The following is a 53,993-nucleotide window of genomic DNA, read 5'->3' as shown; positions in this document are numbered from 1 at the left end:
GGCCCGCAGGGCGCCGGCCACGCAGGCAAGCACACCATCGATACCGTGCGCGCGCTGATGCAGCATCCGGCCTTCAACCTGCGCAACCCCAATCGGGCTCGCTCGCTGATCTTCAGCTTCTGCGCGGCCAACCCGGCGCAGTTCCATGCCGAGGATGGCTCCGGCTACGCCTTCTGGGCCGAGCAGGTGCTGGCGCTTGACGCCATCAATCCGCAGGTGGCCTCGCGCCTGGCGCGGGTCATGGACCGCTGGCAGAAATACGCCCTGCCGCTGCGCGACCGCATGCGCGCGGCGCTGGAGCAGGTGGCCTCGGCCACCGGTCTGTCCCGCGATGTCCGAGAAATCGTCAGCAAGGCGCTGGCAGGCTAGGACGATGCCGCCGGGCCACCCCCGTGGTCCGGCGGGCTGGCGCCCATGTAGAATTGCGGCCAATCAAGGAGAAACCCCATGAGTCGCATCAGCCTCACCCGCTATCTGGTCGAGGAGCAGCGCAAGCACAACACGATCGAGCCCGAACTGCGGCTGCTGATCGAAGTGGTGGCGCGCGCCTGCAAGGCCATTTCGAATTCCGTTAGCAAGGGCGCGCTTGCCGGCATCCTCGGCTCGGCCGGCACCGGCAACGTGCAAGGCGAGACCCAGCAAAAGCTGGACGTGATCGCCAACGAAGTCCTGCTCGACGCCAATGAATGGGGCGGCCACCTCGCCGCCATGGCCTCGGAGGAAATGGACAGCATCTACGAGATCCCGAACCGCTATCCCAAGGGCGAATACCTGCTGCTGTTCGATCCGCTCGACGGCTCGTCCAATATCGACGTGAACGTGTCGATCGGCACCATCTTCTCGGTGCTGCACATGCCCAAGCCGGGACAGACCGTGACCGAAGCCGATTTCATGCAGGCCGGCAGCCGCCAGGTCGCCGCCGGCTATGCCGTGTACGGCCCGCAGACCATGCTGGTGCTCACGGTCGGCAACGGCGTGCACATGTTCACGCTGGACCGCGAAGCCGGCAGCTTCGTGCTGACGCAATCCGACGTGATGATCCCGGAAGACACCAAGGAATTCGCGATCAACATGTCCAATATGCGCCACTGGGCCCCGCCCGTGCGCCGCTATATCGACGAATGCCTGGCCGGCGACGAAGGCACGCGCGGCAAGAACTTCAATATGCGCTGGGTCGCCTCCATGGTGGCCGACGTGCACCGCATCCTCACGCGCGGCGGCATCTTCATGTACCCGTGGGACAAGCGCGAGCCGGAGAAGCCCGGCAAGCTGCGCCTGATGTACGAAGCCAACCCGATGGCGATGCTGGTCGAGCAAGCCGGCGGCGCCGCCACCAACGGCCATGAGCGCATCCTCGACATCCAGCCGGACAAGCTGCACCAGCGCGTGTCGGTGATCCTGGGATCGAAGAATGAGGTGGAGCTGGTTACGCGTTACCACCAGGAAGAGAAAGCGGCGGGCTGATAGCTGGCGGCTGCATTGATGGGTGGCGGTGATCGTCTCGTTGTTCAGCTACCCCACCACCATCGAAATAATCGCGGTCGCCCTGGTTCCGCCAGCGCGCCGAACCGGAGCCGCTGGGCGCCAGGGACGCCGCCCGAATGGCTGCGGAGCCACCTCAGGGCTGGCTGCGGCCGGCCCAACGGAGATTTTTGGCGCAGGGGTTCACAGGGAAAATAAACGCTGCTATTATTGCGGGCTCGATCCAGTTGCACCAGGGTCGGTGGGCCGAAGTAGCTCAGTCGGTAGAGCAGCTCATTCGTAATGAGAAGGTCGGGGGTTCGATTCCTCTCTTCGGCACCAAGAATATCAAGGGGTTACAGCGCATCAGCCTGTAACCTCTTTTTCTTTTCCGGAGCCATGTAGGCACCATGTAGTTTTTTCGGGAATGCCGGTCAACGCCGGTGAAGGTTCCCGGTGCCGGGGAAGATGGGCCGACCAAACTGCGATGAATCGATAAAATCTGGCGCGCCGGTGACTGGACACTGACGGGACACCAGCACCAAATAAGGGGACTTATCTGCAGGGATACGGATCCTTGCTGTTGGGCTTCGTAATCACGTACTTCGATTTTCCGAAGCTGACCTTCTTCAGCGCCAGGATCGCTTCCCGCCCCGGGGTGATCAGCTCGATCACACGTAACGCAGCCGCCGTCTTGCCGCCATCCTTCGCGACACCTTCCGCCACAGCCCGGTCGACCTTGATCGTCCATAGCCCACGATTGTCGAGTCCCGGGTCCCCATGAACTCGTCAAGGTAGTCGCCCAAGAGCTTGTTGCCGGCAGCCACGCCACCGAACATCTTCGCTTTCGGGGAGTCGGGGAAATGAACACCATAGTTGAACGTGCCCTTCCTTCTCAATCTCGAGCAGGATCTGAGAGCTTAGGCGCTCGACGTACTTGATGTTTTTGGGAGTGGGTTCGATGCGGAGCGCCTCGTGGCACTCCACACCGTGGTAGGAAAAGCAATCTGGACGCTTTGAGAGTTGGTGTCGGGCGCGAGCCAATCGTGCGGTACAGGTTCAACTAACCGCCAATGACGGAGAGCCGTATAGCCCATATCACCATGCAACGGGTTGACAAACAACCGCCAATAAGTTGACAATAAACGAAGCAAAGGTTGTCAATCAGGGGCAAAATATGGTCAGCAATGTACGAGCAGGTGGCGAACCCATTCGTCGATTCATTCTGGAAAACATCGAGTCGCACGACGGCGATATTGCCAATTTCGCTGCTGCAAAGTTCGGAATAACGCGGCAAGCAGTCAACAAACACCTGCTGCGCTTAAGGGAGCAAGGTGCTGTCGTCAAGGACGGGAGTGCTCGCGCACCGAAATACAAGCTCGCACCACTGAACCGGGTTGACTTCATCTACGAAATCTCGACGGGCCTAGAGGAGGACGTAGTTTGGAGAAACGACGTTCGCCCAGTCATTGAGCCGCTCCCAGCAAACGTGCTGAACATTTGGCATCACGGATTCACAGAGATGTTCAACAATGCTATCGAGCATTCAGCCGGAAAGCAGATCTATCTCCGCATAACTAAGACTGCCGTCACAACGGAAGTCCTTGTATCAGACGATGGGGTTGGGATCTTTAAGAAGATCCAGATGTCTTGTGGCCTGCTAGACGAGCGCCATGCGCTCTTCGAGTTGGCCAAGGGAAAGTTGACGACCGATCCCAAGAATCATTCGGGTGAAGGCATCTTCTTTACATCCAGAATGTTTGACAAGTTCGCCATCCTTTCGGGTGGGCTTCTATTCGATCACCAGAAGGCAGCTCAGTATGATTGGCTCGTCGAGCGAAAGGAGTCTGAGGAAGGTACGACGGTGTTTATGGAATTGAACAACCACACAGCGCTGACCACGAGAAAGGTGTTTGATGAGTACACCACCGGTGATGACGATCACACGTTCAGCAAGACTGTAGTGCCAGTCAATTTGGCGAAATACGGACAGGACGAGCTAGTTTCTCGATCTCAGGCGAAACGTTTGTTGGCTCGGGTAGATCTTTTCCGCGCGGTGATCCTGGACTTCAACGAGGTGGAAGAAATCGGCCAGGCTTTTGCGGATCAGATCTTCCGCGTATTCGCAAACGAACATCCGGAAATTAATTTGACACCGATTAACATGAGCGAAGGCGTTCGTGCCATGGTGGAACGTGCAAGAGCTAACAAGGACGCCGGCTAATGCTGCGTGGCTCGGAGCCGACAAGCGCCGGTAGGCACGCTTGAGCCCCAGCGGAGGCGCGCTTCCGACGCCCTTCCCGCGCGCCGCTTTTGCAAAACGACTGAGCGACTAAAGCGGAAACACCGAAACAGCGTAACCGCCGAATTCTCCTCACATAGCGAATGTACACATCAGGAACGCAGCCATGCCCCGAGCCTTCGCCTACGCCCGGGTTTCCACCGCGGACCAGACGACCGACAATCAGATACCCGAGATCCAGACGGCCGGATTCGCTGTCGGTCACGATCGCCGGAAATGCTGGTCACGATGCCGGAATCACCGGCCGCGATAATCCGGAATCACTGGTCACGCTAAGCCGAAATACGCGCCACCGCCCTGAAACAGTAGCGCGCGGCGATGAGCATGCGGCCTTGTTCCCCGATTTCGTCTTCATTGCGCCCATTCAGTCCGAGTACGTAGACGGTCGTTTTCGGACATCGCCCACCGCGGCCCCCTCCGTGTGGCCTTCAGATGTGATCGGCACTCGGAATTGCGTCACGACCGAGGCCGAGGACGGCGCAGCAAAGAGCCGCCCGTAGGCGGCTAGCCAGCAAAGAACCGCGGAGGGGTGGAGCGGGGCGCTACGCGCGGCAGGCCCGTCACAGCCCAAGTTCACTATGCGACCCGAGGCGGACGAGCTGCAGCGTGGTGTCGTCCGGCTTCCGATAGATCAGCACCAGGTCGGGCTTCACATGGCAATCCCGGTGGTCCTTCCACTGGCCGCCCAGCACATGATCTCGCAAGCTCCCCGGCAGCGGCTCATCGTTGGCCAAGGCCCAGACGATGGCCGTGAAGCCCGCTGACAGTGCGGCGCGGTGCTGCCCTTTCGATTCGCGCTTCAGGTCGCGCTTGAATTGGCCGGTTTGCTCAATCCTCCGCATCGATCTCCGCCTGCAGCTGATCGAGCGTCACGGGCTCAAGCTTGCCGGCGCGCGCCTCCCGCATCGCGGCGATGGTCTTGGGGTTGGGGGTGAGCAGCTCCACGGGCAGCGCCTTCTCGTGTGCGACGCGGGTCAGCAGCATACGCAGCGCATCGGACACGGACAGGCCCAAGGAGGCCAGAACAACAGTGGCTTCGATCTTGATATCGTGGTCGATCCGAGCGCGGACAACGTCAGAATGGGACATGGCATGGCTCCTACATTTGTAGCTACAGTGTAGCTCATATGGGAGAAAAACGTGTAGGTTCCCGCCGGGCCGGCGGCGATAGATCCGGCGGCAGTGCGCCTGCTACCAGAGAGAGGTCGATGGGGTGCATCTGCAAAGCCTTCGCCGCGTCCCGGACGCACAGCGACCTGCAAAGCCTTCGCCGCGTCCCGGACGCACAGCGACCTGCAAAGGGATGACCTCGCACCGGGCAAGCCGCCAACAGGACCCGCTCGAATTCAGGCGTAGGTGCAAGCCGACCGAGGGTTCTAATCCCGCCCTCTGGCGGAATGCCGCCTCGCCCCAGTCGCTCAAGACACGGACCTCGCACTCAAGGAAAATCTGGCAGCGTCCGCCCAGAATTAAAGGGCAAGCCGGGCTGCCCGTTGTCTTTCTGGGGGAAGCGGCCCAAGACGGCGGGCTTCGAGGTCCACGATCGCGACGATGCCGACCACGCGGCGCATCTGGTCAAGCGCACGGCGCTGGCCGAGGGCATCCACGCCATGGCAGCCAAGCCGGTGCTGCATGGGGACAACGGCGCCACGCTCAAGGCCACTACGGTGCTGGCGATGTTGCACTGGCTGGGCGTCAAGCCTTCGTATTCGCGTCCACGCGTGCGCGACGATCACGCTTTCGTGGAAAGCCTGTTCCGCACGGCCAAGTACCGGCCGGAGTTCCCGTCCCGGGGCTTTGCCGATCTGGCGGCGGCGCGCACCTGGGCAGCGCACTTCGTGCATTGGTACAACCACGAGCATCGGCATAGCGGCATCCGCTACGTGACCCCAGCACAGCGTCACGCCGGGGAAGACGACAGGATTCTCGCCGCTCGTCATGCGCTCTATGCCCAGGCCCGTGAGCGCAACCCACGTCGTTGGTCACGCCACACACGAGATTGGTCGCCAATCGAGACGGTCACGCTCAACCCCGAGCGCGATGTTGTGGTGCCCAGCGGCGTCAACCCAGGCACTGAAAATCAGCGTTTGGCCGCATGAATGAGGTGACAACTAGCTTGACGCGCGCCGAACGGCCTGGACCTTGTCGGCAGCGGCAGCAAGGCCTGTTGCTCGGCGGCCAGACGTACCGCGGGACGCTCGGCGGTGGTGGTATGTACCCGGGCTTCTCAAAAGCAGTCAACTACACGTGATCTGACCGGTGGGATGCAATCCTTCCGGGTTACCCATCCCTTCCATCCGCTTTACGGGCGAGAATTCGCGCTGCTGGAATGGCGCAATGCGTGGGGTGAGGACCGCGTCTATTTCTACGACGAAATGGGCAACCTGAGACGCATGCCGGCGACCTGGACGAGCGCAGCAGCGCCAAGCGCATTCGAGGTAACGTCGGCCGGACGATCGCATTTCCGGGCTGAGGACCTGTTGCAACTTGTTTCGCTGATTGCCCGACAGCGAGAGGCTAAGGGATCTGGAGGGCCGCGAGCGCGCAAGCTCAAGGTGTCAAGGGAATAATGCCGTCTATGTAAAGATATTTATGCCTTCCTAATATCCGTGTCGCTACCTATACATTGGCACYACGCTTGAAATGCGGGGACTTACGACCTTAGATTTACGGTCCCCCCTAATCTTCGTCGCTATAAAATCCTTGACATCTGCAATACGTGGGCATAATTTATATTACATGACCCGCATCCGAAAACGCGACCCCAAGCTTGAAGCGCTCGAAGAGAGCGGCACGGTGAATCCTCACTCGCAGGGCATCGATGATTCCGCTTTTATTGCCAGCGACTTCTTCGACCCCCGTGATCTGGTACAGGCACGCTACGAAATGCTGCGTCGCGTACGTGTCGATGGTCAGGCCATCGCCGATGCCGCCGCGCACTTTGGGGTCAGCCGACCGACGTTCTACAAGGCGCAGGCCGACTTCGATCGAGAGGGCTTGGTCGGGCTGCTGCCAGACAAGCGTGGCCCTCACGGACCACACAAGATCACCGACGACGTGATGCGCTTCATCGAAGAAGCACTTGCCACTGAGGACGGTCTCGATGTTCAAGTTGTTGTCGAGCGGATTGCGGAACGCTTCGGTTTGACAGTGCATCGACGCACCGTGGAACGCGCCCTGGCGCGATCGAAAAAAAAACGGCCATAAAAGTCCCCGCTGCAGCGCTCGATGTTCATGCGCTGACCGGATACTACGAGGCGTTGCGCAAAGACGTAGTCGAGTTGGGCGGACGCGGGCACACGATGATGCGCGGTCGCGCACTCGTCATGTTCAAGGGGATGGCCGCCTGGATGAAGTCTGCGGCCGAAGACTGCTCGCCTCGCCCGGAGCCCGTAGCCCCGAGAAGCGGGTTGAGTCTGCCTGTAGGTATCGAACAGAATCTGGTTGACATTGTGGCAACCATGGCGATCGCGACAGCGCTAGAGGGGATGACATGACTGCAGAGACCCACTCGAAAGTACAGGCGAGACACCTCAAGAGGAACGCCTACCTGTACGTGAGGCAGTCCTCGTTGCGGCAGATGTTCGAGAATACCGAGAGCACCAAGCGCCAGTATGCTCTGCGACAGCGCGCCATCGCGCTCGGATGGCGCAACGATCAAGTCGTGGTCATCGACTCGGACCTCGGCTTATCCGGTGCATCTGCGGTCGAGCGGGAGGGCTTCCAGCGCCTCGTCACCGAGGTGAGCCTGGGACGGGCCGGGATCGTAATGGGTCTGGMGGTGTCTCGGCTGGCGCGCAACTCAACCGACTGGCATCGGCTATTGGAGATTTGCGCACTCGCCGACTCCCTAATTCTCGACGAAGATGGAATTTACGACCCCGCGCATTTCAATGATCGGTTGCTGCTCGGCCTGAAGGGTACGATGAGCGAGGCAGAGTTGCACGTCATGCGGGCACGGCTACGCGGTGGCATCCTCAACAAGGCGCGCCGCGGAGAACTCGAGATGCGGCTACCGATCGGCTTTGTCTACGACACCGAGGGGCGCGTGCGCCTGGACCCGGATGCACGTATCCAGGAGAGTGTTCGTCAGCTCTTCCGCACGTTTCGTCGCACGGGCTCAGCCACCGCGACCGTCAAGGCCTTTCGTGACCAGGGTCTTCAGTTCCCGCGCCGGATTCACCGCGGAGAGCGCAAAGGCGATGTGCTGTGGACCGAGCTCGAACACGCACGCGTGCTGTGGGCTCTCCATCATCCGCGCTATGCCGGTGCATTCTGCTTTGGGCGCACGCGGCAACGCAAGCATCCCAATGGTCAGAACGTCTGCTTGCGACTGCCGCCCGAGGAGTGGACCGCGCTGATTCGCGATGCGCACGAGGCTTACGTGAGCTGGGAGGAGTTCGAACAGAACGTTCAAATCCTGCGCGACAATGCCCACGCACTTGGCCTCGACCGTGAGAGAGGGGCGCCTCGCGAGGGGCCGGCGCTGCTGCAMGGCTTGGCGATCTGCGCCAAATGCGGCGAGCGAATGACCGTTCGCTATCACATCCAAGGCACGCGTAGGGTGCCGGATTACATGTGCCAGCGCCGGGGCATTCAGCACGCGCACCCTGTGTGCCAGAGTCTCCATGGTGGTGAGCTTGACGATGCAATTGGCAGGTTGCTCGTGGAATTGGTCACGCCGGTAACGCTTGAGGTCGCTCTGGCCGTGCAGAACGAGCTTGAGAGCCGTACCGAGGAGAGCGACCGACTACGCCGTCGAGAGGTCGAGCGAGCGCGCTACGAGACCGATCTGGCGCGCCGTCGTTATATGCAAGTCGATCCGGAGCATAGATTGGTTGCGGACTCGCTGGAAGCGGAATGGAACCATGCGCTGCGCGCTCTCACTGAGGCACAGGAACGCTACGAGAAGCAGCGCAAAGCCGATCGCGCCGGAGTTGACGACACACAGCGCAAAAGCATCATGGCACTTGCGAAGGACTTTCCTCGCCTGTGGAACGATCCGCACACGCCAGATCGTGAGCGCAAACGCATGGCACGCCTACTCATCACCGACGTGACCCTGCTAAAAGGCACGGACGTCAGCGCTCAGATACGCTTCAATGGCGGTGCAACGCACACGTTGCACGTGCCACTATCCAAGCCCGCGTGGATGTTACGGCAGACCCCGCCAGCCGTCGTCGCTGAGATCGACCGGCTCCTGGAAAACCACACTGACGGTGAAACGGCAGAGCTACTCAATCGCCAGGGACTCACGTCAGGTCAGGGCAAACCGTTTCACCACGTAATGGTCACGACAAGGGGCAGTGCCTCTTCGAACAACCTGGCGCGGATGCGCCAGTGAAGTATCGCCATCAATGCAAATCCCGCGGTAAACATGCAGTCACCGCGTAAGTATCATCCCACCCGACCCATGAGGTGCATTGTGAAGCATAGTCCTTGGTCTTGGCCCGATAGGGGCGGTATACCTTGGGCGTGAAGCCGTAGCGCTCGGCCAGCGTCAGCAGTTCCGGGTTCCAGCGATGCCGGCCTTCACCGTGCGCATCGCGCGACTACAAAACGCTAGCTTATGGCTTCTTGCCATCTCGCCTCAAGAGATATTTTTCGATTCGCGAATCGGGAAAAAACCAAAATATGGCCATCGCAACTAAAATAAATGTGGCTGCAATACTGCTGTAAAAACTTACCACGATCGCCAGTGCGTACACAACAAGAGATAACCTCCCCTTCAGATCTTTGCCAATCGCACCCGCGAGCGAGGATCCCTTTCCCTCCAATACCATGATGACACGCTGCAATACCCAATAGGATATGGCACACATGAACAGCACAAAGGCATACAAAGCAGTTGGAACTTCCGAGAATTCGGATTTTCCAGTCCAAGTGGTGGTTATGGGAATCATCGTCAACCAAAACAATAGATTGAGATTGGCCCACATAACCCTCCCATTAATGCCACTCACCATTTGGAACAAGTGATGGTGATTATTCCAGTAAATACCGACATAAATAAAGCTGAGCACATATCCGAAGAAATGATGGGCCTCCGCTCGCACTCCGCTCCAGTTAAATTCGGCAGGAAGCTGAATCTGATAGAGCATCAGCGTCAGGCTCACGGAAATGACACCATCACTGAAAGATTCCAGCCGRCTTTTGTTTATGGTCATGGCCTCCCTCAGATGAATTGTTTACGAAAGGAAAGACTGGCCAGATATAAAATTACCAGCGTGAAGGGCAGCACACTCCAGAATCCAACACGCATGTAAAGCACTGCCCCAAGAAACGCGCCCAGGACGAAACCAGCTACGATGCTCCCGCTTTTCAGCAAGGCCACCCCATGCTCGCGGCTGAGCGTGCATATGAAATTGTACAAATCGATGCCGAACTGAGTGGTATTGCCAGTCATCATGGTGCTGGGGCTGATGTGCTTGATCAACGTCTTGCTCGACGTATTGCGGATTGCCAAGGCCATTAGGCCCAGGCCGCCGGTCAGCGCTAGTGCGCCTGCATCGGGGTCGCGGAACGAATCGAAGTACAGGCCCACCAGCATGAAGCCCGACAGGAACACGGCCTCCGCCACGAACAGCCAGCCCAGGGTCTTGTGGGACTGGCTGCAGCGGTCTATCCACATCTTGGCAAACATGACCGTGGCGATGAATAGCGGAATGGCCCCAAGTCTGATCCACAGGCCCGCCCCTCCCTTCACGAAGGCCGCGCCGGCCAGCACCAGGTTACCGGTCACATGGGCGGTGAAAAAGCCGAGCAAAGCAATGAAGCCTATGGTGTCGATGGCCCCCGCAACGATGGTGAGCAGCACTGCCGTGCTGCATTGCGCCCACAAGCTGATGGCTGAGTTGTCCTGGGGCTGCGAATCGAAGATGGCTGTCATGTCGTATACATCCTCCAAATGCCAGCGGCTGGCTACTTGGCTGCGCCAACTATAGTGCGCCCGCCGGCGAGCAGCCAATATCGATCGTCGACTGCCAGGTGGCTGGGTAGGTCACCTCAAGGGCCTGGTGCAACGACCGCTAGGGTCGGTCGGAGACGGTCGCCGTTTCGCGAAAAACCGATCAATAACCTGGCTGCTCACAGAGCGTCAAGCGCCTGCATTGAGGACGTTCATGTCGGTTTAATCATGTCACGCGCATATGCGAGGCCCGTGCCATACCCGCCACCATGCTCGACCACGATCGAGCGAGCCTGCTCATAGGTGTCATGACGGGTCCAATCTCTTTGGAATTCGAGAAGGAGTTGGAGCCAGGAAGTCATGACTGCGCCAGCGGAAGCCATCCGTCGCAACGCAAGATCATGGCTTGTTGGTGTCAGCCCACCGCAAGCATCGGCCACGACGTATACTTGATATCCTTCGGCCAGCGCTGAAAGAACCGGGAAGCTCACGCAGGCTTCTGTCAGCATGCCCGCAATGACCAGCGTACGCTTTCCGGTAGCCGTAATCGCGCCGCGCACTGCATCGTCTTCCCAAAGGTTCATGTTGCGGCGTTCAATCGGCGTGACGTTTTGCAGCACGTCTCTAAAAGCCGGCATCAATGGGCCGCTGTACACCTTCGAGGCTGAAGTGGAGACCACAACCGGCAAGTCAAAGGCGACCGCCGTCTTCGCGACCGCAAGGCCATTACTGCGCAGAATCTGGGGGTCTTGAGAACCCGCAGCGAACGCAAGGCCTGCCTGTTCATCAACGAGGATCAAGGCACAATCGGCGGGGTCGAGCAACGGTAGTTTGGACATGGGAGTTCTCTTGTTCATTTGAGACCGCGATCATGTTTCATGCCGCGGTCTGCGATCAATCCGCCCACCGCTAGCGTGCCAGCGAGGATGCCGAGAGAAGATGACGTATGGGCATGCTTCAAGAATCCGCTCGCAAACGCGAATGCGGCGAACTCCCACTTGCTGGCAATCTTCCTTACGCTCTTCATCGTCAGTCGGGATTGAAGTGGGCAGTTGGCCCGGTCTCTGAAATGACTGGACGTCCCTTGGAACGTCCAGCCCGCGAATGCAGTATTAGCGCTCGATCACCTGTGCATGGACCGGCGCCAGCGACTCGTGCTTCGTGGCGGTGCGCTGCTCGGTCTTGTGGACCATCGTGTAGGCGTAGTCCACGCCCATGCCGTAAGCACCCGAGTGTTCCTTGGCCACCTTCATTACCGCGTCGTACGTGTCGCGGTTCTTCCAGTCGCGCTGCCATTCAAGCAGCACCTGCTGCCAGGTCACCGGCACCACGCCGGCCTGCACCATGCGCTGCATCGCGTAGTCGTGTGCTTCCTTGGTGGTGCCGCCCGAGGCGTCGGCCACCATGTAGATCTCGTAGTTGCCTTCGAGCATCGCGCACAGCGCGAACGTGGTGTTGCAGACCTCGGTCCACAGGCCGGCGACGATTACCTTCTTGCGGCCATTGGCGGCCAGCGCGTCGCGCACCTTCTGGTCGTCCCAAGAGTTCATCGACGTGCGCTCGAGCGTCTGCTTGCCCGGGAACACGTCGAGCAGTTCGGGGTAGGTATAGCCCGAGAACGAGTCAGATTCGACCGTGGTGATGGTGGTCGGGATGTCGAAGATCTTGGCCGCCTTGGCCAGGCCGACCACGTTGTTCTTCATGGTCTGGCGGTCCATCGACTGCACGCCGAAGGCCATCTGGGGCTGATGGTCGATGAAGATAATCTGGCTGTTGTGCGGGGTCAGGACTTCGAGCTTGGCGTTGGACATGGGGTTCTCTCTATTCGAAGTGATTCAATTGGGTTGATGATGTTTGGCGGCGTCAATTTGTCATTACGATGCCATGGACGTAACTATAGCGGCGATAGTTTTGCTCAAAGTGATCGATTCGCGGACATATTATTCAAATATTTTGAATATATAAATTCGCCAAACGGACACTCCGGAGTACGGTGCGGGATACGACTGCGCCTGCTAGACCCTACGGTTCATACAAGCCCGATTAGCGCTCCGTCAAACGAACCGTGGGATGGGTCCGCGCTGCGGCGTCGGGTCCGGGAGCACGATCACTTGCCGATCGATGTAGCACCACCCCCATCCCTCGGGGGGGTCATATCCCTCAATGATTGGATGCCCGGTCTTCTCGAAATGCGCGCGGGCATGCTTGAGGGGAGAGTTATCACAGCAGCCAACGTGACCGCAGCTTCGGCACAGCCGAAGATGCACCCACGGGCTGCCCACCTTGAGGCACTCTTCGCAACCCAGAGCGCTTGGCACGACATCACGGATCGTATCCGTATGGTCACAGGTCTTCATACCTCCTCCTTTGCCAGTCTGCTGAGGTAACTGTGGATTTGGGAGATGGCAGCGGCGCCATCGCCGACTGCAGCGGCAACGCGCTTGGTCGAGCCAGCGCGGACGTCGCCGATTGCATAGACGCCAGGCATGCTGGTCTCGAGCGATGAGTCCGATGCGCCAGTGAGAATGAAGCCCTTGTCATCCGTCGCAATCGAGTCGTTGAGCCAGCGGGTATTTGGCGTCGCGCCGATGAACAGGAACAGGTGGCAGATCTCATAGTGTGTCGAGGTGCCGCTGGCGCGATCACGAACAGTGGCGCTGGCAAGCCTGTCGCCACTGGGGGCGAGTCCGGTCAGATCCGTACCGACATGAATCTCCACGTTGGACAGTGCCGAGATGCGGTCGATGAGGTAGCGGGACATCGTCGCCGACAGGTCTCGCCTGACGAACACGTGAAGTCGCTTCACGTGTGGCGCGAGAAACACGATCGCTTGGCCCGCCGAGTTACCGCCGCCGACAAGAGCGATTTCCTTGCCAGCACACAAGCGGGCTTCGATTGGGGACGCCCAATAGGAAACTCCGGAGCCCTCGAAATGCGCGAGGCCGGCAATGTCGGGTTGTCGGTAGGCGGCGCCTGAGGCAATCACGACAGTACGCGCTGCCACTGTCGAGTCGTCGGAAAGCTTGAGTGTCAGCCGATCCTCGTTGCGATCGAGCCGCCCCACGCTCACAGGGATGGCCACCTCAGCACCGAATTTGAGGGCTTGGTTGAATGCGCGGCCAGCGAGCGCCTGTCCTGAGATGCCGGTAGGAAAGCCAAGATAATTTTCGATTCGCGCCGACGCGCCGGCCTGGCCGCCCATGGCACGCTCGTCCAGAACGACCACCGAGAGGCCTTCCGAAGCGCCATAGACCGCTGCGGCCAACCCGGCCGGTCCCGCGCCGACGATGGCGACGTCGTAGGTCTTCTGCTGCTCGATCTTGGGGATGATGCCGAGACAGGCCGCCAGCTCCCGCTCATCGGGCCGCTTCAGCACGCTGCCGCTAGGGCAGACCACCAGCGGCAGGTCGCTGGGGAGAAGCGCCATCCGCTCAATAAAGCTGCGGCCCCCATCATCGACTTTGGGATCCGTGACGTGGTTGGGATAGCCGCTGCGGGTCAGGAAGCCTTGGAGGCGCAGAAGATGCGCATCGTCTGGCGCACCAATGAGGATCGTGCCCGAGCCGCCGTGTTCGATCAGTCTGACACGGCGCAAGATCAGCGCGCGCATGACGATCTCACCGACCTCCGCCGATCCGATCATCAGAGCTCGCAAATACGGCGGATCGAACGGAAGCAGGGTAGCGCCGTCTCGACCGGCTCGCGCCGAGGCGAGCGACGCACGGCCGTCAATCTGGCTGACTTCTCCCGTGAACTGCCCTGCGCGATGGGTGGTGATTGGCGTTTTCTCGTCAAGGCCATCCCGGCGCAGAACGTCGATCGAGCCATCCAGCACGAGCCAGACGGGCACATTCCTTTCCCCCGTGGCGAAGACAATCTCACCCGCCGCAAAATACCGCGGCGGACCGCTTGCGAACCGGCGCGCCGCGTCAACCTGGATCGGTGTCAGGACGGGGAATATCTGGTGCCTGCGCTCTCCGACACCGTCTGCGTGCTGCTGGATCATATGAGCGCTCTCCTCTCGAGAACGGCGTCCGGTGATTCATTGCCAAGAGGCGTCAGCTTCGTGTGAACCAGATCAGCCTCACGCGAGGCGAGTTTCGATCGGCAACCCGGATCTCAACGTTTTCGTTACGGGCGTGCGCTCGGCAATTTCCGCCAGACGTGCTTTCTGGCTGTCCTCCAGGCCCTTGATCACAAGCGTCCGCTCAATGCGCCGCTCGTCCGTCCCGACTAGCCGAAGGGAGACATCGAGCGACTCAAGGGCCCAACCTTTGCGTTCGGCATACATTTTGAGCGTGATGGCGGTGCACGCTCCCAGGCTTGCAAGCAATAAATCGTAAGGGGCCGGTCCAGCTCCTTTCCCGCCGAGAGCGTGGGGTTCATCGGCCGTGATTGCGTGGCCGGATACGACGATGTTCGTGCGATAGGGCGTCGATCCAATCTGTGCGGTGCCGTGTGTCATGGTTCCTGTCTCCACTGCACGATGTGGGATGTTGGATGAACTGGTTTTGCTGGAGTATCTTCGCAAAGCGTCTGATATACCAATCATCCTTTGGTATGGTCGATCGGCTCGGCGGCATCTCGGGATACTCAAAGTCATTAGGTACACAGAGACGGCGCAGCACAAGCGGCAAGTCAATCCATGCGCGCGGGCAAGGCTTCGGCCAGCGCATCCACCGCCAGCCGCACCTTGCGTGACAGGTGTGGTGTCCAGCGGCGTCAACCCAGGCACTGAAAATCAGCGTTTGGCCGCATGAATGAGGTGACAACTAGCTTGACGCGCGCCGGGCGGGCACCGTCCCCCATACCTGCCTCACTTGGCTCGTGAAATTGCGTAGGGCGTAACCAGCTCAAAGCAATCAAAAAGCGCTGCAGACTTTTTCGTCTTGGGATCATAGGTATGAACCTCGATGCATTTGTACGCGCTTTCGCCCCTTTGAAGGAAGAACGTTTCGGTGGATATCCCATTTGGAGACGAGTCGTTCGTAACCGCGGCAATACCGAAACCGCGTCCGACAAGTTCAAATAGCGACAGCTGAACGCGCTGCCATTGGCTTTCGGGCGCTGCTTCAACTGCCTGAGCGGACAGCGCGGCTGTAGCGAGGAAAAGGGAAGCGATACCGAGGGCTTTCATTGTGGTCGCGGTTGATTCCATCGGGGATACGGTCATGGCGCCTTCCGTCGTGACGAGAGCGGCGCCGCCTCAGTCGCCATCATATCCACGGGGAACGGCAACCTCAACACTGGGGGCACTCCGCTATTGTCCTGCCTCAAACCCGACTCAAAAATACGGAAGCGTGCAGTATGCCTGCTCGCGGAAGCTGGCGGGAGCCACCATGGACCCAGATAAGCAAGAGAAAGCTCGCTGGGTAGCGCGCTTCCTGCCTACTTCTTGTGGTGGACCACCCGGTCCCACCAATAGTGAAGCGGATGCGCGTGTTCAGGGTAGAGCGGCGACCTGTGAAAGAACTCAGCCCTGACGGCGAAAATGTACAGGGCAACAATCACGGCCGCGAGGATGAATGCGGCAAGCATGGTCACCTCCTGACAGAATGACGACCTACCTTGCATTTTAGGTCGCCGCCAATAGGTACCACAAGTCGAGTAGCCCCGAGCCGATTGCGCCAACGCCGTAGACAGGTATGCCAACCGCCGCCCTCCCCTTCGGGATTGACGGCGCCTTGCCAACTCCAGGCAATAGTGGCAAAGAAGGCACTCCGACAGGGGTAGCGACGAGCTAGCGACCGCTTTATGCAAAACGCCCACGCAGTGGGAATCGGACGGGTCTTTTGCTTCAACACCTCCGGTTTATTACGCCTTCGCGTTTGACCTACGGCTCGGTGATGGTGTTAGGTGCAGGTGCTCCGCGGGCGCCGATTCCCGGCATCTCGTCACCGCTGAACTTCCGCGGTCGCCTGAATACCCGCGTGGAGGTCGCGGCGACTGGGCTTGATGCCGGCCGAGGACGCGCAAGCGAACCGGTTTGCCGTCGACAACGGCCTGCGCATTCTCTCCGCCTACGATGTTGCCGAAGAACGAATATGGATCATCACCGAAGCCGACCGGCGCGTGACGACGCTGCTGCCGCAGGAATACTAGACGATGGTCTCGCACTCTTTCCGATGCGCTCTCCCCTCTGTCAATAGCCATCGCTCGGATCCGATGCTTGCCCGCTACATCCGCCCATTTGCGAGACGCAAAATCCCAAGCCTACTATGACTGCTCGCTGACCACGTAGGGTGGGCAGTCAAAGAGGTTTCCTGGCATTTCCGCTGAGCCGACTTCGTCGATCAGGCTCCGGGCCCTCCCTGTGCGCCGACGCCCTATACGCGCCAGATAGAGGTAGTACTACCCTCCTTGATGGGGGTGCGTGAACAGTGCTAAATAACCGATAAAGCGCTCTGCACTTCGATGCGCCAATAGCCAATGTCGCGCCCCACGGACTATCCACTCGATCATCGACAGCAACTCATTACACCCTCGCTTCAAACGAATCAGGAAAGAAAGACTTTGCTAGCCAAAAATATTCGAGTTGGGATCAACAGGGCAAGAACCCTTGTGCTGTCGTTACTCGTCGCGACAGTCGCGACAGTTGCGGTACCCATTGATAACACGTGGGCATCCGCGAGCGATGCGCCGTTGGTCTATTCTGGATTTGCCTTCTCCGGTGATTTCCAAAATCGGAACCGGCTTTATCCGTACACAGCACAAATCTCCCAGGAAAGGGATGGAAGGTTCCTTGACAAGCTACTTTGGGACAGACTCTTGGCACACCCGGCGTTGGCTGCCAAGATGAAGACTGATCTCTCCGATGGAAAGCTAGACCTCACGTCGGTGGCGTTTGCTCTGGTACAAGAGGGCGTGGAAACGCAAAAGATAGACGGAAAATTTTGGATCATTGTCACTTTGCAGGCCAACGTGCTGGCCTTTAATCGCGCATCGAGTTCGCTCGTGGCGTCATATCCCCTACGCATTCGCGTCACGCATGTTCGTGAATCGTTACCCAGTGAGGTAGAGATCAAGGCGATGGTGCGTGATGTGTACGCCACGAATAATCCCAGCGAGAACATCTTTGATCAATGGCTGAATCGTCTTGAAAAGATCAAGCTGCGAGAAGGTGCGCGTAAGTATCTGCGCGTGACGGGTGTCACAGCGACTCCAGAGGCCCAGCGCGTCATCGTCGATGCGGGCAAGAATGTGACCTCGATCCAAAATCAGGTCGCCAATTTCCTGGAAGCCGCAGTAGCCGAGCAAGCGGGCATTCCCATCGTGCCCAACTCGGTGGGTGAGGCCATTGGCAACAAGATGGCTTACCGCTTCTCAAACGGCAGCGACCTGCAGCTGACGCTACCAGAGCCCGATTTCGCGCTGTCCTTCGTGATTCGCGACCTTGTGTCAAAGAAGCTGGAAAAGCCGGCGTACTTCCAGGACATCTATCGCGTCAAAGGTACCGTGAGTCTGACGCAGCCGGATCTTGGCCAGGTGTTCCTCGATGAAGGCGTGTTCGACACCACGATCATTACGCGCCCCCGTCAAGCCGAGGTCCAACTGACGGACTGGGATCAGTACTTCAAAACGCTGCAATCTCTGATCTTCATGGTAAGCAAGCAGATGGCCGCCGTTGACGACGGATGGCTCAAAGAAAACGCCTCGCGCGCCATGGATGCCAAGCCCGCATTCCAGAACGCAAACCAACTCTTTCAAAAGCTTCTATGACAACGTTTGTAAAAAAGCTTCTCGCTGGCACGATTTTGATGGCCGCCGCTGCATCGGCGCTGGCTCAGCGCGTGGAAGTGAAGGGTGTGGGGACGTATCAGTACGAAGGCGGCTTCTTTTCCTCGTCCAAGCCGACCGATGAGGAGACCGCCAAAGCCGTTGCCGTGGCAAAGCTTAGTGCCTGGAAGAACTACGTCGCCACGCTGAATCAGGCGCGCCAGCAGGCCCTTGGCCAGCATGAGAAAGAGGCGCTCGACAATCTGGACAAGTTTATTATCGACTTCGTGGTCATTGATGCCGTCAAGGACAGCTCCACCAAGACCGTGAAGGTTGCGGCGCGCGTAGCGTTCAATGACCAGGCGGTCAGCCAGTTTGTGTCCGGTGTCACGGTCGGCAATGGCCAGCAAGCGGCGCGTAGCCAGGACTCACTGTTCTCCTTCTTGTTCATGGCGCGCAAGGCGACGTCGATCCGGCAGTTTGATACGCGCAGGACGGCCGTGCGACAGCATGAGTCGGCGACAACCACCGCCGCGGACGGCGCGGTGTCGTCCACGCAAACCGCTTCGGTTGGCGGCAACGCACTCAAGAAAGAAGACGAAGTTGCGTATGGTGTGTCCAGCTCGCAAGACCTGGATTCCGCTATGGGCGAAGTGCTGTCGTCGTCGGGAATCGAGTACGTCGGCTATGAGGACATCGTCTCCAACTGCAGCGCTGTACCGGTCAAGACTTTTCAGAGCGAGTTCGTCAATGCTGACGAACTCTCGCCGCAGACGCGTGCGAGCGTGATCAGTGCTGCACGCAATTGCGATGTCCGCTATTTCGCCTACGGCACCATCGATACGGAGATCGCCACCGTTGACCCGGTGACCGGAAACCAGAAGGTTTTTGTCTCCGTGCGCTCGCAGCTTTGGGATATCCGCCAGCGGCTGCCCAGGAAAATCGGCTCCGTCGGGCCGAAACAATATGCGGGCCTCGGCCCCAACCAGAGTGTTGCAGGCCGTAACGCCCTGAGCGCGGCGGCCCGTGATCTAGCAAAGACCCTGGTCGATCAGCTGAATGCCAAGGGCATTCGATAACCTCAAGAAGAAAGAACTCCAATGAAATCTCTCAAGCTTACCGTTTCCGCTTTCGCGATTGCCCTGGCACTGGGTGGTGCCTCCGCACACGCCTTTGAACTGCCCAAGATGCCGTCGCTAGGCGGCGGCAGTAGCGGCGGTGCGTCTTCCGCCAATGCCGCTGAAGTTATGAAGAACACCCGCAATTCGCTCTACGCATTTGCCCTGGCGGAAGCCGGCTTGGCAGGTGCCCTGGGCGGCTATAACGAGTTGGCCGGGCAACAGGAGCTGCTGAAGAACCTGAAGGCCGGCGATGCGGCGGCGAAGAAGGACGATTTCGAGACGCTCGTGACGATTCACGAGTCCGCCAGCAAGGCGATTGAAGCGAAGGTCGCGGCCAACGAGAAGCTGGATGCCAACCAGAAGTCGCTGGCCGGAAAGTCGATGGTTGAGTATGTCAAGGGCCTCGTTTCCAGCAAGAAGACGGTGAGCTCGCTGCAGGATCTGGCCAAGAACCCTGCATCGCTGGGCCTGGAAGCCGGCACCGTGCTGTATGCCGCCAAGCAAGTGCCGGCCGTGGTGGTGGGTGGAGCTTCGAGCACGTCCAACCTGGTCAAGTACCTTGCAGCCAACGGCGTGGATACGTCCGAGGCCAAGAATGTCGCAGGCGACTTGGGCAAGTAATTCGCTTTCGGCTGCCCGGTGATGACATGACCGTCTTGTCGTCACCGGGCACACCGGCTAGTGCCGTATCTCTAGCGTTTCAATTTCCGTCCCAACGAGCATGTCTTTTTCCATGGATCACGTCACAGAAGCCCCAGCAGTAAAAAAGAAGGGAACCATCAACAAGTGTCCGAGCTGCGGCGCCGCGCTGGCCGCCTTTGTGAGTTCCTGTGAGTCGTGTGGGCACGAATTTACCGATGTCGAAGCCAACCGTTCCATTACCGCGCTGGTGAGCCGGTTCGACGACATCGAGCAAGACGCCGATGAGAAAGGGCTAAAAGGCAAGAACCGGCAGCAGGTCATCCTCGAAAAACGTGCCCGTCTGATTCGGGACTTCCCGATCCCGAATTCGCGGGAGGATCTTCAGCAACTCATCTACTTCATCCAGCCCAAGATCGCGGACAGCGTCAAGCCAGACCCCAATGTGGAGGACTGGCGCGCAAAGTTTACCGAGGTGCTCAACCGAGCAAAACACGCCTACAAGCATGAGGCAAGTACTCTGGCAGAGTTCGAGCGCATCGAGCAAAGCCTGAACACCTCGCTGACGAGCAAGCTGCAGATCCGCGCCAAGCGCAATCCATTATTTGTGACCTTGCTGGGCGGCATTGTCGTGCTGGGACTGATCGGTATTGTCAGTTCCCAGATGGCGCAGTCCAAGCTGCGCAAATGCGAGGACCGGTATGTGCAAGGTGCGGACGTGGAGAAGGAGCGTCTGGAAAAGATCCTCGCATCGGTGCAGGACGAACATAAGGGCAAAAAGTATGCTGAGGCGCTAGCGTCGACGGCCCAGTTGCAGTGGAACTACGAAGAATCCTGCAAGACCGACGACAGTCAAAAGGCCCGGCACCAATGGGATGAAAAACGCGAGCAGATGACCGCCATGATTCAGCGGAGTGCAGATGCCGACACTGCCGAGAAAAAGGCTCAAGCCGAGCGGCAGAGTGCCGAGAAGGCCGCCGAACAGGATCGCTTGCTAGCTGAAAAACAAGCAGAGGTACGCAAGGAAGCAGAACTCGCGCGTATTCAGGCCGAGAAGGAACGCGCCAAGGCGGTCCAGGCGGCTACGACGGCGCGCACGGCGGCCACCGAGAAGCAATGGTAAGCGCGGGGAGGGTAGAATAATGGGGCTATTTGGCCGGAAGAGTGAAGGCGGCGTACTGGATGTCATTCGCTGCGATGAAGAAGCCTATCTGATTTGGAAGTGGCGCCCGAGCGGCGAGGCCGGGAGCACACACAAGGAGAACTCCATCCGCTGGGGCAGCAGCCTGCGCGTGAAGGATGGCGAGGTGGCTGTCTTCGTATATAAGCAGCCGGATGGAGTGTTCCAGGATTTTATTGAAGGGCCGTTCGACGACACCATTAAGACGGCAAACTTTCCTGTGATCTCAAAGATCATCGGCCTGGCGTACGCGGGGCAGTCTCCCTTTCAGGCCGAGGTATATTTTATTAACCTCTCCGGCAATATCAGGCTGCCTTTCGGTGTGCCCTATTTTGATGTCTTCGACACTCGTTTCCAGGACTTTCCGGTACGCGTGGGAACGCGCGGCTCGCTGATCTTCAACATCACCGACTACCGGGCGTTCATCAAGCTGCACCGGCTGATCAACTTTGACATCGAAAAATTTCGCGTACTGGTGCGCGACGCGGTAGTCAAGTACGTCAAGGGCATCATCGCCAATGCTCCGGCCGACAACGGCATCCCGGTCCTTCAAATCGAGAGAAAACTGCTCGAGATCAATGACCTGATCACGCCGCGTATCGACAAGGCCTTTCGCGAAGACTTTGGCGTGAACCTGCTGCGCCTGGACCTGGATACGATCGAGGTTGACAAGGACACCGAGGAGTATCGCCAACTGCGCAGCGTTACGGCCGATCTGGAGATCGCGATGCGCCAAAAGCAGAACGCGATCAATATCCGGAACCTGGAAGCTACGCAGGCGCTCAATGAAGAAAACATGAGCGAGACGCTGCGTATCCAGCGCGAGGAAACCGCGCGATTCCAACGACTGCAGACCGAGTCGCAGCACCTTGCCGCGCACCAGATCAACCAGCAGACCAGTGTGCTACGGACCGCCGCGGACAACCTCGGCAGCATGAGTTCGATGAATCCGAGTGGTGGTGGTGGCGCTGGCGGATTCAACCCGGTTGGGATGATGACTGGATTGGCCGTAGGCGGCGCGATGGGCGGCCAGATGGCCAATATGATGAACATCGCGGGACAGAATATTCAGCAGCCCGCGATGTCGCCACCCCCGCTGCCGCAGGTCCAGTATAACGTCAGTGTGCATGGTCAAAGCACCGGTCCGTTCAATCTTCAGCAACTACAGGGCATGATGCAGGCCGGGCAATTGACGCGCGATACATACGTCTGGAAGCCCGGGATGGTGAACTGGGATCACGCTGCCAACATGACCGATCTGGCGCCAGTGTTTGCCGCGGCATTTCCACCGCCGCCACCGCCGCCGCCCCCGCCACAACCCGCGCAATGAACGAGGCGACCTGTCATGAACGATGAAAATTTCTATTCGATCAACAAACTGGTCGAGTTTGGCCTGGGGCTGGCCGTGGCGCAGCAGATGGTAGGCGCAATGAACCATGCGCTGCGTAACACATATATTCCCGGACCGCAAAGCGCTCCACCAGGAATGCACGCAAATGTTTACTACGTGATCCTCGACGGCAAGCAGGCGGGGCCGTTCAGTGATCAGGAGATGGCGCGGCTGATTACGGAAGGAAGGATTCGGAAGGACTCTTACGTTTGGCGGCCAGGCCTCCCCAAATGGGAGGCCGTCGAGAATGTAGCCGATGTACTACGGTTGGTTGCGCTGGCGCCCCCGCCTTTTCGCTCGGAGGAGAAGTCGTGAGAGTTCACCCCGTCAATCTACTGATTGCTACTGTCATTGGCGCTCTGCTGACGTACGGTATCACCAGTATCGACGCAAATGCCATGAAGGGAACTACTGCCATTGGCGGCTTTATCTTTCTTGCCGCCACGCTCGGCACGGCGATTGGCGTCACATTTGAGAATGGCCGCGCGGGTGTCAATCTGCGTGTGTTGTCAATTGTGTTCTTTGTGGCGGCGTTTTCGCTGAACATGGTGTTTGCGATGTTTTCGCTCTCGCAAACGAGCTATATCATTGTCAGTGGCATTTGTTTTCTCTTGTTTGTGCTGATTGCCAACGCCGTCTACAGTTCGAGGCAATAATTGGCGAAGGAGCCTCTCCCCCGAACGCGTATGACGAGGAGGGATCCAACAACTGCTGCCCCGCCGTATTGCTGCGCACGTAGCCTCTGGCTAACACTTCCCCGTGCCGGGTGTGTAAGGGACCTGCACCCTCAAGTGAGTGCGCCCTGCCGGGCGCACCCCAAAAAAAAAGCGCCGCACACGAAAGCATGCAGCGCTACCGAAGGAGGGCCGACGGATTAGGCCTTCCTGCGAAATACCCCCCGGATAGAGAGCGGTACATGACTACTGTAGCGAGTCGCCGTGCGCTGGACTTCCGGCAATTTCCGAAAGTACAACGAGAAATTTCTGCAAATTGAAGGGCGAGACTGGCGCGTTTCCTGGCGCCGGTCGTCAAGCACCCGAATGGCGAACAAAAAAAGCTGCCGGTGGCTAGCCGGCAGCTTTTGGTTTGCCGCCCCGCACGGCGACCTGAGCGCGCCATCGGGCACCACGAAATTCAAACCAGAGCGATGCGATCCTCCACCAGCCGGATCTGGCCGCCCGGCTTGTCCTCCATGATCTTCATCGACTTCTGCCCGATATGCAGGCTGACTCCGCCATGGATGCGCCGGCTCACCTCGATAACGGCCTCGGGAGACGGCCGCAGCTTTTCAGCCAGCTTGGCCAGCCTGGCATTGAGCTCGATCGAGTCACGGGTGAGCTTGAACAGCGTGGCGCGCGCCTTCTCGCGCAGGTCGCCAACAGCCTTCTCGGGATGCTTGGCGAAGAAGCTGACCAGTTGCTGCACCTTGCCCTGCTCGGTTTCCAGTTGTTGGCGCCGGGCCTCGGCCTCGGCCTTCTCCGCCTCGGCATAGGGATTGGTGCCGACCTGCACGATGGTGACGGCGCCGGCGGCGGCGCCAAGGACGGCGGTACGCACGGCAAGCTGGGCCCGGCAGCGCCCGCCGGTGATATTGCCCTGGCCGCCCTTGGGGCTGCCCGCGACGATGCTGTGCCCGGCCGCGACATCACTTTGGTGGATGCCGCTTTCCACCTTGACCTCGGTGCCGGCCTCCACCACCGCACTCTCGATAAAACGGGCATGCAGCGAGCCCTTGCAACGCACCCGCGCCTCCGCGGTGGCGCTTTCGCTGCCCTGGTACGTGCCCTCGGCCTTGCCGATGATGCCGCCCTTCACCACCACATTGCCGCCCGCCTCGACATGGGCGGCCTCGATGGTGCCGGTGACGATCACGTCGCCGGTCACGCGCACGGTCATGCCGGTCTTGATATCGCCGTTGACGCGCAGCGTGCCGTCGAGGTCGACGTTGCCGGAGTGCATGTCCACCGCCTCGACATCGACCACCGGGCTCACGCTGGCGCCCTGCGCCGACAGGGCCGGCGAGCCTGAGATTGCCGCCAGCAGCACTTCCGGATCCGACGGATCGGGGGCTACACCGGTCAGGCCGTCCGCGAAGGGCGGATCCGCGGCTGGCACGGCCGCCATGACCTTGCCGAAGACATCGACGCCGTCGGTGCCCTGGCGGGCCGGGATACGCCGCATCAGCGGCGTGCCGGGATTGACCAGCAACAGGCTACCCAAGTCGCGCAGGTCGATGCGGCCGCTCTCGTCCTCGGCCACCAGCGGTTTGCGCGGCGCCAGCAGGCTTTCGAAGCGTGCCGGCGTGCCGGGCTGCGGGGCGCGTCCCGCGGCAATCTCCAGCCCGTCGCAAAGGCCCGCCTCGAGCGCGCCCCGCAGGGCTTCCCGGTCGGGCTCCGCGGCGATGCCGCGCTCCGCCAGCGCGGTGCGGATATCGTCCCGCGTGACCGCGCGGCCGCCTTGCGGCGGCAGCAGGTTCAGCCGCACGCTCAGATTGTCGCTGCTGACGCTGAGTTCGAAGTAGCCGTCCGTCAGTTCGCCGATCCAGGCCTCGATCGGCGTGCCTTCGGTAGCCCGCTGGCATTGCGCGAGAAAGGTGTCGATCGCGGCGCTGTCCAGCCTGGCCTCGGCCCAGCCGCCGCCGGCGAGTGCCTCTTGCAGGACCGTGCGATCCGGCGGCAGCCAGCCCGGCGTGACGGCGAATGCCGCGCGCAGCTGGCGCGTGCTTTCGTCCAGGCTGACCTGCACGCCTGTGGCTACTGTGTCTTGTCCCCGTTTTTCCATTCTGCTTTTCCCCTGATGGATCGTGTCCGCGCGGCGCGCCTGGATTGGCGCGGCCATCTTGTGCTGGAGCCTGCCGGGCAGGTCCTTGGGCCGGGTTGTCCTTTGCGCGCCGAAGGATCCATGCCCTTTTCGGCGAACACAATACCATCGGCCGTTTTGCGGAAAACTTGAGCCGGAGCATGGCGCCAGCGCTGACGAACCAGCCCCCGGCCCACTGCCAGCGGCCGAAAAATGTACACTTCTGCCCATCGACGAAACACCGTGCGGCAATGCAAAAGGATCAGAGATGATTGTGCGAGACCGCCCATCGGGACTGAGACTGTTCCTGGCCTTGCGAGGCTCGATCCTGCCCCGCATCTGGCGCGTGCTGCTGGTGAACTTCCTGGTGGCCGTTGGCGTCACGCTCAGCCACGGTGCGTTCTTCCAGCACAAGGTCACGCTCACTGCCATTCCTTTCACCCTGATCGGCTTGCCGCTGGCCATCTTCCTGGGCTTTCGCAATACCGCCGCCTACGACCGCTTCTGGGAAGGGCGCAAACTGTGGGGCGACCTAGTGGTACGCAGCCAGAACCTGGCCCGGCAATGCCTCGGCCTGATCGCCGACGCCACGCCGGATCAGGCTGGCCCAGCCCCGGCCGGGCTGGAAGATGTACGGGTCCGCATGATTTCCCGTGCCATCGCTTATGCGTACGCGCTGCGCAACCGCCTGCGCGGCACCAGCGCGGACGCCGGACTGGCACCCTCCTGGCTGCGCCCCCCCGAGCTGGCGGAACTGCGACGCAGCACCAACGCGCCGGCCGCGCTGATGATGCGCATGGGCGAGGATCTGGGCCTGTGCGTGCGGCAGGGCCGCCTGGATCCTTGCCTGGCCGCCGGCATCGACGGCACCTTGTCGGGCATGGCGGCCGACGCGGTGGCCTGCGATCGCATCCGCACCACGCCCATCCCTTTCTCGTACACGCTGCTGCTGCATCGCACGGCGTATCTGTACTGTTTCCTGCTGCCGTTCGGGCTGGTCGATACCATCGGCTTCGTCACGCCCATCGTGGTGGCCATCGTGGCCTACACTTTCTTCGGCCTCGATGCACTGGGCGACGAACTGGAAGAGCCGTTCGGCACCAGCCCCAACAATCTGGCGCTGGACGCGCTGTGCCGCACCATCGAGATCGGCATGAAGGAAGCGCTGGGCGAAACGGTGCTGCCGCCGCCTCTCGTTCCGGTGGATTACAGCCTGCTGTAACGTGCCAATGGCGTGCAGTTGGCGTGGCATTGCCCGCCACGCCGGAAATACGCCGATTACGCCACTCACCCCAGCCGGGCGCGACTTTCGGTAAACTGCCGCTGTACCGGCGCAGCGTCGTCCGGCTTTGGCGCACGCCGCACCGCGTCTCACCGATTTTCCCAGGTTCGAAACATCCCAGATGGCCCAGAAGTCCCCGGCGTCCAAGACGCCCGCCGCACCGGCGCCCAGTCCCCACGAAATCCGTCCCGGCCAGTCGATCGAGCTGCTCAAGGCGCTACATATCCTGACGCGCGAAGGCAAGATGAACCAGGACAGCCGCCGCAAGCTCAAGCAGGTCTACCACCTGTTCCAGTTCATCGAGCCGCTGCTGCAGGATCTCAAGCAGGATCACCCCGACGTGACGCTGGTCGACCACGGCGCCGGCAAGTCCTACCTGGGCTTTATCCTGTATGACCTGTTCTTCAAGGAACAACTCGACCAGTCGCACATCTACGGCATCGAGACGCGTGAGGAACTGGTAAGCAGTTCGCAAGAACTCGCCAGCCGGCTGGGCTTCAAGGGCATGTCGTTCCTGAACCTGTCGGTGGCGGATTCGATCACCTCGCCGCAGCTGCCGTCCACCATCGATATCGTCACCGCCCTGCACGCCTGCAACACGGCCACGGACGACGCGATCCGCTTCGCGCTGGAAAAGCGCGCCAGGTACATCGTGGTGGTGCCCTGCTGCCAGGCCGAAGTGGCCGGCGTGCTGCGCAGGAACAAGGGCAAGCTGCTGGCGGGCAATCCGCTCACCGAGATCTGGCGCCATCCGCTGCACACGCGCGAATTCGGCAGCCAGGTCACCAATGTGCTGCGCTGCCTGCAACTGGAGGCGCACGGCTACCAGGTCAGCGTGACCGAACTGGTGGGCTGGGAGCACTCGATGAAGAACGAACTGATCATTGCGCAGTACAAGGACCTGCCGCGCCGCCGTCCGGCCGAGCGGCTGCATGAAGTGCTGCGCACGCTGGGGCTGGAAGAGATGGAGGAGCGCTTTTACACGCAGGAGCCGGCCGCTGCCGGCTGACGCTGCCTTGCGCCATGGCCTCGGCGCTGCCGTGGCGGATCAACGCGCCGCTTCGACGGCGCGTTTTTTTATTGTTCGCCGCCCTCGGCCATCAGCTTGCGCCAACCGTCGTGGCCAATCCGGCGCATGGTCGCCTCGTTGCGTTCGTAGATTTCCGCCGCATCGGGATATGCCTCCACGGCGCGCGCAATGCTGTCCTCGCGCAACAGGTGCAGGATCGGGTAAGGCGCCCGGTTGGTATAGTTCTCGATATCGTCCGGCTCGCTGCCTGCGAACACATAGTCCGGATGGAAGCTGGCGATCTGCAGCATGCCCGCCAGGCGCATGCTCTTGAGCAAACGCTCGGCGAAGTAGAGGAAATCGTTGTAATCGAGGAAATCCGCCAGCGCGTGCGGCACGATCAGCAAGGTGGTGTCGATCTCGGCGGGATCGGCGTCGGCGAGCGTGCGCATCTCGGCTTCGAGATCGGCCAGCACGCCCTCCGTGCCGGTGGCCTCGCACACCGCGTAGCGGATCTGCCGCTTCACGTGCACTGCCTTGGCGAAGGGACACAGGTTGAGGCCGATCACCGCGCGCTCCAGCCATTGCTGGGTGGCGTGCATGACGGACTGGGCGGATGGCGAAGCGGAAGACATGGCGATGGCGGACTGCGCTAAACGGCTATTCTAGCGCCCGCAGCTGCCGCCTAGCGGTGCGGCCCATGGATCTGCCGCGCCAGTGCCTCGGCCTGGCGCATGGCCCCGTCGCGCTCGGCTGCGCTCAGCTTGCCGCAGACGTACTCCAGGTTGACGGTATCAAGGTCGGTGACATGGCGATCGCCGGACAGCACGATGACCTTGCGCCACATGCAGGCCTTGACGCGGTCGCGCTCCAGCCCGAGGCAGCCGGACTGCAGGCAGTAGGACAGGTTGCGCTGGGCCAGGAAATCGCCCTTCATCGCCTTATCCTGCAGCCCTTGCGCGGTCTCCTGCGCAAGCGCCGGGTGCACGCCGGCCACAAGGCCCAGCAAGACCAGCATGAAGGCCCGCGCGGCGGGCAGAGGCGGTGACAAGAAGGACGGCGTGGGCATGGGAAACGCAGGAGCGCGGCAGCGCGCAGGAAAGCGGCGATATTAGCAGTTGCCCCGCCCTATATAATCCGATCCGCCGCACCCTGCCTTGCACCGCATTCCGCGACTGGCCGCTTTCCCCCGGATTCAACCCATGCCCGCACCCATCGCCTCCCTCCCAACCGCCAGCGTCGCCGTAATCGGCGGCGGACCCGCGGGCCTGATGGCGGCCGAGGTGCTGGCGGGGCGCGGGCACCGCGTGGACCTGTACGACGCCATGCCATCGGTCGGACGGAAGTTCCTGATGGCTGGGCGCGGCGGCATGAACCTGACGCACTCGGAAGCCCCCCAGCCTTTCCTGGCGCGCTACGGCAGCCGCAGCGCGCAGATCGCGCCGTTGCTGGCGGGCTTCGATCCGCAAGCGCTGCGCGACTGGGTGCATGGCCTGGGCATCGAGACCTTCGTCGGCAGTTCGGGCCGGGTCTTTCCCACCGACATGAAAGCCGCGCCGATGCTGCGCGCGTGGCTGCACCGCCTGCGCGAAGCCGGCGTGCAGTTCCATATGCGGCATCGCTGGCTGGGCTGGGAGGCCGCTGCGGGCGCATCACCCGGCACGCTGCGCTTCGCCACGCCGGAGGGCGAGCGCCTGGTGCAGGCCGGCGCGGTGGTGCTGGCACTGGGTGGCGCAAGCTGGGCGCGGCTGGGCTCGGACGGTGCCTGGGTGCCGTTGCTGGCCGCGCGCGGCGTCGGAGTCGCGCCGCTGCGCCCGGCCAACTGCGGTTTCGACGTGGCCTGGAGCGAACACTTCCACACGCGCTTTGCCGGCCAGCCGGTGAAAGCCGTGGCCATCGCGCTGCACGACCGCGACGGCGTCGCGCACTATCGCCAGGGTGAATTCGTCGTCACCGGGCACGGCATCGAGGGCAGCCTGGTCTATGCGCTGAGCGCGCCGATGCGCGACCTGCTGGCAGCCACGGGCGAAGCCATGATCCACCTCGACCTGGCGCCGGGCCTGAGTGCCGCGCGGGTAGCCGACGCGGTGCAGCGCCCGCGCGGCGCGCGCTCGCTATCGAGCCATCTGCAAAGCAGGCTGGGCATCACCGGCGTGAAAGCCGGGCTGCTGCGCGAATGCCTGTCCAAGGAAGAATTTGCCGCTCCCGCGCGACTGGCGGCGGCGCTCAAGGCGCTGCCCTTGCGCCTGCTGCGTGCGCGCCCGATCGACGAAGTGATCAGCAGCGCTGGCGGAATCGAGTTCGAGGCGCTGGATGCGCAACTGATGCTGCGCACCGTGCCGGGCGTGTTCTGCGCCGGCGAGATGCTGGACTGGGAAGCACCCACCGGCGGCTACCTGCTGACCGCGTGCTTTGCCAGCGGGCGCGCCGCCGGCCTGGGCGCGGCGTCCTATCTGGAAGCCGCCGCCGCGGACTGAGGCCACTCAGCCCACTCAGGCCACCTTGCCGTTGACGATGCTCAATGCCACCGCCTCGGCCACCTCGATGCCGTCGATGGCCGCCGAGTAGATGCCGCCCGCATAGCCGGCGCCTTCGCCAGCCGGGTACAGCCCTTCCACGTTCATGCTCTGGTAGTCGTCCTTGCGGCGGATGCGCAGCGGCGACGACGTGCGCGTTTCCACGCCAGTCAGCACGGCATCATGCATGGCGAAGCCGGCGATCTTCTTGTCGAGTTCCGGCAGCGCCTCGCGAATGGCGTCGATGATGTAGTCTGGCAGCGCCGTGGACAGGTCGGTGGGCGTGACGCCCGGCTTGTACGACGGCTCGACTGAACCCATCGCGGTGGACGGCCGGCGCGCGATGAAATCGCCTACCAGTTGCGCCGGCGCGTTGTAGTTGCGCCCGCCAAGCTCGAACGCGCGCTCTTCCCAGTGACGCTGGAAGGCGATGCCGGCCAGCGGGCCGCCGGGGAAATCTTCCGGCGTGATGCCCACCACGATGCCGGCATTGGCATTGCGCTCGGCGCGGACGTACTGGCTCATGCCGTTGGTGACCACGCGGCCCGGCTCCGAGGCCGCGGCCACCACCGTGCCGCCGGGGCACATGCAGAAACTGTAGACCGCGCGGCCGTTGCTGGCGTGGTGCACCACCTTGTAGTCGGCGGCGCCCAGCAGCTTGTTGCCGGCGAACTTGCCGAAGCGGCTGCTGTTGATCATGCCCTGCGGATGCTCGATGCGGAAACCCAGCGAGAACGGCTTGGCCTCCATGAATACGCCGCGTTCGTGCAGCATCTCGAAGGTGTCGCGCGCGCTGTGGCCCACCGCCAGGATGACGTGGTCCGCCTGCAGGTATTCGCCGTTGGACAGCTTGAGGCCGCGCATCTTGCCGTGCTCGATGTCGATGTCCTCGACACGGGTCTCGAAGCGGATCTCGCCGCCGAGCGAGAAAATCTCGGCGCGCATCTTCTCCACCATGCTGACCAGGCGGAAAGTGCCGATGTGCGGACGCGCGAGATAGAGGATGTCTTCCGGCGCGCCGGCCTTGACGAACTCGTCGAGCACCTTGCGGCCATAGTGCCTCGGGTCCTTGATCTGGCTGTAGAGCTTGCCGTCGGAGAAGGTGCCGGCACCGCCCTCGCCAAACTGCACGTTCGACTCGGGATTGAGCACGCTCTTGCGCCACAGGCCGAAGGTGTCCTTGGTGCGCTCGCGCACTTCCTTGCCGCGCTCCAGGATGATGGGCTTGAAGCCCATCTGCGCCAGGATCAGCCCCGCCAGCAAACCGCACGGGCCCAGGCCGATCACCACCGGGCGCAAGGTCGTGCCCGGCGCCGGGGCCTGCGCGACGAAGCGGTAGGCCATGTCCGGCGTCACGCTCCAGTTCGGCTTGCCGGCCATGCGCTTGATCGCCGCCGCTTCGTCCTTGACCTCGATATCGATGATGTAGGTGAGCTTGATATCGGAGCGCTTGCGGGCATCGTGCGCGCGGCGGTACACGGTGAACGCGACCAGGCCATCGGCCTTGACGCCGAGTTCGGCGAGGCGCGCCAGGACGGCGGCCTCCAGGTCGCTCTCGGCATGATCGAGCGGGAGTTTGACTTCACTTAGACGTAGCATGGGAACCTGGAATTCTGCGGCCGGTAGGTCGGCCCTGGAAGGGGCGCTGACTGCACTCTGGTTGAGCGTCGGGCTGGCCGGACCGCAATTTTATCGTTTTTAGGGCCAGGGCCCGCATTCTCTGCCACGAGGTTCTGAAATTGTGAGATCTTCCGCACCCCGGCAATGCATAACCGTGCCCAAGCAGACAACCCAAGGAAGGAACAAAGATGATTGACGCACTAGTCAGTGGCCGGCTCCATGGCCACGCCAGCGAGCGTACCGGCCAGGGCGGCAGCCAGTACGTCACCGCCAGGCTCAAGGCTGCGATCAATGACGGCGATACCGTCATCGTCAACGTGATCGCCTTTGCCGACAAGGTGCGGGCGGCGCTGCTGGCGCTGGAGGATGGCGAATCGGTGGCGCTGTCGGGCAGCCTCACGCCCAAGGTCTGGACCGACAAGAACGGCGACACCCGGCCCGCGCTGGACCTGGTGGCGCATGCCATGCTGAGCGCCCACGACCGCCAGGACTGAAACATCCAGGCGGCGCGCCAGCGCTTCAGGCCGTTCAGGCTTGCATCGGCGGCGCCTCCTGCACCAGGGCGGCGAAGCGGGCCAGATCCACATTGCCGCCCGACACCAGCACGCCCACGCGCTTGCCGCTGACGGCAACCCGCCTGGCGAACACCGCGGCGGCCGCCAGGCAGCCGGTCGGCTCGACAATCATCTTCATGCGGCTGGCGAAGAAGGCCATCGCTTCGACCAGTTCCGCGTCGCTGACCGTGACCACGTCGTCCACCAGGCTGCGCAGCACCGGAAAGGTGAGCTGCCCGAGATGCTGCGTCTGGGCGCCGTCGGCCAGCGTGGCAGGCGTGTCGATATGGACGATCTTGCCGGTGCGCAGGCTGCGCTGGCCGTCGTTGCCGGCCTCAGGCTCCACGCCGATCACCAGGCAGTCCGGGTTAAGCGCGCGCGCCGCCACGGCGCAGCCGGACAACAGGCCGCCACCCCCCAGCGGGGTCAGCAGCACATCCAGCGGCCCGGCCTGCTCGAACAGCTCCTTGGCGGCCGTGCCCTGCCCGGCCATCACATGCGGATGATYGTAGGGCGGGATCAGCGTCAGGCCCTGCTCTTCGGCAAGCCGGCGGCCGATGGCCTCGCGATCCTCGGTGTAGCGGTCATACAGCACCACTTCGCCGCCATAGCCGCGCGTAGCGGCGATCTTGATGGCCGGCGCATCCTGCGGCATCACAATGACCGCGCGCACGCCGAACAGGCGCGCCGACAAGGCGATCGCCTGCGCATGGTTGCCCGAGGAAAACGCAATCACGCCGCCCGCGCGCTGCGCCGGCGTGAACTGCGCGATGGCGTTATAGGCGCCGCGAAACTTGAACGCGCCCATGCGCTGGAAGTTCTCGCACTTGAAAAACAGCTGCGCGCCGCTTGCCGCGTCGGCAGTGGTGGACGTCATCACCGGCGTGCGGTGTGCCACGCCCTCCAGGCGGCGGTGGGCCTGGACCACATCGTCATAGGAAATTGCCAGTTCGGCCATTGTATTGCTCTCCGTGAATTCGTTACCGGGCCAAGCCCAGCCAGCGGGCCCACCAGGGCCGCGTCGCCGGCGGCTGCAGGCTCAGCGTGGCGGCTCGCCGCGCCAGCACCTCCACCCAGCCCGCCGGCAGTACCGCCGCGCTGCCGGCGGACAGCCGCCGCGGCCGGCGCCACACTGTACCCGCGAGCCAGCGTGGCGCCTCGGACACGTCCACCTCGCCCTCCAGGACGTAAAGCGTCGTGCCGGCAGAAGCATGGAACCGTAGCACACGGCTGGCTTCGAGGTCGAGCGTATGCGCTGCCTGCGCGCTGCCAGCCAGCATGGCGCGGGTGGGCTGAACGGTCTCGACGGTGGAGATGATCGGGTCTGAACGAAAGCTTTGCATGATGCCGGCTCCCTGGCTTTGACAGGGTTCCAGACTACCGAACCGCACGGGACCAAAACAGGCACACGCCAGTAGCTTGTGAACCGTAACAGATGCATATCAATCCATCTGTTACGATACAGAAGCCACTGATCTGTATCTGTCGCGCCGGCGCCCGCCGCGTCAACATGCCGCATGGAATCCGCCCCGCTTTATCGCCAACTCGCCCAGCACTACCTTCACGCCATCGAATCGGGCGCCTTGAAGCCGGGAGACCGCATCCCCTCGGTGCGTACCCTGATGGAGCTGCATGGCGTTAGCCTGTCCACCGCGCTGCAAGCCTGCCGGCAGATGGAGAGCAATGGCCTGCTCGAAGCCAGGCCGCGCTCGGGCTACTTCGTGCGGCCTGCCCGCCACAAGCCGCTGGCGCCGATCGAGGAGCCCGCCGCCACGCTGCCGGACCCCGCGCAGTACGTCGGCATCCATGAGCGCATTTCCGCCATCACCGCGCGCGGACGCTTGCAACCGGTCGAGGTAAGCTTTGCCGGCGCCTGCGGCGCGCCGGCGCTGTATCCGGCCGAGGCCCTGCGCAATGCCGCGGCGCGCGCGCTGCGGCACCACCCGCAACTGTTCGGCAGCGCCGCCGACGCCGAGGGACACCCCGCCTTTCGTGCCGTGCTGGCGCGGCACGCGCTGCTGTCGCGCATCACCGTGGCGCCCGAAGATATCCTGGTCACCCATGGCTGCACCGAAGCCCTCAACCTTGCCTTGCGCGCGGTAGCGCGCCCGGGCGACGTGATTGCCGTGGAGTCGCCCACCTACTATGGCCTGCTGCAGATCCTCGAAAGCCTGGGCATGCGGGCGCTGGAGATTCCCAGCAGCCCGCAGACCGGCATCTCTCTCGAAGCGCTGGAACTGGCGGCACAGACCTACGACAACATCCGCGCCGTGGTGGTGGTGCCGATCCTGCAGAATCCGTTGGGCAGCATCATGCCGGACGCCAACAAGGCGCAGCTGGTGGCATGGTGCGAGCAGCGCGCCATCGCCCTGATCGAGGACGACTGCTTCTCCGCGCTGGCGGACAGCGACGCGCCGCTGGCGGCGCTCAAGGCCTGGGACCGCAGCGGCGGCGTGATCCATTGCGCCTCCTTGCACAAGATCCTGGCCCCTGGCATGCGGCTGGGCTGGATCGCCGCGGGCAGATGGCAGGCGCGCGTGGAAATGCTCAAGTACAGCCAGTCGCGGCCCAACGAATTGCTGGCGCAGATCGCGGCCGCCGAGTACATGGGGTCCGGCGCCTTCGAGCGTCACCTGCGGCGCCTGCGCGAGCAATTGCGCAGCCAGCGCGCTCGGGTGGCGCAAACGATCGCCGCCGAGTTTCCCGCGGGCACGCGCGCCTCCACCCCGAACGGCGGGCTGCACCTGTGGGTGGAACTGCCGGGATCGGTATCGTCCGAAACCGTATTCGACCGGGCGATGGCGGTCGGCATCCGGGTGGTGCCCGGCGTGATGTTCTCCAACTCCAACCGCTTCGACCATTTCCTGCGGCTCAATTGCGGCACACCGTACTCACCGGCCATCGAGCGCGCGCTGCGCAAGCTGGCGGCGGTGGTGGCACGCGTGGCCGACGAGCCTGGCGCGGACGCCAGACGCAGCCGCTGAGGGCGAGGGCCGGGAGCAGCACACAAGGAGCAGGGACAAGCGCCTGGCGCGCAACATCCTTCGCCCCGCGCCACCATTCGCTCCTCCCACGGCGCCGTTCATCGCAGCCCGCTGGGCGGCAGCGGGCGCTGCCGGCATCCTTGCCAACATTGCCGGAAACGGCAGGCCACGCTCACAAGGAGAACGAGATGCCGCACCCTTCCCTCCCCCCTGCCATCGAGACCGTGGGTTCCGCCTTGCGCCTGTGCAAGGTTCGCCGCGCCGGCCAGGCGCATCGCCCCGGACGCGCGGACGCGCGGGAAACCAAGGCCATCGGCCATGTTGCTGTCCCAACCGTCACTGAGATGTCTCGCACCAGGACCGCAGCCGGCGGCAAGCTCGACGAGCTGCGCACGCTGGCCTCGCACCTGACCGCTGGCTCGCTGCTGCAGGCGGCCACGCTGCAGCTGATTGCCGAGCAGGAAGACTCGCCGCACTGGCACGCGCCCGCCCGCGTTGCCGAGCTTTCCCGCCAGGCCTGAACGGCTCTCGGGCCTGGCAGCTTGTTACAGGTAGATGATCAAGGCCACGCCGGCGGCGATCAGGCCGAACTTCACCACGTAGTATGCCGGCCGGCTCCAGGCCTTGAAGCGGCGGCGATACTGCCCGCCCAGCCAGACAATGCGGAACAGCCGGTTGATCATGCCGGTCTGGTCGGATTCCTCGTTGGGCGAGCTTGCCGCAGTCATGACCTTGCGGCCCAGCCAGCGGTTGATCTTGCCGGCCCAGCCGAAGCGCATCGGACGCTCGATATCGCAGAACAGGATCAGCCGGTTGCTGTCGCTCTTGTTCTCCGCCCAGTGCAGGTAGGTCTCGTCGAACACCACGCCTTCCCCATCGCGCCAGCTATGGCGTTCGCCATCGACCTCGATAAAGCAGCGGTCGTCGTTCGGCGTGGCAAGGCCCAGGTGATAGCGCAGCGAACCCGCGAACGGGTCGCGGTGCGGGTTCAGCTTGCCGCCAGGCGGCAGTTCCGCGAACATGGCCGCCTTCACGCTCGGCAAGCCGCGCAGCAGCTCGACGGTGCGCGGGCACAGCACCTCGGCCGAGGGATGACGGGCTTCGTACCACTTCAGGTAGAAGCGCTTCCAGCCGTACTTGAAGAAGGAGTTGAAACCGGCGTCGTCGTTCTTTTCGGCAGCCTTGATCTTGCGCATGGCGGCCAGGGCCAGGCCCTCGTCGCGAATCTCCGGCCAGGCGGCACGGATTTTCTCGAGTTCGGGAAAACGGTCGACCGGGATGTAGGGCGTGCGCGGCACGCCGGAGAACACATACATGAAGCAGTTGACCGGCGCCACCAGAGCCGAATGATCGAGCAACTGGCGCCAGATGCGCAGCCTCACCTTGCCGCGGAAATGCACGTACAGGATCGCTCCAAGGTACGCCGCGACGATTATCCACTTGATCACCCGAAATCCTCCATATCAGCAACACCGCGCGCAGTTGCATTCGCGGCAACAGGACGGCGTCGGGGGCGAAAACCCGTAGTGTATCGAAATGGCGGACACCCTGCATCGACGAGACCGATGCGCCACACGCTCATCCCACACATGGGATGAATGGGGAAACCCGCCGGCCCGGCTCAGGGCGCGCCGCGCGATTGCCGGGCGATACGCTCGATCAGCGCATTGGCGTCATCCGGCAAGCCCTGCAGCGTCAGCAGCCGCGCGTTGAGCACCATATTCTCCAGCACCAGCTTGGCGGTGGAGGCCCACATGGTGGCCAGCAGCGCATCCACCGGCATGCCCGCCGATTCCATCGCGCTGGAACGCTGCGCCACCAGACGGCACACCAACGCGCGCAATGTGGCATCGTCGAAAGGCAGGTCGGCATAGTCGATCGGATCTTCCTTCTCGACTTCAACCATCAGTTGCAGCAGCATGTCTTCGGTCATCGGCAGGCTCCCACGGGATCGGATGTTCCTGACGATGACGCTAATCCTCGTCCATGGCGTTGTCAATTGCGGCGGACCGTCAACATCCAGGGAACAACAACGGAGAAGGCGCGCCCGGTTGCGAGATCAGATGACTCAGGGTAAGCGATAGATAAGTCCCATCAGTTAGGACTGAACAAAGCGTGTAAGCTCCAGTCTCATTCTCATCACTAACTAAACAGTAGCGTTCATGACCAAGCGTTTGTTGTCGGCCATGCGTCAGTACGCGTGGTTCGGTGGTGTCAAGCACCACGTGGTCCAAGGCGTGGAAGCGCTGGCCACCTTGCTCAAGTCTCCCGCAGTCGCGGCCCGTGCAGTGGCAGCCATCGTTGCCGAAACCGAACAGGGCGTGCAGGTATGGGTGTCCTATTTCGGCAAGCCGATGGATCCGCATACCACCTACGTTTTCTGGCCCATGCAGCGCGCGCTCAAACCCGCGCGACGACGCGTCGCCGCCATTCCCTTGCCCCGGCAACACTGGGATCGCGATCGTCATTAACTCCGTTGCACCATCACCCGCCAGCCGATAGCGGCTGGTGGCAAGAGGCGCCAGCCCCAGCGGTTCGTGGCGCCTTTTTTTTCCCCTTCCCCCCTATCCGCTTTGCCCTTTGCGTTCCCCTCGCCGCCCTCATGCGTCGGACTGTGCCTGTGTCAGCACATCGGGAATCTGCAGCATCATGATTTCGGCCAGTTCGGCAAGACGATTGGCGGGCGGCACACCGATGACACCCCAACGAACGCGCACTGTAGGCCGTGTGCCGATAGTCGGCGCACATGCTGCCTACTACAATGAAATGCATCCTCATTCTGGCCAGGAGACGGAAATGCCCGAACCGGTACACGACGAAGCGTTGGTCAATCTCTACCTTGAGCAGATTTCCGCCCTATCGATCAGCGCCTTCGATGGCGCCGACGTCAGCCAGGAACTCAGCCAGGTCGTGCGCGAGGCCGTCAGCAAGTGCAGCGCAAGCAAGGCCACGCCCGCGGGCAATAACCTGAGTGTGCTGATCGAACGGCTGACCGCGCGCGCCGAGTCCGCGGCGCGCGAGGGCCAGCCGCAAGTGCGCGACACCTTTGCACACGCGGCCGAACTGGCTCGGATGCCGGCCTGAGGTGCAAGCGGGCCGCGCGCGATCGCAAGCGCGGGGCAATGCATCGTGCGCGGTGCGCGGTGCGAATAGCCCCGATGCAAAGCGGTTCGTGATCGTTTGGAATTGTGAAACTTGGCCAGGACGGCCGGGAGAGAAGACCGGAAAAGATCTTTAAAATGTCTTTGGTTGCGGGGGCAGGACTTGAACCTGCGACCTTCGGGTTATGAGCCCGACGAGCTGCCAACTGCTCCACCCCGCGTCCGAGAGGCCGGATTATGGTGGATCACGGCGCGCATTGCAATCGATTTGTGACGCTATCGTGAAAAAACGGCTTTCGGCCGCCGCTACCCGCGATCTCCGCGCCGGATGGCAGGCGCTACAACCCAGGCACGCCGCCAGCCGGATCGCAAGTTCATGCGCGGCAAATGCAAGATTTGCCAGCGCAGAGCTAATCCCCCCTGGGCCCCACCAGTTGGTCGACAAGCTGGTAGGCTGCAACGAAGGCCGCCACCTCGGCAGCGTGCCGGGTAGCAAAGCGCGCGGCACCGCTCGACAAGCGCTCGGTATCGCCCGCGTCGGAGGGATCCGCACCCTCCTGGCAGACCCTGACTTCATATCCCCACCGGGCGACTTCGCCCAAGGCCGCGACGCCGCCATCCCGCGGCGACGTAGTCAGGACATAAACGTCCATGCCCCGATACGCTTCCACCCGCCAGTCCGCGTTGCTCATGAGATCTCCTGGGTTGTTCGCTGCAGGCACGACGCAATGCGCCTTGTGCACACCTGAACCAGCCTAGGCCGCCGGCACCGGGCTCGCAAGACGGCATGCGCCTACACGCCGCACGGCGCGGCAAGATAGGGCGCGGTGCGCCACGGACTGACCGGGTCATCGAGACAAAGCCGGGCAAACGACAACTGCTGCAACAGGCCGGCGCCCGGCCCGCCCCACATCGCGAGGCCCAGCAGGTAGCTCACCGCCACTTCCTCCCAGGACTCAAGCTGCGCGAAGACCTGGGCCGCCGCGCGCTCGATCACCGCCCAGGCCTGCGCCTCGGTCTGCATGCCGCAATCGTAGGCCGTGCGCGCGACATGGATGGCGCGGCTCATATCCCAGGCCAGCACGCCGCGCGCGAGATCGGCCCGCGATCCAACCAGGCGGCTCGCCCTCAGGTCCGGCATGGCGCGCTCGAGATTGTCCACGCAGAGAGCAAGGCGCACCGGATCGAACAGCTCATCGAGCAGCACGATCTCTCGCTCGCGGGCCGCGCGCGGCACCGCAAACAGGAGCCGGCAAACCTGCGGGTACAGCGCGCGATGCCCCTCCTCCAGCAACCATGCCAGCATGCCTCGCGCTTCGCCGGCAGTATGGATGTGCCAGGCGTGCGCAAGCACCTCCGCCTGCGCGCGCGGATCGGCGCCGGTGGCCAGGGTACCGGCATTCAGGCTGAAGCGCTCGCCGTGCAACAGGCCTACCAGCAGGCAGCGCGCGCGAGCACTGGCGGCCGGCATCGCCCCGCTCGCGAGCGCCACCTCGCAAGTGCCGCCACGCAAATCCAGCCTGCCGCCCATATCTGGCGGCAACGACGCTTGCGGCTTACGCCGGCTGCGCGCCGCGACGGCCAGCAGGGCGAACAACACAGCGGAAACAATCCACGGCAAAGGTCGCATCGCAAGTTTCCCCAGGGGAGAGTGCGATCGCTCGGCATGGCAAAGGGGGAGGAACCAGCGGGGGAGCGATCCGGATGGAAGCGCATGTGATGCGCGCCGGAACAAAGATTAGCGGCGGGAAGACCGGCGCACGATGAGAGCAATCTCAATCGCTTGCGTTCCCGTCATGCACGGGCAGAACACCGTAGAATGAGCAGGACCTGGAAATGAAAGAGGGCTTCCATTTCTGGAAGCCCTCTTTCATTGATAAGTGGTGCGGCTGGCAGGATTCGAACCCACGACCCCTTGGTTCGTAGCCAAGTACTCTATCCAACTGAGCTACAGCCGCACTCGAGAAACAAGATTATAGCGAACTTTCAGAGTCTGTGAACCCCCTCTGCGCACATTTTTTTGATTTTTCTTCTGGCGACCGCGACTTCCTATAATGACAGCCCCGTAGATGTGATCCTTACCATGAACAAGGCATTTGTCAAAGAGTCGTCCGGCGACGAGGACGACGACCTGCCCGAAGGCGCCGCCCCGCTGCCGCCGGGCACCAAGAACTACATCTCGGCGCAGGGCTACCAGCGCTTGCGCGATGAACTGATGCGCCTGATCGACGCGGAACGCCCGGAGGTGGTGCAGATCGTTTCGTGGGCGGCGTCCAACGGCGACCGCTCCGAGAACGGCGACTATCACTATGGCAAGAAACGCCTGCGCGAGATCGATCGCCGCATTCGCTTCCTGACCAAGCGCCTGGAGAAGGCCGAGGTGGTGGACCCGTCCCTGCAGGGCGACAACGACCAGATCTTTTTCGGCGCCACGGTCACCTATGCCAACCAGGCTGGCGAGGAAACCACCGTCACGATCGTGGGTACGGACGAGGTCGACCTGGACAGCAACCACGTGAGCTGGATTTCGCCGATCGCGCGCGCCCTGCTCAAGGCGCGCGAAGGCGATACCGTGCCGCTGCGCACGCCGGCCGGTATCGAGCAGATCGATATCCTGGACGTGCATTACCCCGGAAACCAGGCGCAACAGGGTACCGGCGCGCAAGCGGAAAAACACTGAGCCGGATGCCGGTCAGCCGTCGTTGCGGTCGCGGAAGATACGGATGACGTCGGGGTTGCGCCTGAGCGCGCGCATGACGTTGGCAAGGTGCAGGCGGTTCTGCACCTGGATGATGAACTGCATGTAGGTGGCCTCCTGCTGGCCGCCCTCCTGCTGCTCCATTGACACGTGCGCGACGTTGGCATCGGCCGAGGTCAGGTCGGCCGCCACGCGGGCCACGATGCCCTTGACGTTGCGCACCATCACCTTGATCGACACATCGAAGGCGCGCGTGGTCTTGCGCGCCCACATCACATCGATCCAGTGCTCCGGATCCTTGCTATGCAGGCGCTTGGCCACCTTGCAGTCCTGCACGTGGATCTGCAAGCCCTCGCCCTTGCCCAGGTAGCCGACGATGGAGTCGCCGGGAATCGGGCGGCAGCATGCCGAGAAGATGATCGACATGCCTTCGTCGCCGGTGATCGGCACGGCCGGGGCTTCTTCGCCGGCAAAGGTCTGCACCGCCGCCAGCAGCGCGCTGTCGACGTCGCCGGACAACTCCTGCAGCAGGATCTCCATGCGCTTGGCCACGACGGCAGGCACGCGCCGCCCCAGCGCCAGGTCGGCGAAGATGTCTTCCTTGTGCTTGTTGCCCGTCCACTGCACCATGCGGTCCCACACCGACTGCGGCAGCGCTTTCAACTCGATGCCGAGCTGGCGCGCGGACTGTTCCAGCAGGCGTTCGCCAAGCTGGATGGCTTCGTCGAGCCGGGTGGTCTTGAGATAGTGACGGATGGCCGCGCGCGCCTTGCCGGTGCGCACGAAGGCCAGCCAGGCCGGATTGGGCTTGGAGTACGGCGCCGTCACCACCTCGACGATGTCGCCGCTCTTGAGCTCGGTGCGCAGCGGCAGCAGCTCGTTGTTGATCTTGACCGCCACGCACTGGTTGCCGAGATCGCTGTGCACGGCATAGGCGAAATCGAGCGCGGTGGCGCCGCGCGGCAGCGCGCGGATATGCCCTTTTGGCGTGAACACATAGACCGCGTCCGGGAACAGATCGATCTTGACGTGTTCGAGGAACTCCTGCGAATCGCCGGTCTGGCTCTGGATATCGAGCAGCGACTGCAGCCACTGGTGGGCCTGCTGCTGGATATCGTTGGCCTGGTCGGCCTGGTGCTTGTACAACCAGTGCGCGGCCACGCCGGCTTCCGCGATCTGGTGCATGTCGCGGGTGCGGATCTGGAATTCCACCGGGGTGCCGAACGGACCCACCAGCGTGGTGTGCAGGGACTGGTAGCCGTTGATCTTGGGAATGGCGATGTAGTCCTTGAACTTGCCCGGCATGGGCTTGTACAGCCCGTGCAGCGCGCCCATCGCCATATAGCAGTGCATCTGGGTTTCCACCACCACGCGGAACCCATACACGTCGAGCACCTGCGAGAACGACAGCTGCTTGTCGTGCATCTTGCGGTAGATGCTGTAGAGCGTCTTTTCACGCCCCGACAACTCGGCCACGATGCCGGAGTCGCCCAGCGCCCTCTGCGCGGTCTCGAGAATGCGCCTGACCACCTCGCGCCGGTTGCCACGCGCGGCCTTGACCGCTTTTTCCAGCGTGGCATAGCGGAACGGCGAGCCGACCTTGAAGGACAGCTCCTGCAGTTCGCGGTAGGTAGTGTTGAGGCCGAGCCGATGGGCGATCGGCGCGTAGATCTCCATGGTTTCAAGCGCGATCCGGCGCCGCTTTTCCGGCGGCACGAAATCGAGCGTGCGCATGTTGTGGGTACGGTCGGCCAGCTTGACCAGGATCACCCGCACGTCGCGCGCCATCGCCAGCAGCATCTTGCGGAAACTCTCCGCCTGCGCCTGCTCGCGGCTCTGGAATTCGAGCTTGTCCAGCTTGGTCAGGCCGTCGACCAGTTCCGACACCTTGGGGCCGAATTTTTCCGCCAGCTCGCTCTTGGTGATGCCCTGGTCTTCCATCACGTCGTGCAGCAGCGCCGCCATGATGGATTGCACATCGAGCTTCCAGTCGGCGCACAGCTCCGCCACCGCTACCGGATGCGTGATGTAGGGCTCGCCGCTCTGGCGATACTGGCCCAGGTGGGCCTCGTCCGAGAACTGGAAGGCCTCGCGCACCAGGGCCTGGTCGGCCGGCTTGAGGTACGCCAGCTTCTCCATCAGCCGGGTGATCGAGATCACCTGCTGGCGCGGCGGCGCCGCGGGCTGCGAGGTCGGGCCGAAGAAGTGACGATAGGACTGCGCGAGCACCGCGTCGATAAACAACGCGTCGCCCGGCGCGGCTGCAGCCCGGTCTTCGCTCAGCTCGCTTTCGGCGGCAGCCTGCGCGGCCCTGCCCTTGCCCGCGCCCATGGCGGGCGCGACGGCACGTTCGCCGACAACGTCGTTGCCGAGCGGATCGGGAAGATTGGGAGCGCCGGTACGCGCCGTCACGGTCGGCTGACCGGTCCCGGCGCGCTTGCGCTGAACGGGTGGCACGGCTTCGCCACTCGCCTCACCAGGCGCTTCCCCGCGCGGGCGCGCCGGCGTAGCCGTGGGGCTGGCCGTCACAGGAGAGGAAGGCTGGGAGGAAGACATGTGGGCGGCTTTCCGAAATCTGGCTGGTTAAGCAAGTACGCGAACCGGTACGTCAGCAGAGTCTCAATGCAAAGGTACGCGTTGCGAGGACTGGCCACCGCCGCCCGAAAATCAGGTTGGTACCTTCTTGAGCATCTCGATGCCGATCTGGCCCGACGCGATCTCGCGCAGCGCCACCACGGTGGGCTTGTCCTTGGCCTCGACCTTGGGGGTATGACCCTGCACCAGCTGACGGGCCCGATAGGTCGCCGCGAGCGCGAGCTCGAAACGATTCGGGATGTGTTTCAAACAATCTTCGACGGTAATACGCGCCATATCAAATCCACCTTGGGACAAAACCTCATGCGATACCGGCCATTTTACAGCACGCGGCTAGAAACGTTCCCGCCGCGCTCCGGATCAGTGAATACCGAGCTCGATGAAGAGATCGGCGTGACGCGCTTTTTGCGACGAAAAACGCAGACGGGTAGCACGTATCACGCTGCGCAGCTGTTCGAGCGCCTGCTCGAAAACCTCGTTGATGATCACGTAGTCCGACTCGGAAGCGTGGGCCATTTCGCTGCCGGCCGCCAGCAGGCGGCGCGTGATCACATTGGGCTCGTCCTGGCCGCGCTTTTTCAGGCGATCTTCCAGCGCCTGCAGCGACGGCGGCAGGATGAAGATCTCCATGGCGTTGGAAAAGCGCCGGTGCACCTGCTGCGCGCCCTGCCAGTCGATTTCCAGCAGCACATCGTTGCCCTGGGCCATCTGCTCCTCGATCCAGATGCGCGAGGTGGCGTAGTAGTTGCCATGGACCTCCGCCCACTCCAGGAACTCGCCGCGATCGCGTGCGGCACGGAAGGAATCCATGGTGGTGAAGTGGTATTCGCGGCCATCCTGCTCGCCGGGGCGCGGCGCGCGCGTGGTGTGCGAGATGGACAGGCGGATGGCCGGGTCCTGCGCCAGCAGCGCGTTGACCAGCGTGGACTTGCCGGCGCCGGAAGGCGCCACCACCATGAACAGGTTGCCAGGATAGGCGGTGTCGATGGCGACGTGGGACGACGTTTCAGGCATGATGATTATTCTAGGTTCTGAATCTGTTCTCGCATCTGCTCGATCAGCAGTTTGAGCTCCATGGCGGCATCGGCCAGTTCCTTGGCCGCAGACTTGGAGCCCAGCGTATTGGCTTCGCGGTTGAGCTCCTGCATCATGAAATCGAGCCGCTTGCCGACCTGGCCGCCCTTCCTGAGGATATGGCTGGTTTCGTTCAGGTGCGCCTGCAGGCGCGACAGTTCCTCGGCGATGTCGATGCGGATGCCGTAGACCGTGGCTTCCTGGCGGATGCGCTCGCCGATCTCGTCGCGGCTCATCGATGGCATGCCGTTCGGCGCCACCAGGTTGAAGGCCTCCTGCAGGCGGTCGGTCAGCTTTTCCTGGTGGTGGGCGATCAGTTGCGGAATGGTGGGCGTCAGGCGCGCGACGATGGCCAGCATGGCCTCGATGCGGTCGTCCAGCGTGGCCTTGAGCGCCTCGCCTTCACGGCGGCGCGCCTCGATCAACTGGGCCAGCGCTTCCTTGGCCGCGCCCGTCACGGCTTCGCGCAGCGCGTCCTGCGACAGTTCGGGCTCGACCAGCACGCCCGGCCAGCGCAGGATCTCGCCCATGCGCAGCGAGCCCGCCTCGGTAAAGGTGCCCGCCACCGTAGCCTCGATGGAGCGGATCTGCGCCAGCAGGGCATCGTTGAGCGCCAGCGTGGTGCCGCCGGCGCCGGCATCGGCACGCTGCAGGTTGATGCGGCACTCCAGCTTGCCGCGCGACAGCTGCGCCATGAGCATTTCCCGCAGGGCCGGCTCGAAGGCGCGACACTCTTCGGGTGCACGGAAAAACAGGTCGAGGAAGCGCGAGTTGACAGTGCGGAATTCCACCGAAACGGACGCCGTCCGGCCAGTGGGCACGCCATGCGCGTCGGTCAGCGGCGCCTGGCGGGTCGCCAGGCCGTAGCCGGTCATGCTGTGGATCATTGATTAGTCTCGCGAAATGGCCATCCGGCCGCATGCGTCCACACGGCCCGGGGAGCTGGCAGCCCCGCAACCACGCCGGTTGAACGCCGAAAACAGAGCCAGAAATGGCCGCTATTGTGTTCTTTACAAGTCATCGATTAGTCAGGACAATCCGGAGGCAATCACGGTCCCGAATCCTATGACAGAGTCCAAGGGCGCATCACCTCCAAAGAGCGCACCGCTGCCCATCGGCACGCTGCTGTCCAACTACCGTATTGTAAAGAAGTTGGCCAGCGGGGGGTTCAGTTTCGTCTACCTGGCCACCGACCAGGCCGGCTCCCCCGTCGCGATCAAGGAGTACCTCCCGTCGTCCCTGGCTCGCCGCAAACCCGGCGAGCTGATCCCCGTGGTGCCGGAAGAAAGCGCGGCTTCGTTCCGCCTGGGGCTCAAGTATTTCTTCGAGGAAGGCCRCTCGCTGGCCAAGATTTCCCATCCCAGCGTGGTGCGCGTGGTGAATTTCTTCCGCGAGAACTGCACCGTCTACATGGTGATGAACTACGAGCTGGGCAAGACGCTGCAGGAACATATCCTGCACGCACGCCAGCAAGGCCGCGCCAAGGTGTTGCGCGAACACTTCATCCGCAAGGTCTTCCACGAGCTCATGAGCGGCCTGCGCGAAGTGCATATCCACAAGCTGCTGCACCTCGACATCAAGCCCGGCAACATCTACCTGCGCGAGGACGAGTCGCCCATCCTGCTGGATTTCGGTGCCGCGCGCCAGATCCTGACCATGGAGGCGGCGCGCTTCCAGCCCATGTACACGCCGGGCTTCGCCGCGCCCGAACTTTACGGCAAGCACTCCGAACTGGGGCCGTGGACCGACATCTACAGCCTCGGGGCCACGCTCTACGCCTGCATGGCGGGCATGCCGCCGCAGGAAGCGAACCAGCGCGAAAAAGAGGATCGCATGGCGGATCCGATCGAGCGGCTGCGCAGCAGCTACACCCACGGCCTGGTGGACCTGGTCGAATGGTGCCTGCGCCTGACGCCTTCCGAACGGCCCCAGAGCGTGTTCCGGCTACAGAAGGAGCTGCGCGAACAAACCAATGCGCTGGGCGAACAGGCGGCAGCGCCTGCCGCCGCCACTGCCGCCGAGCGCCCGCTTGCCAGCCGGTTCCTCACGCTGCTGCGCAAGCGCGAGGAACCCGCGGACATCCATGCCAAGGAGATCGGCACAAGCAGCGAATAATGCACTGATGGCGCTTACCCGCGCCTTGTGCATACCCCCGTCCTGCGCCGCCATTACCAGCTATCATGCAAAGCGCCGATCCGCAACGCCGCTGCTCACTGTGCCTGTCAGGCACGGATGTGGCGCCGCCGTCTCCCAAGAACTGATTTCCGTACAGCCACCATGCGATTCTCCGTCTACCAGGAAAGCAGAAAAGGCGGCCGCCGCATCAACCAGGACCGCATGGGCTATTGCTTCACGCGGGATGCCCTGCTGATGGTGCTAGCCGATGGCCTGGGCGGGCACGCGCTAGGCGAAGTCGCCGCGCAGCAGGCCTTGCAGACGCTGGCCCGCCAGTTCCAGGCGCAGGCCCGGCCCTCGATCCGCAACCCTGCCGATTTCCTGCAGGACACCATCATGCTGGCCCACCGGGAGATCCATCGCTATGCCGAGGCCAACCGGCTGGAGGATACCCCCCGCACCACCGTGGTCTGCTGCCTGGTCCAGAACGGCCAGATCCACTGGGCGCACGCCGGCGACTCGCGGCTGTACCTGGTGCGCAAGGGCAACCTGCTGACCCGCACGCGCGACCACTCCAAGATCGAGAACCTGCTGCAGCAGGAACGCGTGCTGCCGATGCAGGTGGCGAATCACCCCGAGCGCAACAAGCTCTACAACTGCCTGGGCTCACCCAACCTGCCGCTGATCGATATCGGCGGTCCGCTGCGGCTGGAACCGGGCGATGTCGCGCTGCTATGCTCGGACGGCCTGTGGGGGAGCATCGAGGAGCAGCTGCTGGTCGACAAGGTGACCAGCCTGTCGGTGGTGCACGCGATTCCCGACCTGATCGAGCAGGCGCTGCACAATGCGGGCGAAGGGGCCGACAACACCACCTCGATCGCCATGATGTGGGAACTCGACGCGGACCTTGCCAGCGAAGACTCCGTCGCCACCGAGACCCTGCCGCTCAACACCTTCACCACCTCCATCCTCGAGAACAATGGCGGCGATACCGACCTGCTGTCGGAAGAAGAAATCGAACGCTCCATCGCAGAGATCCGCGCGGCGATCGACAAAACCAGCAACTTCATGCGTTAAGCATGCCGGGCGGCCTGCGCAATCTGCGGCCGATACCGGAAAGAAGTACCGCCCGCGCCGCAATGGCGCGGGATTTCACGGTCCGCCGCGGGCCGAATCGACGCCGAATGGGCACGCGCTGCCCCGCGGCGTTAAAATCCGTGTCCTGAACCGATTCCGAGAAAACCCACACATGCGACCGAGCGGACGCGCAGCCGATGCGCTGCGCCCTATCACCCTGACCCGACACTACACCCGCCATGCCGAAGGCGCTGTCCTGAGTGCCTTTGGCGATACCAAGGTGCTGTGCACCGCCAGCGTGCTGGCCAAGGTGCCGCCGCACAAGAAGGGCAGTGGCGAAGGCTGGGTCACCGCCGAGTACGGCATGCTGCCGCGCGCCACCCACACGCGCTCCGACCGTGAAGCCGCCCGCGGCAAGCAGACTGGCCGGACCCAGGAGATCCAGCGCCTGATCGGCCGCGCCATGCGCTCGGTATTCGACTTGTCCGCGCTGGGCGAATACACCATCCACCTGGACTGCGACGTGCTGCAGGCCGACGGCGGCACCCGTACCGCCGCCATCACCGGCGCCTTCGTGGCTGCCCATGACGCCGTTTCCGCCATGCTGCGCGATGGCCAGATCCAGGCCAGCCCGATCCGCGATTTCGTCGCCGCCGTGTCCGTTGGCATGGTGGATGGCGTGGCCGTGCTCGACCTGGACTATGCCGAGGACAGCAACTGCGACACGGACATGAACGTGGTGATGACCGGCAGCGGCGGCTTCGTCGAAGTGCAAGGCACCGCCGAAGGCGTGCCGTTCAGCCGTACCGAACTCGAAGCGATGACCCGCATTGCCGAGCAGGGCATCGCCGAACTGGTGGCGCACCAGCGCCGCGCGCTCGGCCTGGCCTGATAGGGTGAACGCCATGCAACGCCTGGTCCTCGCCTCCAACAACCCCGGCAAGCTCGGCGAGTTTGGCGCCTTGCTGGCGCCGCTCGGCTTCGAGGTGATACCACAAGGACAACTCGGCATCGGCGAGGTCGAGGAGCCCTTCGCCACTTTCGTCGAAAACGCCCTCACCAAGGCGCGCCACGCCAGCCGCCTGGCGGGCCTGCCCGCGCTGGCCGACGATTCCGGCATCTGCGTGGATGCCCTGGACGGCGCGCCGGGCGTCTACTCGGCGCGTTACGCGCAACTGGTGGGCAAGCCGAAATCCGACGCCGCCAACAATGCGCACCTGATCTCGCAGCTGGCCGGCAAGCTTAACCGCCGCGCCAGCTACTACTGCGTGCTGGTGCTGGTGCGCCATGCCGACGACCCGTTTCCGCTCATCGCCGAAGGCGTATGGCCGGGCGAAGTGGTCGACGCGCCGCGCGGCAACGCCGGCTTTGGCTACGATCCGCATTTCATGCTGCCGCAGCTGGGCAAGACCGCGGCCGAACTGCGCCCCGAGGAAAAGAACGCGATCAGCCACCGCGCGCTTGCACTCAAGGCCCTGACTGAACGCCTGCGGGCGAACGGCATCACGTCGGCCTGCTCATGATCCCCATCGTTCCCGTGGCATCGGCCGGCGCCAGCGCCCCCGCCGACACCAGGTCGCTGTGGCTGCAGCCGGGCCAGCTCTCGCTGCCCGCCTCGCCGCCGCTTTCACTCTATGTGCATGTGCCCTGGTGCGTGCGCAAGTGCCCGTACTGCGATTTCAACTCGCACGCCGTGCCCGGCGCGGCGGACAGCCACGACATCCCCGAAGACGCGTACCTGGATGCGCTGCGCGCCGACCTGGAGCAATCGCTGCCGCTGGTATGGGGCCGTCCCGTGCACACGGTCTTCATCGGCGGCGGCACGCCCAGCCTGTTGTCGGCCGCCGGCATGGACCGGCTGCTCTCGGATATTCGCGCGCTCTTGCCGCTGGACGCCGACGCCGAGATCACCATGGAGGCCAACCCCGGCACCTTCGAGGCGGAGCGCTTTGCCAGCTACCGGGCCAGCGGCATCAACCGCCTGTCGATCGGCATCCAGAGCTTCAACGACCGCCATCTCGCCGCGCTCGGCCGCATCCACGGCGGCGCCGAGGCGCGCGCAGCGATCGGCATCGCGCTGGACAATTTCGACAACGTCAATCTCGACCTGATGTATGCGCTGCCGGGCCAGACCCTGGCGGAATGCGCGCAGGACCTGGAGACGGCGCTGTCGTTCAACACCACGCACCTGTCGCTCTACCACCTGACGCTGGAACCGAATACGCTGTTCGCCAAATTCCCGCCCGCCCTGCCCGACGACGACAGCGCCTACGAAATGCAGGACCTGATCGAAGCACGCACGACCCAGGCGGGCTACCGGCACTATGAAACCTCGGCCTACGCCAGGCCGCATCGCGAGGCGCGCCACAACCTGAACTACTGGCGCTTCGGCGACTACCTGGGGATCGGGGCCGGCGCGCACGGCAAGCTCTCCTTCCCGCACCGGGTACTGCGCCAGATGCGCCACAAGCATCCGGCCACGTATATGGCGCAGGCCATGGCCGGTAACGCGGTGCAGGAGCAGCACGACGTCAGCGCCGCCGACCTGCCCTTCGAGTTCATGCTGAACGCGCTGCGCCTCACCGACGGCGTGCCGGCCACCACGTTCTTCGACCACACCGGGCTGCCGCTGCACACCATCAGCCGGGAACTGGCGGCGGCCGAGAATAAAGGCCTGCTCGAAGCGGATCTGGCTACCATCAAGCCTACCGAACTCGGCCGGCGTTTCCTGAACGATCTGCAGGAGATGTTTCTCAAGGGGTGACGCCATCCGGCGCCTTGCGGCGAACAGGAAAACGGCCACCCCTCGGGTGGCCGTTTTCCTGTCACGATACCAGCGTTCCTTTCTTTCAGTAAGGCATCGCCATATCGTTGGCGACCTGCGCCCGGGAACCGATGCGCAAGTTGCTGACATCGCGCTGCGTGACCGTGGCCAGGCGGCCATCGTCCAGGCGCACATTGACGCGGTAGGCGGTTTCGGTGCTGCTGCCCGCGCGCTTCTCGATCTGGTTGCCCGCCACGCCACCCGCAACCGCGCCGCCGATGGTCGCGATGGTATTGCCGGTACCCCCGCCAATCTGGTGGCCCAGCAAGCCGCCGGCCACGCCGCCGATGACGGTGCCCAGCACGCCCGAGCTGTTCCTGGTGGTCGTCAGCGGTTCGATCGACTCGACCCGGCCATGGAACACCGAACCCGCCGGCGCCTGGTAGGTATTCGTGCCCGGCGGCGGGGGCGCAGCCTGGTACGCAGCTTGCGGTGGCGCGCCATAGCCGCCGCCATAACCACCGCCATAACCGCCCGGCGCCGCGCAACCCGCCATGCCAACCACTGCGGCGGCGGCCGCCACGCCCAACAGAGTCTTGCCCTTCATCCGATATTCTCCTTATTACCTAAACATGATTGGAACAGAGGGAGGCGCCGCACCGGCATGCCCCCTCACGCATGATAGGAGCGCGAAGCCGGAAAGAAGGTTCCGCCATGTCCGGCAAACACCGACAAGGCAACATCGCGCAACCAAGCGCCCCCGCCCTTGCTATAATGCGCGGCGCTGGCCGTTGCGCCGGCGTCAATGCAGCATGCCGCACGAGCGGGGGCCTCCCCTGTTCGCGCTACAATGCCTGCACTTCCTTCCCGGAAGCGTGGCCGAGTGGTTTAAGGCAGCAGTCTTGAAAACTGCCGATGGGGTGACCCATCCGTGAGTTCGAATCTCACCGCTTCCGCCAGATTCCATTTCTGCAAAAGGGTCCACGGGTTACGTACCCCAACCACCCGCCAACCACCGCCACCCCCACCGTACACGAGCCAAGATGCGCCACGCTTCCCCGGAAGGAATCATTGGAGATCGCAATTGAAGACCATGAAGGTGTTGGCGGCAGTGGCCTGCCTGGCATCAGCGGCTTGCACCACGCCCGCTCCCCATGCCGGCCCGCAAATGTCCACGTATGACATCGACACCGAGTACACCAGTTCGTACACGGCGGACGGCTTCACCCTCATGGTCAACTATCGCTATGCGCGCTTCACCGTGCGATCCAGCGCGGCGGCGGCGGAGTGCAAGGCGGCGCTTGTCAGCGTGGCCAACAGCCTGGCCGAGCGCCGGCAACGGCCGATCGAGCCGGTGAACGAACAGAGCATCAGCCTTACCACCAGCCGGGGCTGGTACGGCAAGGTGGCCGCCTGCTCGGCCACCGCACCGATCGTCTGGAAACGCTGATTCGAACAGACGGTCACTCCGGCTTGCCCGGCGCCGTCAGCAAGCGATACGCCTGCTCCTGCGAAATATCCAGCCGATAATGCCGCGCCAGCATGCGCGCGAAATGATGGGCGGCGCCCGGCTCGCAATGCCTGAGCTGCTCGCGATAGGCCTCCAGCTCGAAACGCAGGCGCCAGCGCGGGCTGAGCAGGTAGAACACGCCCATCAGGCCGCCTGAGCGCCAGAATTGCCGCACGTGCACCTTCTCATGTTCAATCAGCGCCTGGCTCACGCCGGGCCGCACCAGGATCAGCGGCCCCGGCGCGAAGCCGTCGAACCCGCGCGGAATCAGCCATCGGGACTTTGTTTCTATCAGCAGACAAAGGGGCGATTTGCAGAGGCGGATCATGGCAGGCGTCAGCGGTTCGGCCGCGCGGGGCGCGTGTAGGCCAAGCCTATCAGGTCGCGCCTGCCCCCGCCCAAATCCGCTCGCACACGCTCGCACAATGAAAAACGCCCCGCACTCAGGCGGGGCAAAGAGCAATGCTTGCGCCAATGCCGCGCGCTTGATTCGCGCTTAATCGATGCTGATCTTGCCCGCCTCGATCACGGCCTTCCACCGCTGCAGTTCCTGTTTTTCGAACTGCTCGAACTGCTCGGGCGTGTTGGCGACCACCTCGAAGCCGCTCTCGGCCAGCTTCTGCCGCATCTGGGGTTCGCCCAGCGCGCCGACCAGTGCGGCATGCAGCCTGGCCTTGACGTCCTTGGGCAGCCCACGCGGCGCCGCGACGGCTTGCCACGAATACACGTCCACATCCTTCACGCCGCTCTCGGCCATGGTCGGCACGTTCGGCAGCACCGACGAGCGCTTGTCGCCGGTCACCGCCAGCGCCTTCAGCTTGCCGCTGCGGATATGCTGGAGCACGGCGTTTACGTTCTGGAACGAGACGTCCACCTGGCCCGCGAGCAGGTCGGAGACGGCCGGCGCCCCGCCCTTGTAGGGAACATGGAGGCCGTCGGTACCGGATTTCTGCCAGAACAGCGCCGCCGTCAGGTGGTCGGATGAGCCGGCGCCAGAACTCGCGAATGCGACCTTGCCCGGATTCTTCTTCATGTATGCGACCAGTTCCTGCACGTTCTTCGCGGGGAAATCCGGCTTGGTGACGAGCACATTGGGCGCGCGCACGGCAACCGTCAGCAGGTCGAAGTCCTTGGCCGGATCATAGCCGAGGTTCTTCTGCAGGAAGGGATTCACGGCGTAGACGCCGATCGATGCCACCAGCAAGGTGTAGCCATCCGCTGGCGCGCGCTTGACCATGGTCGCGCCGATGGCCCCGGTGGCGCCCGGCCGGTTGTCCACCACGAAGGGCTGGCCCAGTTTCTCATTGAGCGGCACCGCCAGCATGCGCGCGATGGTGTCGGTGGAGCCACCGGCGGGGAACGGCACCACCACCGAGACGGCCTTCTGGGGCCATGCCGGCGATGCGGCCACGGCACCGGCGGCGGCCAGCGCTGCCACCGTCGCGACCATGGCGGCGGTCAGCCCGCGCAGCGTGCGCCGTGCGGGCGCGGCAAGCATGCCGGTCATGCGGGAACGGTCTTCGATCTTGAACATGGTTGTCTCCTGGCTTCTGGGTGGTTTTTCTTGTGTTCTTATACG

59 protein-coding genes, 4 tRNA genes and 2 pseudogenes (1 of these 65 cut by a window edge) are annotated in these 53,993 nt (G+C 63.0%); 32 read left to right on the top strand and 33 right to left on the bottom strand.

The genetic code is table 11. The annotated features are described in order from the left end of the window. The 3 genes from pepN to AC1DQ3_RS02560 form a co-directional block, all read left to right on the top strand. A protein-coding gene (gene pepN / locus AC1DQ3_RS02570; protein ID WP_477118608.1) for an aminopeptidase N crosses the window boundary here: on the top strand, positions 1–369 show its 3' portion. It extends 2,331 nt beyond the left edge of the window; the window shows 369 of its 2,700 coding nt (coding positions 2,332–2,700); its start codon lies off the left edge, out of view; it ends in the stop codon at positions 367–369. A 78-nt stretch (positions 370–447) separates the two neighbouring features. Then, entirely contained in the window at positions 448–1,464 is a 1,017-nt protein-coding gene (locus AC1DQ3_RS02565; protein ID WP_477118607.1) for a class 1 fructose-bisphosphatase, read from the top strand. Positions 1,465–1,727: 263 nt separating this feature from the next. Next, positions 1,728–1,803 (top strand) — tRNA-Thr (locus AC1DQ3_RS02560). Between the two features lie 213 nt (positions 1,804–2,016). On the opposite strand, the gene AC1DQ3_RS02555 is transcribed toward AC1DQ3_RS02560, so the two are convergent. Both AC1DQ3_RS02555 and AC1DQ3_RS02550 read right to left on the bottom strand, forming a co-directional pair. Further along, the gene (locus tag AC1DQ3_RS02555) at positions 2,017–2,187 is read right to left on the bottom strand and encodes a hypothetical protein (protein ID WP_477118606.1); all 171 of its coding nucleotides are present in this window, start codon (positions 2,185–2,187) and stop codon (positions 2,017–2,019) included. 63 nt (positions 2,188–2,250) lie between these two features. Further along, positions 2,251–2,505 (bottom strand): Arm DNA-binding domain-containing protein, encoded by a 255-nt coding sequence (locus AC1DQ3_RS02550; protein WP_477118605.1) that lies wholly within the window; start codon positions 2,503–2,505, stop codon positions 2,251–2,253. Positions 2,506–2,638: 133 nt separating this feature from the next. On the opposite strand from AC1DQ3_RS02550, the gene AC1DQ3_RS02545 reads away from it, so the two are divergent. Continuing rightward, complete coding sequence (locus AC1DQ3_RS02545; protein ID WP_477118604.1) at positions 2,639–3,685, top strand: STAS-like domain-containing protein; 1,047 nt, start codon at positions 2,639–2,641, stop codon at positions 3,683–3,685. 638 nt (positions 3,686–4,323) lie between these two features. On the opposite strand, the gene AC1DQ3_RS02540 is transcribed toward AC1DQ3_RS02545, so the two are convergent. Both AC1DQ3_RS02540 and AC1DQ3_RS02535 read right to left on the bottom strand, forming a co-directional pair. Continuing rightward, entirely contained in the window at positions 4,324–4,605 is a 282-nt protein-coding gene (locus AC1DQ3_RS02540) for a type II toxin-antitoxin system RelE/ParE family toxin (RefSeq protein ID WP_477118603.1), read from the bottom strand. Beyond that, positions 4,592–4,852 carry a type II toxin-antitoxin system RelB/DinJ family antitoxin gene (locus tag AC1DQ3_RS02535; RefSeq protein ID WP_477118602.1) on the bottom strand — a complete coding sequence of 87 codons (261 nt, stop codon included), beginning with the start codon at positions 4,850–4,852 and terminating at the stop codon, positions 4,592–4,594. Before AC1DQ3_RS02535 ends, AC1DQ3_RS02540 begins: the two co-directional genes overlap by 14 nt. 428 nt (positions 4,853–5,280) lie before the next feature. On the opposite strand from AC1DQ3_RS02535, the pseudogene AC1DQ3_RS02530 reads away from it, so the two are divergent. The 4 genes and pseudogenes from AC1DQ3_RS02530 to AC1DQ3_RS02515 all read left to right on the top strand — a co-directional run. Then, a pseudogene (locus AC1DQ3_RS02530) lies at positions 5,281–5,862 on the top strand (transposase); the annotation flags it as partial. Positions 5,863–6,027: 165 nt separating this feature from the next. Continuing rightward, a complete protein-coding gene (locus tag AC1DQ3_RS02525; protein WP_477118601.1) occupies positions 6,028–6,333 on the top strand; it encodes a DUF5372 family protein in 306 nt (101 codons plus the stop codon). Between the two features lie 169 nt (positions 6,334–6,502). Next, positions 6,503–6,970, top strand: coding sequence for a helix-turn-helix domain-containing protein (locus AC1DQ3_RS02520; protein ID WP_477118600.1), 468 nt, complete (start codon positions 6,503–6,505; stop codon positions 6,968–6,970). Positions 6,971–7,256: 286 nt separating this feature from the next. After that, positions 7,257–9,107: a recombinase family protein gene (locus AC1DQ3_RS02515; RefSeq protein ID WP_477118599.1), complete on the top strand. Its 1,851-nt coding sequence runs from the start codon at positions 7,257–7,259 to the stop codon at positions 9,105–9,107. Between the two features lie 94 nt (positions 9,108–9,201). Here the strand turns inward: AC1DQ3_RS02515 and AC1DQ3_RS02510 are convergent. The 10 genes and pseudogenes from AC1DQ3_RS02510 to AC1DQ3_RS02465 all read right to left on the bottom strand — a co-directional run. Continuing rightward, positions 9,202–9,312, bottom strand: a pseudogene (locus tag AC1DQ3_RS02510) (IS21 family transposase); the annotation flags it as partial. A gap of 18 nt (positions 9,313–9,330) precedes the next feature. Beyond that, complete coding sequence (locus AC1DQ3_RS02505; RefSeq protein ID WP_477118598.1) at positions 9,331–9,930, bottom strand: TMEM175 family protein; 600 nt, start codon at positions 9,928–9,930, stop codon at positions 9,331–9,333. Between the two features lie 8 nt (positions 9,931–9,938). Further along, positions 9,939–10,652, bottom strand: a complete 714-nt coding sequence (locus AC1DQ3_RS02500; RefSeq protein WP_477118597.1) for a YoaK family protein — start codon at positions 10,650–10,652, stop codon at positions 9,939–9,941. A gap of 230 nt (positions 10,653–10,882) precedes the next feature. Further along, positions 10,883–11,509, bottom strand: a complete 627-nt coding sequence (locus AC1DQ3_RS02495) for a hydrolase (RefSeq protein ID WP_477118596.1) — start codon at positions 11,507–11,509, stop codon at positions 10,883–10,885. 273 nt (positions 11,510–11,782) lie between these two features. Continuing rightward, positions 11,783–12,481, bottom strand: a complete 699-nt coding sequence (locus AC1DQ3_RS02490; RefSeq protein WP_477118595.1) for a hydrolase — start codon at positions 12,479–12,481, stop codon at positions 11,783–11,785. A gap of 243 nt (positions 12,482–12,724) precedes the next feature. Then, positions 12,725–13,027 (bottom strand): UBP-type zinc finger domain-containing protein, encoded by a 303-nt coding sequence (locus tag AC1DQ3_RS02485; RefSeq protein ID WP_477118594.1) that lies wholly within the window; start codon positions 13,025–13,027, stop codon positions 12,725–12,727. Further along, positions 13,024–14,676, bottom strand: a complete 1,653-nt coding sequence (locus tag AC1DQ3_RS02480) for an FAD-dependent oxidoreductase (protein ID WP_477118593.1) — start codon at positions 14,674–14,676, stop codon at positions 13,024–13,026. Before AC1DQ3_RS02480 ends, AC1DQ3_RS02485 begins: the two co-directional genes overlap by 4 nt. A 78-nt stretch (positions 14,677–14,754) precedes the next feature. Next, the gene (locus AC1DQ3_RS02475) at positions 14,755–15,135 is read right to left on the bottom strand and encodes an OsmC family protein (RefSeq protein WP_477118592.1); all 381 of its coding nucleotides are present in this window, start codon (positions 15,133–15,135) and stop codon (positions 14,755–14,757) included. Between the two features lie 351 nt (positions 15,136–15,486). Further along, a complete protein-coding gene (locus AC1DQ3_RS02470) occupies positions 15,487–15,843 on the bottom strand; it encodes a hypothetical protein (protein ID WP_477118591.1) in 357 nt (118 codons plus the stop codon). A 215-nt stretch (positions 15,844–16,058) separates the two neighbouring features. Next, on the bottom strand, positions 16,059–16,208 hold the full coding sequence (locus AC1DQ3_RS02465; protein ID WP_477118590.1) for a hypothetical protein: 150 nt from the start codon (positions 16,206–16,208) through the stop codon (positions 16,059–16,061). 417 nt (positions 16,209–16,625) lie between these two features. Between AC1DQ3_RS02465 and AC1DQ3_RS02460 the strand changes: the two genes are divergently transcribed. From AC1DQ3_RS02460 to AC1DQ3_RS02425, 8 genes are all read left to right on the top strand, one after another. Continuing rightward, the gene (locus AC1DQ3_RS02460) at positions 16,626–16,772 is read left to right on the top strand and encodes a hypothetical protein (RefSeq protein ID WP_477118589.1); all 147 of its coding nucleotides are present in this window, start codon (positions 16,626–16,628) and stop codon (positions 16,770–16,772) included. 411 nt (positions 16,773–17,183) lie between these two features. Next, positions 17,184–18,389, top strand: coding sequence for a hypothetical protein (locus AC1DQ3_RS02455; RefSeq protein ID WP_477118588.1), 1,206 nt, complete (start codon positions 17,184–17,186; stop codon positions 18,387–18,389). Further along, positions 18,386–19,465 (top strand): hypothetical protein, encoded by a 1,080-nt coding sequence (locus tag AC1DQ3_RS02450; RefSeq protein ID WP_477118587.1) that lies wholly within the window; start codon positions 18,386–18,388, stop codon positions 19,463–19,465. Before AC1DQ3_RS02455 ends, AC1DQ3_RS02450 begins: the two co-directional genes overlap by 4 nt. A 21-nt stretch (positions 19,466–19,486) precedes the next feature. Then, entirely contained in the window at positions 19,487–20,128 is a 642-nt protein-coding gene (locus AC1DQ3_RS02445; RefSeq protein WP_477118586.1) for a hypothetical protein, read from the top strand. Between the two features lie 112 nt (positions 20,129–20,240). Next, positions 20,241–21,269 carry a hypothetical protein gene (locus tag AC1DQ3_RS02440; protein ID WP_477118585.1) on the top strand — a complete coding sequence of 343 codons (1,029 nt, stop codon included), beginning with the start codon at positions 20,241–20,243 and terminating at the stop codon, positions 21,267–21,269. 19 nt (positions 21,270–21,288) lie between these two features. Further along, entirely contained in the window at positions 21,289–22,656 is a 1,368-nt protein-coding gene (locus tag AC1DQ3_RS02435; RefSeq protein WP_477118584.1) for an SPFH domain-containing protein, read from the top strand. Positions 22,657–22,671: 15 nt separating this feature from the next. After that, positions 22,672–23,031 carry a DUF4339 domain-containing protein gene (locus tag AC1DQ3_RS02430; RefSeq protein ID WP_477118583.1) on the top strand — a complete coding sequence of 120 codons (360 nt, stop codon included), beginning with the start codon at positions 22,672–22,674 and terminating at the stop codon, positions 23,029–23,031. Beyond that, on the top strand, positions 23,028–23,372 hold the full coding sequence (locus AC1DQ3_RS02425; protein ID WP_477118582.1) for a hypothetical protein: 345 nt from the start codon (positions 23,028–23,030) through the stop codon (positions 23,370–23,372). Before AC1DQ3_RS02430 ends, AC1DQ3_RS02425 begins: the two co-directional genes overlap by 4 nt. A gap of 478 nt (positions 23,373–23,850) precedes the next feature. On the opposite strand, the gene AC1DQ3_RS02420 is transcribed toward AC1DQ3_RS02425, so the two are convergent. After that, the gene (locus AC1DQ3_RS02420) at positions 23,851–25,497 is read right to left on the bottom strand and encodes a DUF342 domain-containing protein (RefSeq protein WP_477118581.1); all 1,647 of its coding nucleotides are present in this window, start codon (positions 25,495–25,497) and stop codon (positions 23,851–23,853) included. A 286-nt stretch (positions 25,498–25,783) separates the two neighbouring features. Here AC1DQ3_RS02420 and AC1DQ3_RS02415 point away from each other — a divergent pair, with 286 nt between their 5' ends. After that, positions 25,784–26,737: a bestrophin family protein gene (locus AC1DQ3_RS02415; RefSeq protein ID WP_477118580.1), complete on the top strand. Its 954-nt coding sequence runs from the start codon at positions 25,784–25,786 to the stop codon at positions 26,735–26,737. Between the two features lie 181 nt (positions 26,738–26,918). Then, positions 26,919–27,806, top strand: a complete 888-nt coding sequence (locus AC1DQ3_RS02410; protein ID WP_477118579.1) for a class I SAM-dependent methyltransferase — start codon at positions 26,919–26,921, stop codon at positions 27,804–27,806. Positions 27,807–27,874: 68 nt separating this feature from the next. On the opposite strand, the gene AC1DQ3_RS02405 is transcribed toward AC1DQ3_RS02410, so the two are convergent. Continuing rightward, a complete protein-coding gene (locus AC1DQ3_RS02405; protein ID WP_477118578.1) occupies positions 27,875–28,441 on the bottom strand; it encodes a DUF1415 domain-containing protein in 567 nt (188 codons plus the stop codon). Between the two features lie 50 nt (positions 28,442–28,491). Further along, a complete protein-coding gene (locus AC1DQ3_RS02400; protein ID WP_477118577.1) occupies positions 28,492–28,857 on the bottom strand; it encodes a hypothetical protein in 366 nt (121 codons plus the stop codon). A gap of 151 nt (positions 28,858–29,008) precedes the next feature. Between AC1DQ3_RS02400 and AC1DQ3_RS02395 the strand changes: the two genes are divergently transcribed. Beyond that, on the top strand, positions 29,009–30,283 hold the full coding sequence (locus AC1DQ3_RS02395) for a TIGR03862 family flavoprotein (protein ID WP_477118576.1): 1,275 nt from the start codon (positions 29,009–29,011) through the stop codon (positions 30,281–30,283). Between the two features lie 15 nt (positions 30,284–30,298). Here AC1DQ3_RS02395 and AC1DQ3_RS02390 read toward each other — a convergent pair whose 3' ends face one another. After that, on the bottom strand, positions 30,299–31,921 hold the full coding sequence (locus tag AC1DQ3_RS02390; protein WP_477118575.1) for an NAD(P)/FAD-dependent oxidoreductase: 1,623 nt from the start codon (positions 31,919–31,921) through the stop codon (positions 30,299–30,301). Positions 31,922–32,130: 209 nt separating this feature from the next. Between AC1DQ3_RS02390 and AC1DQ3_RS02385 the strand changes: the two genes are divergently transcribed. Beyond that, positions 32,131–32,436, top strand: a complete 306-nt coding sequence (locus AC1DQ3_RS02385; protein ID WP_477118574.1) for a single-stranded DNA-binding protein — start codon at positions 32,131–32,133, stop codon at positions 32,434–32,436. A gap of 34 nt (positions 32,437–32,470) precedes the next feature. Here the strand turns inward: AC1DQ3_RS02385 and AC1DQ3_RS02380 are convergent, their stop codons facing one another. Together AC1DQ3_RS02380 and AC1DQ3_RS02375 are read right to left on the bottom strand one after the other, a co-directional pair. Next, the gene (locus AC1DQ3_RS02380; protein ID WP_477118573.1) at positions 32,471–33,454 is read right to left on the bottom strand and encodes a threo-3-hydroxy-L-aspartate ammonia-lyase; all 984 of its coding nucleotides are present in this window, start codon (positions 33,452–33,454) and stop codon (positions 32,471–32,473) included. Between the two features lie 22 nt (positions 33,455–33,476). Further along, positions 33,477–33,839 carry a hypothetical protein gene (locus AC1DQ3_RS02375; RefSeq protein WP_477118572.1) on the bottom strand — a complete coding sequence of 121 codons (363 nt, stop codon included), beginning with the start codon at positions 33,837–33,839 and terminating at the stop codon, positions 33,477–33,479. Between the two features lie 174 nt (positions 33,840–34,013). On the opposite strand from AC1DQ3_RS02375, the gene AC1DQ3_RS02370 reads away from it, so the two are divergent. Together AC1DQ3_RS02370 and AC1DQ3_RS02365 are read left to right on the top strand one after the other, a co-directional pair. After that, positions 34,014–35,480, top strand: coding sequence for an aminotransferase-like domain-containing protein (locus AC1DQ3_RS02370; protein ID WP_477118571.1), 1,467 nt, complete (start codon positions 34,014–34,016; stop codon positions 35,478–35,480). A 188-nt stretch (positions 35,481–35,668) separates the two neighbouring features. Further along, on the top strand, positions 35,669–36,001 hold the full coding sequence (locus AC1DQ3_RS02365) for a hypothetical protein (RefSeq protein ID WP_477118570.1): 333 nt from the start codon (positions 35,669–35,671) through the stop codon (positions 35,999–36,001). A gap of 24 nt (positions 36,002–36,025) precedes the next feature. Here AC1DQ3_RS02365 and lpxO read toward each other — a convergent pair whose 3' ends face one another. Beyond that, entirely contained in the window at positions 36,026–36,928 is a 903-nt protein-coding gene (lpxO, locus tag AC1DQ3_RS02360; protein WP_477118569.1) for a lipid A hydroxylase LpxO, read from the bottom strand. 173 nt (positions 36,929–37,101) lie between these two features. Continuing rightward, positions 37,102–37,413, bottom strand: a complete 312-nt coding sequence (locus AC1DQ3_RS02355; protein WP_477118568.1) for a hypothetical protein — start codon at positions 37,411–37,413, stop codon at positions 37,102–37,104. 229 nt (positions 37,414–37,642) lie between these two features. Between AC1DQ3_RS02355 and AC1DQ3_RS02350 the strand changes: the two genes are divergently transcribed. After that, positions 37,643–37,951, top strand: a complete 309-nt coding sequence (locus AC1DQ3_RS02350) for a hypothetical protein (RefSeq protein ID WP_477118567.1) — start codon at positions 37,643–37,645, stop codon at positions 37,949–37,951. Between the two features lie 325 nt (positions 37,952–38,276). Then, positions 38,277–38,564 carry a hypothetical protein gene (locus tag AC1DQ3_RS02345; protein WP_477118566.1) on the top strand — a complete coding sequence of 96 codons (288 nt, stop codon included), beginning with the start codon at positions 38,277–38,279 and terminating at the stop codon, positions 38,562–38,564. 162 nt (positions 38,565–38,726) lie between these two features. Here AC1DQ3_RS02345 and AC1DQ3_RS02340 read toward each other — a convergent pair. The 4 genes from AC1DQ3_RS02340 to AC1DQ3_RS02325 form a co-directional block, all read right to left on the bottom strand. Further along, positions 38,727–38,802, bottom strand: a tRNA-Met gene (locus AC1DQ3_RS02340). Positions 38,803–38,991: 189 nt separating this feature from the next. Beyond that, positions 38,992–39,273 (bottom strand): hypothetical protein, encoded by a 282-nt coding sequence (locus AC1DQ3_RS02335; protein WP_477118565.1) that lies wholly within the window; start codon positions 39,271–39,273, stop codon positions 38,992–38,994. A 101-nt stretch (positions 39,274–39,374) separates the two neighbouring features. Then, complete coding sequence (locus tag AC1DQ3_RS02330; protein ID WP_477118564.1) at positions 39,375–40,211, bottom strand: DUF1266 domain-containing protein; 837 nt, start codon at positions 40,209–40,211, stop codon at positions 39,375–39,377. Positions 40,212–40,462: 251 nt separating this feature from the next. After that, a tRNA-Arg gene (locus AC1DQ3_RS02325) sits at positions 40,463–40,539 on the bottom strand. A 125-nt stretch (positions 40,540–40,664) separates the two neighbouring features. On the opposite strand from AC1DQ3_RS02325, the gene greB reads away from it, so the two are divergent. Continuing rightward, entirely contained in the window at positions 40,665–41,261 is a 597-nt protein-coding gene (gene greB, locus AC1DQ3_RS02320) for a transcription elongation factor GreB (protein ID WP_477118563.1), read from the top strand. A gap of 12 nt (positions 41,262–41,273) precedes the next feature. Here greB and AC1DQ3_RS02315 read toward each other — a convergent pair whose 3' ends face one another. From AC1DQ3_RS02315 to AC1DQ3_RS02300, 4 genes are all read right to left on the bottom strand, one after another. Continuing rightward, positions 41,274–43,691, bottom strand: coding sequence for a RelA/SpoT family protein (locus AC1DQ3_RS02315; protein ID WP_477118906.1), 2,418 nt, complete (start codon positions 43,689–43,691; stop codon positions 41,274–41,276). Between the two features lie 255 nt (positions 43,692–43,946). Continuing rightward, positions 43,947–44,150, bottom strand: a complete 204-nt coding sequence (gene rpoZ / locus AC1DQ3_RS02310; RefSeq protein WP_006162413.1) for a DNA-directed RNA polymerase subunit omega — start codon at positions 44,148–44,150, stop codon at positions 43,947–43,949. Between the two features lie 84 nt (positions 44,151–44,234). After that, entirely contained in the window at positions 44,235–44,888 is a 654-nt protein-coding gene (gene gmk, locus AC1DQ3_RS02305; protein ID WP_477118562.1) for a guanylate kinase, read from the bottom strand. Between the two features lie 5 nt (positions 44,889–44,893). After that, positions 44,894–45,835, bottom strand: coding sequence for a YicC/YloC family endoribonuclease (locus AC1DQ3_RS02300; RefSeq protein WP_477118561.1), 942 nt, complete (start codon positions 45,833–45,835; stop codon positions 44,894–44,896). Between the two features lie 178 nt (positions 45,836–46,013). Between AC1DQ3_RS02300 and AC1DQ3_RS02295 the strand changes: the two genes are divergently transcribed. From AC1DQ3_RS02295 to hemW, 5 genes are all read left to right on the top strand, one after another. Further along, positions 46,014–47,063: a serine/threonine protein kinase gene (locus tag AC1DQ3_RS02295; protein ID WP_477118560.1), complete on the top strand. Its 1,050-nt coding sequence runs from the start codon at positions 46,014–46,016 to the stop codon at positions 47,061–47,063. 162 nt (positions 47,064–47,225) lie between these two features. Further along, positions 47,226–48,140, top strand: coding sequence for a PP2C family protein-serine/threonine phosphatase (locus AC1DQ3_RS02290; protein WP_477118559.1), 915 nt, complete (start codon positions 47,226–47,228; stop codon positions 48,138–48,140). A 172-nt stretch (positions 48,141–48,312) separates the two neighbouring features. Further along, the gene (rph, locus tag AC1DQ3_RS02285) at positions 48,313–49,032 is read left to right on the top strand and encodes a ribonuclease PH (RefSeq protein WP_477118558.1); all 720 of its coding nucleotides are present in this window, start codon (positions 48,313–48,315) and stop codon (positions 49,030–49,032) included. Between the two features lie 13 nt (positions 49,033–49,045). Further along, a complete protein-coding gene (gene rdgB / locus AC1DQ3_RS02280) occupies positions 49,046–49,663 on the top strand; it encodes an RdgB/HAM1 family non-canonical purine NTP pyrophosphatase (protein WP_477118557.1) in 618 nt (205 codons plus the stop codon). Continuing rightward, positions 49,660–50,904: a radical SAM family heme chaperone HemW gene (gene hemW / locus AC1DQ3_RS02275; RefSeq protein ID WP_477118556.1), complete on the top strand. Its 1,245-nt coding sequence runs from the start codon at positions 49,660–49,662 to the stop codon at positions 50,902–50,904. The genes rdgB and hemW overlap by 4 nt, the downstream gene beginning before the upstream one ends. An 85-nt stretch (positions 50,905–50,989) precedes the next feature. On the opposite strand, the gene AC1DQ3_RS02270 is transcribed toward hemW, so the two are convergent. Then, positions 50,990–51,511 carry an outer membrane lipoprotein gene (locus tag AC1DQ3_RS02270; RefSeq protein ID WP_477118555.1) on the bottom strand — a complete coding sequence of 174 codons (522 nt, stop codon included), beginning with the start codon at positions 51,509–51,511 and terminating at the stop codon, positions 50,990–50,992. A gap of 262 nt (positions 51,512–51,773) precedes the next feature. Between AC1DQ3_RS02270 and AC1DQ3_RS02265 the strand changes: the two genes are divergently transcribed. Next, a tRNA-Ser gene (locus AC1DQ3_RS02265) sits at positions 51,774–51,863 on the top strand. 134 nt (positions 51,864–51,997) lie between these two features. Then, entirely contained in the window at positions 51,998–52,354 is a 357-nt protein-coding gene (locus AC1DQ3_RS02260; protein ID WP_477118905.1) for a hypothetical protein, read from the top strand. Between the two features lie 13 nt (positions 52,355–52,367). On the opposite strand, the gene AC1DQ3_RS02255 is transcribed toward AC1DQ3_RS02260, so the two are convergent. Both AC1DQ3_RS02255 and AC1DQ3_RS02250 read right to left on the bottom strand, forming a co-directional pair. Further along, positions 52,368–52,742, bottom strand: a complete 375-nt coding sequence (locus tag AC1DQ3_RS02255; protein ID WP_477118554.1) for a hypothetical protein — start codon at positions 52,740–52,742, stop codon at positions 52,368–52,370. 168 nt (positions 52,743–52,910) lie between these two features. Continuing rightward, positions 52,911–53,864 carry a Bug family tripartite tricarboxylate transporter substrate binding protein gene (locus AC1DQ3_RS02250; protein WP_477118904.1) on the bottom strand — a complete coding sequence of 318 codons (954 nt, stop codon included), beginning with the start codon at positions 53,862–53,864 and terminating at the stop codon, positions 52,911–52,913. Positions 53,865–53,993 lie beyond the last annotated feature (129 nt).

This window comes from Cupriavidus sp. 01T418 (genome assembly GCF_056398885.1).
This window is presented reverse-complemented; position numbering and strand designations above follow the sequence as displayed.

What these genes read in the sequence shown, in the direction of transcription:
- AC1DQ3_RS02250 (WP_477118904.1), bottom strand. Translation starts at nt 53,864, where the DNA reads ATGGTCGCGACGGTGGCAGCGCTGGCCGCCGCCGGTGCCGTGGCCGCA.
- AC1DQ3_RS02450 (WP_477118587.1), top strand. Translation starts at nt 18,386, where the DNA reads ATGACAACGTTTGTAAAAAAGCTTCTCGCTGGCACGATTTTGATGGCC.
- AC1DQ3_RS02430 (WP_477118583.1), top strand. Translation starts at nt 22,672, where the DNA reads ATGAACGATGAAAATTTCTATTCGATCAACAAACTGGTCGAGTTTGGC.
- AC1DQ3_RS02420 (WP_477118581.1), bottom strand. Translation starts at nt 25,497, where the DNA reads ATGGAAAAACGGGGACAAGACACAGTAGCCACAGGCGTGCAGGTCAGC.
- AC1DQ3_RS02335 (WP_477118565.1), bottom strand. Translation starts at nt 39,273, where the DNA reads ATGAGCAACGCGGACTGGCGGGTGGAAGCGTATCGGGGCATGGACGTT.
- AC1DQ3_RS02260 (WP_477118905.1), top strand. Translation starts at nt 51,998, where the DNA reads ATGAAGGTGTTGGCGGCAGTGGCCTGCCTGGCATCAGCGGCTTGCACC.
- AC1DQ3_RS02375 (WP_477118572.1), bottom strand. Translation starts at nt 33,839, where the DNA reads ATGCAAAGCTTTCGTTCAGACCCGATCATCTCCACCGTCGAGACCGTT.
- AC1DQ3_RS02255 (WP_477118554.1), bottom strand. Translation starts at nt 52,742, where the DNA reads ATGATCCGCCTCTGCAAATCGCCCCTTTGTCTGCTGATAGAAACAAAG.
- AC1DQ3_RS02535 (WP_477118602.1), bottom strand. Translation starts at nt 4,852, where the DNA reads ATGTCCCATTCTGACGTTGTCCGCGCTCGGATCGACCACGATATCAAG.
- AC1DQ3_RS02415 (WP_477118580.1), top strand. Translation starts at nt 25,784, where the DNA reads ATGATTGTGCGAGACCGCCCATCGGGACTGAGACTGTTCCTGGCCTTG.
- AC1DQ3_RS02395 (WP_477118576.1), top strand. Translation starts at nt 29,009, where the DNA reads ATGCCCGCACCCATCGCCTCCCTCCCAACCGCCAGCGTCGCCGTAATC.
- AC1DQ3_RS02485 (WP_477118594.1), bottom strand. Translation starts at nt 13,027, where the DNA reads ATGAAGACCTGTGACCATACGGATACGATCCGTGATGTCGTGCCAAGC.
- hemW (WP_477118556.1), top strand. Translation starts at nt 49,660, where the DNA reads ATGATCCCCATCGTTCCCGTGGCATCGGCCGGCGCCAGCGCCCCCGCC.
- gmk (WP_477118562.1), bottom strand. Translation starts at nt 44,888, where the DNA reads ATGCCTGAAACGTCGTCCCACGTCGCCATCGACACCGCCTATCCTGGC.
- AC1DQ3_RS02460 (WP_477118589.1), top strand. Translation starts at nt 16,626, where the DNA reads ATGCCGGCCGAGGACGCGCAAGCGAACCGGTTTGCCGTCGACAACGGC.
- AC1DQ3_RS02270 (WP_477118555.1), bottom strand. Translation starts at nt 51,511, where the DNA reads ATGAAGGGCAAGACTCTGTTGGGCGTGGCGGCCGCCGCCGCAGTGGTT.
- rph (WP_477118558.1), top strand. Translation starts at nt 48,313, where the DNA reads ATGCGACCGAGCGGACGCGCAGCCGATGCGCTGCGCCCTATCACCCTG.
- AC1DQ3_RS02390 (WP_477118575.1), bottom strand. Translation starts at nt 31,921, where the DNA reads ATGCTACGTCTAAGTGAAGTCAAACTCCCGCTCGATCATGCCGAGAGC.
- AC1DQ3_RS02330 (WP_477118564.1), bottom strand. Translation starts at nt 40,211, where the DNA reads ATGCGACCTTTGCCGTGGATTGTTTCCGCTGTGTTGTTCGCCCTGCTG.
- AC1DQ3_RS02525 (WP_477118601.1), top strand. Translation starts at nt 6,028, where the DNA reads ATGCAATCCTTCCGGGTTACCCATCCCTTCCATCCGCTTTACGGGCGA.
- AC1DQ3_RS02540 (WP_477118603.1), bottom strand. Translation starts at nt 4,605, where the DNA reads ATGCGGAGGATTGAGCAAACCGGCCAATTCAAGCGCGACCTGAAGCGC.
- AC1DQ3_RS02545 (WP_477118604.1), top strand. Translation starts at nt 2,639, where the DNA reads ATGGTCAGCAATGTACGAGCAGGTGGCGAACCCATTCGTCGATTCATT.
- AC1DQ3_RS02520 (WP_477118600.1), top strand. Translation starts at nt 6,503, where the DNA reads ATGACCCGCATCCGAAAACGCGACCCCAAGCTTGAAGCGCTCGAAGAG.
- AC1DQ3_RS02500 (WP_477118597.1), bottom strand. Translation starts at nt 10,652, where the DNA reads ATGACAGCCATCTTCGATTCGCAGCCCCAGGACAACTCAGCCATCAGC.
- rdgB (WP_477118557.1), top strand. Translation starts at nt 49,046, where the DNA reads ATGCAACGCCTGGTCCTCGCCTCCAACAACCCCGGCAAGCTCGGCGAG.
- AC1DQ3_RS02495 (WP_477118596.1), bottom strand. Translation starts at nt 11,509, where the DNA reads ATGTCCAAACTACCGTTGCTCGACCCCGCCGATTGTGCCTTGATCCTC.
- AC1DQ3_RS02290 (WP_477118559.1), top strand. Translation starts at nt 47,226, where the DNA reads ATGCGATTCTCCGTCTACCAGGAAAGCAGAAAAGGCGGCCGCCGCATC.
- AC1DQ3_RS02365 (WP_477118570.1), top strand. Translation starts at nt 35,669, where the DNA reads ATGCCGCACCCTTCCCTCCCCCCTGCCATCGAGACCGTGGGTTCCGCC.
- AC1DQ3_RS02470 (WP_477118591.1), bottom strand. Translation starts at nt 15,843, where the DNA reads ATGACCGTATCCCCGATGGAATCAACCGCGACCACAATGAAAGCCCTC.
- AC1DQ3_RS02440 (WP_477118585.1), top strand. Translation starts at nt 20,241, where the DNA reads ATGGATCACGTCACAGAAGCCCCAGCAGTAAAAAAGAAGGGAACCATC.
- AC1DQ3_RS02385 (WP_477118574.1), top strand. Translation starts at nt 32,131, where the DNA reads ATGATTGACGCACTAGTCAGTGGCCGGCTCCATGGCCACGCCAGCGAG.
- AC1DQ3_RS02445 (WP_477118586.1), top strand. Translation starts at nt 19,487, where the DNA reads ATGAAATCTCTCAAGCTTACCGTTTCCGCTTTCGCGATTGCCCTGGCA.
- AC1DQ3_RS02465 (WP_477118590.1), bottom strand. Translation starts at nt 16,208, where the DNA reads ATGCTTGCCGCATTCATCCTCGCGGCCGTGATTGTTGCCCTGTACATT.
- AC1DQ3_RS02410 (WP_477118579.1), top strand. Translation starts at nt 26,919, where the DNA reads ATGGCCCAGAAGTCCCCGGCGTCCAAGACGCCCGCCGCACCGGCGCCC.
- AC1DQ3_RS02345 (WP_477118566.1), top strand. Translation starts at nt 38,277, where the DNA reads ATGCCCGAACCGGTACACGACGAAGCGTTGGTCAATCTCTACCTTGAG.
- AC1DQ3_RS02565 (WP_477118607.1), top strand. Translation starts at nt 448, where the DNA reads ATGAGTCGCATCAGCCTCACCCGCTATCTGGTCGAGGAGCAGCGCAAG.
- AC1DQ3_RS02350 (WP_477118567.1), top strand. Translation starts at nt 37,643, where the DNA reads ATGACCAAGCGTTTGTTGTCGGCCATGCGTCAGTACGCGTGGTTCGGT.
- AC1DQ3_RS02480 (WP_477118593.1), bottom strand. Translation starts at nt 14,676, where the DNA reads ATGATCCAGCAGCACGCAGACGGTGTCGGAGAGCGCAGGCACCAGATA.
- AC1DQ3_RS02370 (WP_477118571.1), top strand. Translation starts at nt 34,014, where the DNA reads ATGGAATCCGCCCCGCTTTATCGCCAACTCGCCCAGCACTACCTTCAC.
- AC1DQ3_RS02405 (WP_477118578.1), bottom strand. Translation starts at nt 28,441, where the DNA reads ATGTCTTCCGCTTCGCCATCCGCCCAGTCCGTCATGCACGCCACCCAG.
- rpoZ (WP_006162413.1), bottom strand. Translation starts at nt 44,150, where the DNA reads ATGGCGCGTATTACCGTCGAAGATTGTTTGAAACACATCCCGAATCGT.
- greB (WP_477118563.1), top strand. Translation starts at nt 40,665, where the DNA reads ATGAACAAGGCATTTGTCAAAGAGTCGTCCGGCGACGAGGACGACGAC.
- AC1DQ3_RS02355 (WP_477118568.1), bottom strand. Translation starts at nt 37,413, where the DNA reads ATGACCGAAGACATGCTGCTGCAACTGATGGTTGAAGTCGAGAAGGAA.
- AC1DQ3_RS02435 (WP_477118584.1), top strand. Translation starts at nt 21,289, where the DNA reads ATGGGGCTATTTGGCCGGAAGAGTGAAGGCGGCGTACTGGATGTCATT.
- AC1DQ3_RS02490 (WP_477118595.1), bottom strand. Translation starts at nt 12,481, where the DNA reads ATGTCCAACGCCAAGCTCGAAGTCCTGACCCCGCACAACAGCCAGATT.
- AC1DQ3_RS02475 (WP_477118592.1), bottom strand. Translation starts at nt 15,135, where the DNA reads ATGACACACGGCACCGCACAGATTGGATCGACGCCCTATCGCACGAAC.
- AC1DQ3_RS02300 (WP_477118561.1), bottom strand. Translation starts at nt 45,835, where the DNA reads ATGATCCACAGCATGACCGGCTACGGCCTGGCGACCCGCCAGGCGCCG.